At 52.5% G+C, this 51,369-nt stretch carries 47 protein-coding genes, 5 tRNA genes and 2 pseudogenes; 25 read left to right on the forward strand and 29 right to left on the reverse strand.

Features of this window, described 5'->3' with window-relative positions; genetic code table 11:
• The 4 genes and pseudogenes from JTI98_RS11085 to JTI98_RS11100 all read right to left on the reverse strand — a co-directional run.
• Positions 1-294 (reverse strand): annotated as a pseudogene (locus JTI98_RS11085) (hypothetical protein); the annotation flags it as partial.
• Positions 294-1,280, reverse strand: a pseudogene (tssI, locus tag JTI98_RS11090) (type VI secretion system tip protein TssI/VgrG); the annotation flags it as partial. The pseudogenes tssI and JTI98_RS11085, both read right to left, overlap by 1 nt.
• Before the next feature lie 355 nt (positions 1,281-1,635).
• Positions 1,636-1,711, reverse strand: a tRNA-Lys gene (locus JTI98_RS11095).
• 4 nt (positions 1,712-1,715) lie between these two features.
• Positions 1,716-1,791, reverse strand: a tRNA-Val gene (locus tag JTI98_RS11100).
• Between the two features lie 258 nt (positions 1,792-2,049).
• Here JTI98_RS11100 and gltX point away from each other — a divergent pair.
• On the forward strand, positions 2,050-3,465 hold the full coding sequence (gene gltX, locus JTI98_RS11105; RefSeq protein ID WP_216081250.1) for a glutamate--tRNA ligase: 1,416 nt from the start codon (positions 2,050-2,052) through the stop codon (positions 3,463-3,465).
• Between the two features lie 53 nt (positions 3,466-3,518).
• Here the strand turns inward: gltX and JTI98_RS11110 are convergent, their stop codons facing one another.
• Together JTI98_RS11110 and JTI98_RS11115 are read right to left on the reverse strand one after the other, a co-directional pair.
• The gene (locus JTI98_RS11110) at positions 3,519-3,911 is read right to left on the reverse strand and encodes a YfeC-like transcriptional regulator (RefSeq protein WP_042999922.1); all 393 of its coding nucleotides are present in this window, start codon (positions 3,909-3,911) and stop codon (positions 3,519-3,521) included.
• A gap of 1 nt (position 3,912) precedes the next feature.
• Positions 3,913-4,275, reverse strand: coding sequence for a YfeC-like transcriptional regulator (locus JTI98_RS11115; protein WP_042999923.1), 363 nt, complete (start codon positions 4,273-4,275; stop codon positions 3,913-3,915).
• A 221-nt stretch (positions 4,276-4,496) separates the two neighbouring features.
• On the opposite strand from JTI98_RS11115, the gene JTI98_RS11120 reads away from it, so the two are divergent.
• From JTI98_RS11120 to JTI98_RS11130, 3 genes are all read left to right on the forward strand, one after another.
• Positions 4,497-4,572 (forward strand) — tRNA-Ala (locus JTI98_RS11120).
• Between the two features lie 39 nt (positions 4,573-4,611).
• Positions 4,612-4,687: transfer RNA gene (locus JTI98_RS11125), tRNA-Ala, on the forward strand.
• Positions 4,688-4,884: 197 nt separating this feature from the next.
• Positions 4,885-7,083: a sensor domain-containing phosphodiesterase gene (locus JTI98_RS11130; protein WP_216081251.1), complete on the forward strand. Its 2,199-nt coding sequence runs from the start codon at positions 4,885-4,887 to the stop codon at positions 7,081-7,083.
• A gap of 42 nt (positions 7,084-7,125) precedes the next feature.
• On the opposite strand, the gene nupC is transcribed toward JTI98_RS11130, so the two are convergent.
• On the reverse strand, positions 7,126-8,328 hold the full coding sequence (nupC, locus tag JTI98_RS11135) for a nucleoside permease NupC (RefSeq protein WP_042999925.1): 1,203 nt from the start codon (positions 8,326-8,328) through the stop codon (positions 7,126-7,128).
• A 341-nt stretch (positions 8,329-8,669) separates the two neighbouring features.
• Here nupC and JTI98_RS11140 point away from each other — a divergent pair, with 341 nt between their 5' ends.
• Together JTI98_RS11140 and JTI98_RS11145 are read left to right on the forward strand one after the other, a co-directional pair.
• The gene (locus tag JTI98_RS11140) at positions 8,670-9,908 is read left to right on the forward strand and encodes an Nramp family divalent metal transporter (RefSeq protein WP_042999926.1); all 1,239 of its coding nucleotides are present in this window, start codon (positions 8,670-8,672) and stop codon (positions 9,906-9,908) included.
• An 88-nt stretch (positions 9,909-9,996) separates the two neighbouring features.
• On the forward strand, positions 9,997-11,544 hold the full coding sequence (locus JTI98_RS11145; RefSeq protein ID WP_058586920.1) for a hypothetical protein: 1,548 nt from the start codon (positions 9,997-9,999) through the stop codon (positions 11,542-11,544).
• Here the strand turns inward: JTI98_RS11145 and nagA are convergent.
• The 5 genes from nagA to mgrA all read right to left on the reverse strand — a co-directional run bounded on the left by nagA (position 11,537) and on the right by mgrA (position 17,250).
• A complete protein-coding gene (nagA, locus tag JTI98_RS11150) occupies positions 11,537-12,748 on the reverse strand; it encodes an N-acetylglucosamine-6-phosphate deacetylase (protein ID WP_216081252.1) in 1,212 nt (403 codons plus the stop codon). The two genes, JTI98_RS11145 and nagA, sit on opposite strands and share 8 nt — an antisense overlap.
• The gene (locus tag JTI98_RS11155) at positions 12,741-14,093 is read right to left on the reverse strand and encodes an adenylosuccinate lyase family protein (protein ID WP_044326868.1); all 1,353 of its coding nucleotides are present in this window, start codon (positions 14,091-14,093) and stop codon (positions 12,741-12,743) included. Before JTI98_RS11155 ends, nagA begins: the two co-directional genes overlap by 8 nt.
• A gap of 16 nt (positions 14,094-14,109) precedes the next feature.
• Positions 14,110-15,669: a PTS transporter subunit EIIC gene (locus JTI98_RS11160; protein ID WP_044258408.1), complete on the reverse strand. Its 1,560-nt coding sequence runs from the start codon at positions 15,667-15,669 to the stop codon at positions 14,110-14,112.
• Between the two features lie 126 nt (positions 15,670-15,795).
• On the reverse strand, positions 15,796-16,125 hold the full coding sequence (gene ypeC / locus JTI98_RS11165) for a DUF2502 domain-containing protein YpeC (RefSeq protein ID WP_042999931.1): 330 nt from the start codon (positions 16,123-16,125) through the stop codon (positions 15,796-15,798).
• Positions 16,126-16,251: 126 nt separating this feature from the next.
• Positions 16,252-17,250: an L-glyceraldehyde 3-phosphate reductase gene (mgrA, locus tag JTI98_RS11170; RefSeq protein ID WP_044326869.1), complete on the reverse strand. Its 999-nt coding sequence runs from the start codon at positions 17,248-17,250 to the stop codon at positions 16,252-16,254.
• A 181-nt stretch (positions 17,251-17,431) separates the two neighbouring features.
• Between mgrA and JTI98_RS11175 the strand changes: the two genes are divergently transcribed.
• On the forward strand, positions 17,432-19,087 hold the full coding sequence (locus JTI98_RS11175) for an alpha-keto acid decarboxylase family protein (RefSeq protein ID WP_216081253.1): 1,656 nt from the start codon (positions 17,432-17,434) through the stop codon (positions 19,085-19,087).
• Here JTI98_RS11175 and JTI98_RS11180 read toward each other — a convergent pair whose 3' ends face one another.
• Positions 19,088-20,323: an ion channel protein gene (locus tag JTI98_RS11180; RefSeq protein ID WP_216081254.1), complete on the reverse strand. Its 1,236-nt coding sequence runs from the start codon at positions 20,321-20,323 to the stop codon at positions 19,088-19,090.
• 204 nt (positions 20,324-20,527) lie between these two features.
• Here JTI98_RS11180 and glk point away from each other — a divergent pair, with 204 nt between their 5' ends.
• Together glk and JTI98_RS11190 are read left to right on the forward strand one after the other, a co-directional pair.
• Positions 20,528-21,493: a glucokinase gene (gene glk / locus JTI98_RS11185; RefSeq protein ID WP_042999936.1), complete on the forward strand. Its 966-nt coding sequence runs from the start codon at positions 20,528-20,530 to the stop codon at positions 21,491-21,493.
• Between the two features lie 205 nt (positions 21,494-21,698).
• Complete coding sequence (locus JTI98_RS11190; RefSeq protein ID WP_042999937.1) at positions 21,699-22,238, forward strand: DUF2058 domain-containing protein; 540 nt, start codon at positions 21,699-21,701, stop codon at positions 22,236-22,238.
• A 7-nt stretch (positions 22,239-22,245) separates the two neighbouring features.
• On the opposite strand, the gene JTI98_RS11195 is transcribed toward JTI98_RS11190, so the two are convergent.
• On the reverse strand, positions 22,246-22,944 hold the full coding sequence (locus JTI98_RS11195) for an RluA family pseudouridine synthase (protein ID WP_216081255.1): 699 nt from the start codon (positions 22,942-22,944) through the stop codon (positions 22,246-22,248).
• 189 nt (positions 22,945-23,133) lie between these two features.
• Here JTI98_RS11195 and JTI98_RS11200 point away from each other — a divergent pair, with 189 nt between their 5' ends.
• Positions 23,134-23,616, forward strand: a complete 483-nt coding sequence (locus JTI98_RS11200) for a cold-shock protein (RefSeq protein ID WP_042999939.1) — start codon at positions 23,134-23,136, stop codon at positions 23,614-23,616.
• A gap of 36 nt (positions 23,617-23,652) precedes the next feature.
• Here the strand turns inward: JTI98_RS11200 and JTI98_RS11205 are convergent, their stop codons facing one another.
• Positions 23,653-24,387, reverse strand: a complete 735-nt coding sequence (locus tag JTI98_RS11205; protein ID WP_042999940.1) for a LytTR family DNA-binding domain-containing protein — start codon at positions 24,385-24,387, stop codon at positions 23,653-23,655.
• Positions 24,388-24,401: 14 nt separating this feature from the next.
• Positions 24,402-26,099, reverse strand: a complete 1,698-nt coding sequence (locus JTI98_RS11210; RefSeq protein WP_090049569.1) for a sensor histidine kinase — start codon at positions 26,097-26,099, stop codon at positions 24,402-24,404.
• Between the two features lie 388 nt (positions 26,100-26,487).
• Between JTI98_RS11210 and alaC the strand changes: the two genes are divergently transcribed.
• Positions 26,488-27,726, forward strand: coding sequence for an alanine transaminase (gene alaC, locus JTI98_RS11215; RefSeq protein ID WP_042999942.1), 1,239 nt, complete (start codon positions 26,488-26,490; stop codon positions 27,724-27,726).
• 64 nt (positions 27,727-27,790) lie between these two features.
• Here the strand turns inward: alaC and ypdK are convergent, their stop codons facing one another.
• Both ypdK and lpxP read right to left on the reverse strand, forming a co-directional pair.
• Positions 27,791-27,862: a membrane protein YpdK gene (gene ypdK, locus JTI98_RS11220; protein ID WP_010723117.1), complete on the reverse strand. Its 72-nt coding sequence runs from the start codon at positions 27,860-27,862 to the stop codon at positions 27,791-27,793.
• A gap of 370 nt (positions 27,863-28,232) precedes the next feature.
• Positions 28,233-29,153 (reverse strand): kdo(2)-lipid IV(A) palmitoleoyltransferase, encoded by a 921-nt coding sequence (gene lpxP, locus JTI98_RS11225; RefSeq protein WP_042999943.1) that lies wholly within the window; start codon positions 29,151-29,153, stop codon positions 28,233-28,235.
• Positions 29,154-29,575: 422 nt separating this feature from the next.
• Here lpxP and JTI98_RS11230 point away from each other — a divergent pair, with 422 nt between their 5' ends.
• Complete coding sequence (locus JTI98_RS11230; RefSeq protein WP_042999944.1) at positions 29,576-29,818, forward strand: DUF2545 family protein; 243 nt, start codon at positions 29,576-29,578, stop codon at positions 29,816-29,818.
• 146 nt (positions 29,819-29,964) lie between these two features.
• Here JTI98_RS11230 and JTI98_RS11235 read toward each other — a convergent pair whose 3' ends face one another.
• The 4 genes from JTI98_RS11235 to JTI98_RS11250 all read right to left on the reverse strand — a co-directional run bounded on the left by JTI98_RS11235 (position 29,965) and on the right by JTI98_RS11250 (position 32,825).
• Positions 29,965-31,146, reverse strand: coding sequence for a cyanate transporter (locus JTI98_RS11235; protein WP_305852751.1), 1,182 nt, complete (start codon positions 31,144-31,146; stop codon positions 29,965-29,967).
• Positions 31,143-31,601, reverse strand: a complete 459-nt coding sequence (locus JTI98_RS11240; RefSeq protein ID WP_216081256.1) for a nucleoside deaminase — start codon at positions 31,599-31,601, stop codon at positions 31,143-31,145. The genes JTI98_RS11235 and JTI98_RS11240 overlap by 4 nt, the downstream gene beginning before the upstream one ends.
• Positions 31,602-31,662: 61 nt before the next feature.
• Positions 31,663-32,133, reverse strand: coding sequence for a cyanase (gene cynS / locus JTI98_RS11245; RefSeq protein WP_044327361.1), 471 nt, complete (start codon positions 32,131-32,133; stop codon positions 31,663-31,665).
• 32 nt (positions 32,134-32,165) lie between these two features.
• Positions 32,166-32,825, reverse strand: coding sequence for a carbonic anhydrase (locus JTI98_RS11250; RefSeq protein WP_042999948.1), 660 nt, complete (start codon positions 32,823-32,825; stop codon positions 32,166-32,168).
• A gap of 110 nt (positions 32,826-32,935) precedes the next feature.
• Here JTI98_RS11250 and cynR point away from each other — a divergent pair, with 110 nt between their 5' ends.
• The 4 genes from cynR (at position 32,936) to JTI98_RS11270 (ending at position 36,244) form a co-directional block, all read left to right on the forward strand.
• Positions 32,936-33,829, forward strand: a complete 894-nt coding sequence (gene cynR, locus JTI98_RS11255; protein WP_216081257.1) for a transcriptional regulator CynR — start codon at positions 32,936-32,938, stop codon at positions 33,827-33,829.
• Positions 33,830-33,935: 106 nt separating this feature from the next.
• Positions 33,936-34,703 carry a basic amino acid ABC transporter substrate-binding protein gene (locus JTI98_RS11260; RefSeq protein WP_042317722.1) on the forward strand — a complete coding sequence of 256 codons (768 nt, stop codon included), beginning with the start codon at positions 33,936-33,938 and terminating at the stop codon, positions 34,701-34,703.
• A 67-nt stretch (positions 34,704-34,770) separates the two neighbouring features.
• Positions 34,771-35,535: an amino acid ABC transporter permease gene (locus JTI98_RS11265; protein ID WP_042999949.1), complete on the forward strand. Its 765-nt coding sequence runs from the start codon at positions 34,771-34,773 to the stop codon at positions 35,533-35,535.
• On the forward strand, positions 35,522-36,244 hold the full coding sequence (locus tag JTI98_RS11270) for an amino acid ABC transporter ATP-binding protein (protein ID WP_216081258.1): 723 nt from the start codon (positions 35,522-35,524) through the stop codon (positions 36,242-36,244). The genes JTI98_RS11265 and JTI98_RS11270 overlap by 14 nt, the downstream gene beginning before the upstream one ends.
• Before the next feature lie 42 nt (positions 36,245-36,286).
• Here the strand turns inward: JTI98_RS11270 and JTI98_RS11275 are convergent, their stop codons facing one another.
• Complete coding sequence (locus tag JTI98_RS11275) at positions 36,287-36,472, reverse strand: YegP family protein (RefSeq protein ID WP_181628490.1); 186 nt, start codon at positions 36,470-36,472, stop codon at positions 36,287-36,289.
• 127 nt (positions 36,473-36,599) lie between these two features.
• On the opposite strand from JTI98_RS11275, the gene JTI98_RS11280 reads away from it, so the two are divergent.
• A complete protein-coding gene (locus tag JTI98_RS11280) occupies positions 36,600-37,073 on the forward strand; it encodes an isoprenylcysteine carboxylmethyltransferase family protein (protein WP_058586910.1) in 474 nt (157 codons plus the stop codon).
• Positions 37,074-37,087: 14 nt separating this feature from the next.
• Here JTI98_RS11280 and JTI98_RS11285 read toward each other — a convergent pair whose 3' ends face one another.
• Together JTI98_RS11285 and JTI98_RS11290 are read right to left on the reverse strand one after the other, a co-directional pair.
• Positions 37,088-37,675 (reverse strand): dienelactone hydrolase family protein, encoded by a 588-nt coding sequence (locus JTI98_RS11285; protein ID WP_216081259.1) that lies wholly within the window; start codon positions 37,673-37,675, stop codon positions 37,088-37,090.
• 7 nt (positions 37,676-37,682) lie between these two features.
• On the reverse strand, positions 37,683-37,934 hold the full coding sequence (locus tag JTI98_RS11290; RefSeq protein ID WP_042999953.1) for a zinc ribbon domain-containing protein: 252 nt from the start codon (positions 37,932-37,934) through the stop codon (positions 37,683-37,685).
• Positions 37,935-38,226: 292 nt separating this feature from the next.
• Here JTI98_RS11290 and JTI98_RS11295 point away from each other — a divergent pair, with 292 nt between their 5' ends.
• Positions 38,227-38,838, forward strand: coding sequence for a DUF1062 domain-containing protein (locus tag JTI98_RS11295; protein ID WP_216081260.1), 612 nt, complete (start codon positions 38,227-38,229; stop codon positions 38,836-38,838).
• 116 nt (positions 38,839-38,954) lie between these two features.
• Here the strand turns inward: JTI98_RS11295 and JTI98_RS11300 are convergent, their stop codons facing one another.
• Positions 38,955-39,833 (reverse strand): nucleoside deaminase, encoded by an 879-nt coding sequence (locus tag JTI98_RS11300; protein WP_044258443.1) that lies wholly within the window; start codon positions 39,831-39,833, stop codon positions 38,955-38,957.
• 461 nt (positions 39,834-40,294) lie between these two features.
• Here JTI98_RS11300 and JTI98_RS11305 point away from each other — a divergent pair, with 461 nt between their 5' ends.
• Together JTI98_RS11305 and preA are read left to right on the forward strand one after the other, a co-directional pair.
• Positions 40,295-41,536 (forward strand): NAD(P)-dependent oxidoreductase, encoded by a 1,242-nt coding sequence (locus tag JTI98_RS11305; protein ID WP_216081261.1) that lies wholly within the window; start codon positions 40,295-40,297, stop codon positions 41,534-41,536.
• The gene (gene preA / locus JTI98_RS11310; RefSeq protein WP_042999957.1) at positions 41,530-42,765 is read left to right on the forward strand and encodes an NAD-dependent dihydropyrimidine dehydrogenase subunit PreA; all 1,236 of its coding nucleotides are present in this window, start codon (positions 41,530-41,532) and stop codon (positions 42,763-42,765) included. Before JTI98_RS11305 ends, preA begins: the two co-directional genes overlap by 7 nt.
• 37 nt (positions 42,766-42,802) lie before the next feature.
• Here the strand turns inward: preA and JTI98_RS11315 are convergent.
• Both JTI98_RS11315 and JTI98_RS11320 read right to left on the reverse strand, forming a co-directional pair.
• A tRNA-Arg gene (locus JTI98_RS11315) sits at positions 42,803-42,877 on the reverse strand.
• Positions 42,878-42,952: 75 nt separating this feature from the next.
• Positions 42,953-43,894 carry a formate/nitrite transporter family protein gene (locus tag JTI98_RS11320; RefSeq protein WP_044258449.1) on the reverse strand — a complete coding sequence of 314 codons (942 nt, stop codon included), beginning with the start codon at positions 43,892-43,894 and terminating at the stop codon, positions 42,953-42,955.
• 291 nt (positions 43,895-44,185) lie between these two features.
• Between JTI98_RS11320 and mlaA the strand changes: the two genes are divergently transcribed.
• The gene (gene mlaA, locus JTI98_RS11325; RefSeq protein ID WP_044327351.1) at positions 44,186-44,941 is read left to right on the forward strand and encodes a phospholipid-binding lipoprotein MlaA; all 756 of its coding nucleotides are present in this window, start codon (positions 44,186-44,188) and stop codon (positions 44,939-44,941) included.
• A gap of 61 nt (positions 44,942-45,002) precedes the next feature.
• Here the strand turns inward: mlaA and fadL are convergent, their stop codons facing one another.
• On the reverse strand, positions 45,003-46,343 hold the full coding sequence (fadL, locus tag JTI98_RS11330; RefSeq protein WP_216081262.1) for a long-chain fatty acid transporter FadL: 1,341 nt from the start codon (positions 46,341-46,343) through the stop codon (positions 45,003-45,005).
• Between the two features lie 373 nt (positions 46,344-46,716).
• On the opposite strand from fadL, the gene JTI98_RS11335 reads away from it, so the two are divergent.
• The 4 genes from JTI98_RS11335 (at position 46,717) to sixA (ending at position 51,329) form a co-directional block, all read left to right on the forward strand.
• Positions 46,717-47,001 carry a YfcZ/YiiS family protein gene (locus tag JTI98_RS11335; RefSeq protein WP_042317736.1) on the forward strand — a complete coding sequence of 95 codons (285 nt, stop codon included), beginning with the start codon at positions 46,717-46,719 and terminating at the stop codon, positions 46,999-47,001.
• Between the two features lie 180 nt (positions 47,002-47,181).
• Positions 47,182-48,492, forward strand: coding sequence for an acetyl-CoA C-acyltransferase FadI (fadI, locus tag JTI98_RS11340; RefSeq protein ID WP_044327350.1), 1,311 nt, complete (start codon positions 47,182-47,184; stop codon positions 48,490-48,492).
• Positions 48,492-50,651, forward strand: a complete 2,160-nt coding sequence (gene fadJ, locus JTI98_RS11345) for a fatty acid oxidation complex subunit alpha FadJ (RefSeq protein ID WP_216081263.1) — start codon at positions 48,492-48,494, stop codon at positions 50,649-50,651. The genes fadI and fadJ overlap by 1 nt, the downstream gene beginning before the upstream one ends.
• 192 nt (positions 50,652-50,843) lie before the next feature.
• Positions 50,844-51,329, forward strand: coding sequence for a phosphohistidine phosphatase SixA (sixA, locus tag JTI98_RS11350; protein WP_130098109.1), 486 nt, complete (start codon positions 50,844-50,846; stop codon positions 51,327-51,329).
• Positions 51,330-51,369: the final 40 nt, after the last annotated feature.

The raw sequence follows: 51,369 nt of genomic DNA on the forward strand, positions 1-51,369 counted from the left end.
TTCCTGCACCAGCCTGTCCAGCACATCATAAGCGAAGGTGGTGTGGCTGCCGTTTTCGTTGGTCAGTTGCGTCACACGACCTGCGGCATCGTATTCTACCCGGCGTGTCAGGCCGCCAGTGGTGGTGCTCACCGGGTGTCCTGCGGCATCATATTCTGTGGTCTGCCTGCTGCCGTCCGGGTGGAGCACGACCATCAGGTCGCCCGCGATGCTGTACTCATAGCGGGTTTCGTGGCCCTGTGCATTTTTCTGGCTGACCAGTCTGCCCCGGTCATCGTAAGCACGGTACTGGCTGGCTGTTTTCCCGTCAGAACGCTGCTGACAACCTGCCACTTTTGGTTAAGCGTGTTTACCGGATGCCCGGTAAGTGTGAAGGTTGTGCCCGGCCACAGTAGGGGAGAGTTGCTGATACAGGCGGCGGTTTCCGCATTGTTACGCCAGCCCTCTATCAGGTAGCGGGCGAAATCCTGCCCGTGTTGTTCATCCTTAAAACGCCCCGGCCAGTCAAAGACTTCATACTGCTTCCTCTGTCCGTTCAGATTTTCACCAGAATGTCCGTAATACCCGGGCCACTGCGGCATTTTAAAGGTGTAGTCCTGAGTTTCTACGGAAGAGGGGCGGATTTGCGCCTGGTAACTGAAGGTACTGACACTCGGAATGGTAATTTCTAATGAACAGTTTGGATTGAATGGCAGTTCACCGGCATCGGATAATCCGGCAACGTTATCGCATAGCGTCAGTGTCTGCGCCGGGCTGTCAGCAGCAAAACGATCAAAAAAGAAAATACCTTCCTCTGACCACAGCCTGGTAAGAAACGTAAGGTCCGTCTCACCATACTGAACACAGAATTCTCGCGCCGGGTGGTCTTCATAAAACCAGGGCTTCCAGTCAGTAATGCCGTTCTCCTCCAACAAGGTGGCGGAAATGGTCTGAATGTCCTGTTGCTGGAAGATGCGAAAATTCTGTCGCAGCCCGCTGCGCCAGAGGGGCGGAGTGATAGTCAGGCAGTAGCACATCTGCCAGCCGTTGTACTCTTTCATCCCAAAACGGGTAACGATACCGCTGACATAGCGTTGAGGGGTATTGCCTTGCCAGATAGTCAGGGTGGCATTTTTCTCCAGTAGCTTTTCTGCGGTCTCTCCGAAAGAATCGCTGGCAACATCAATATCCAGCACAAACGGAAATGAGTGGCGCTGCCTTAACACAAAATTCACCACGGCGAAGGTTTTTTGCCCCAGCCCGTCCACGTCCAGCGTAAAACGCAGTCCTTTCAAAGACACAACGACCTCCCCTGATGCAGATAAAAGTATCCTGCGGGAACCGATAGTGCGGCGGAGGATAAAGCGAACCTGACGACACAATACCGAACAGAATAATAACTACTGTTATTGTATGAAACGGAATACTCTCTTTCGGGGCTGTTTTTTTTGATGGATATCAATGGAATGGACAGACGGGGAAAGTATTTTCCCGAAACGGGCTATATTTTGCGCTATTTATTTTTATTCTGAATTTATATTATTTTTAATATTTACAGCGTGCTTGATTTGGCATGAAATTCCCCAGACTCGGTACAGGCTCGAATCTGACAAACAGTACATAGCAAAAAGGCGCCTTTAGGGCGCCTTTCTACATTGGTGGGTCGTGCAGGATTCGAACCTGCGACCAATTGATTAAAAGTCAACTGCTCTACCAACTGAGCTAACGACCCGAAGTGGTGGGTGATGACGGGATCGAACCGCCGACCCCCTCCTTGTAAGGGAGGTGCTCTCCCAGCTGAGCTAATCACCCCCGCTGTGTGGAGTCGCATTATAGGGAGAGTTGAAAATGAGTCAACGCATTTTCTAAAGAAATTGTTTGTTCGTCGTAATTTTAAGCAAAACGATCGTGAAACGGTCTCTGGCGCATGATTTCTAAACAAAAAGGGTTCTGTACGGCGTTTACCCGGTAACAACATTGAGGATTTACTTCACAGTGATAGAATATCGGCCATTCCATTTTTCCCGGATTTGCCGGTTGTCGGCATCTTTATAAACGTAAGGCCATTTCATGAAAATCAAAACTCGCTTCGCGCCAAGCCCGACAGGCTATCTGCACGTCGGTGGTGCGCGTACTGCTCTCTATTCCTGGCTTTTTGCACGTAATCACGGCGGTGAGTTTGTGCTGCGTATTGAAGACACCGATCTCGAACGCTCCACGCCGGAAGCTATCGAAGCCATTATGGACGGTATGAACTGGCTGAGCCTGGAATGGGACGAAGGTCCGTACTTCCAGACTAAACGTTTCGATCGTTATAACGCAGTGATTGATGAGATGCTGGAAGCGGGCACGGCCTATAAATGTTACTGCTCCAAAGAACGCCTGGACGCACTGCGTGAAGAGCAGATGGCGAAGGGTGAAAAGCCGCGCTACGACGGTCGTTGCCGTCATGGTCATGAACATCACGCTGATGATGAGCCTTGTGTTGTCCGTTTTGCCAACCCGCAGGACGGCTCTGTCATTTTTGACGACCAGATCCGTGGCCCGATCGAATTCAGCAATCAGGAGCTGGACGATCTGATCATCCGCCGCACCGACGGTTCCCCGACCTATAACTTTTGTGTAGTGGTGGACGACTGGGATATGGAGATCACCCACGTCATTCGTGGTGAAGACCATATCAACAATACCCCGCGCCAGATCAACATTCTGAAAGCGCTGAACGCGCCGGTGCCGGTGTACGCCCACGTCTCTATGATCAACGGCGACGACGGTAAAAAACTGTCCAAACGTCACGGCGCGGTGAGTGTAATGCAGTATCGTGATGACGGCTATCTGCCGGAAGCGCTGCTGAACTACCTGGTGCGTCTGGGCTGGTCCAGCGGCGATCAGGAGATCTTCACCCGTGAAGAGATGATCAAGCTGTTCTCCCTTGGAGCGGTCAGCAAATCCGCCAGTGCGTTCAACACGGAAAAACTGCAGTGGCTGAACCATCACTACATTAACTCGCTGGCACCGGAGTATGTGGCAACGCATCTGCAGTGGCACATCGAGCAGGAAAACATCGATACCCGTAACGGCCCGGAGTTGGCTGAACTGGTGAAACTGCTGGGCGAGCGTTGCAAAACACTGAAAGAGATGGCGCAGAGCTGCCGTTACTTCTACGAAGACTTTGCCGAGTTTGATGCCGATGCCGCGAAGAAACACCTGCGTCCGGTGGCGCGTCAGCCGCTGGAAGTGGTGCGCGACAAACTGGCAACCATTACCGAGTGGACGGCTGAAAACGTGCATCATGCGATTCAGGCTACTGCTGATGAGCTGGAAGTGGGGATGGGTAAAGTCGGTATGCCGTTACGTGTGGCGGTAACCGGTACGGGCCAGTCTCCTGGCTTAGACGTAACGGTGCACGCGATTGGAAAAACTCGCAGCATTGAGCGCATCAATAAAGCTCTGGCTTTTATTGCGGAGCGTGAAGCGCAGCAGTAAGCGATCGCCGCATTAATGAAACGGCAGGGGAGACTCTGCCGTTTTTCTTTGCATTACTCAGAATCGTTCAGACCCAGGCGTGTAAGGAAACCACGGATACCTTCACGTGAAAGGAATAGCGCTAACTTTTCCTGTTCCGCAGCGGACATATTTTCCACGGCATCAATAATTTGCCTATAGGCATGACTGCGTACGACGGGATTGTACTCGGCCAGCGGCTCTTCAGCCTGATAAAATGCAGAATGGTTACGAAACGCCGGGATGTTCAAAATAAACTCCCGCACGCGTGTATCGATATGAACGAGTCTTGCCCGACCACCTTTAACACCTGGAAATTTTTCCGTTTCCCATTTTTGTTCACGTATCCAACGATTCACGGTTTGCTTAGCGACACCGAGGCAATCTGCCAGTTCTTCGGTGGTCATTTTGCTGCGTAATCTTTTCATATTATTTGCTGTCGCGGATCCCTAAGCGTTGTAATAAACCGGTAATCCCTTCCCGCAGTAGCAAAGAGGTAAAGTGTTTTTGTTCGGCAGGCGTCATCTCTTTCACCAGCTTGATCAGGAGTGCTTCCAACGAGGCATCGCCAGGGGGTGAGAAGGTGTCAGACAATCCTTCCGCTGAGCGTTCTGCGCTGCGGATATATTCACGAACCTGTTCGTTAACATGCACCAGTCGCGCTTTACCGCCCTGAACGCCTGGTTTTGGTGATGTCGCCCAACCTTCTTTTCGCACCCATTTATTAATAGTCTGTCGGCTGTAACCCGTCAGATTCGCGAGTTCTTCTGGCGTCATCCGTTCCTTGAACATAACGATTCCCTGAGTAGTCGTGTAGTTAATTAGTGGTTCATTTTATAGCACCATTTTAGTGGAAACCGTGACGTGTTTAACTACTGAATGCGAGTTGTTGCGCATTGTTCTTCATTTGTCTGCTTTTTCAGCGATTAGAATCGGCGCTTTCAATTTGCCGTTGACACATGCGAAGGGAATTCATATGATGCCGCCCGTCAACTCGACAAGCTTTACGTAATGGGGCTATAGCTCAGCTGGGAGAGCGCTTGCATGGCATGCAAGAGGTCAGCGGTTCGATCCCGCTTAGCTCCACCAAAAATTGAACCCAACAATTTTGGTACGTAAACGCATCGTGGGGCTATAGCTCAGCTGGGAGAGCGCTTGCATGGCATGCAAGAGGTCAGCGGTTCGATCCCGCTTAGCTCCACCAAATTCAGAACCCTCGCTGAAAAGCGGGGGTTTTTTTATCTCTGCGCGCCTTTCATTTTTGTAATACAGTTTCTATTAAGCCAGAATCTGTGCTCACAAATTCGGTGGATTTATCTGGCGGGTATAGGTTTGCTTCGCGGTGCGAATAAACTTATCATTTATGTGACAAATAGTTCGTTCCGTGAGAGCAGTTAATTCATGCCACCCAAGCGTAACCTGATAAATAATATAAGAATATTCGCTCTTGCGATCGTACTCTCCATCGCAGCCATCCAGTTTTCACGTTTGATTTCCCCTCGCACCATAGTGGACTCCAGCGATATCTATCTTTCGTGGCTACCGTTGTGCGTGCTGCTGTCGATGCTGCTGCTGTTTGGTCGACGCGCTGTTCTGCCCATTGTGCTGGCGTTATACCTGACCAATCACTGGAATCTTCATCTGCCGTTTGCGCAAGGTATCGTGTTGCTCTTTTGTCAGATGTTTGCCGTACTAGGAACGAGCGCGCTTGTTCGCTGGCATATTGGACCGCGCTGGCGTTACGGCTTGCCCGATCGCAATATCTGGCGCAGGGTGATTTGGTTTGGCTTTGTGGCTCCTGTCGGGATGAAGATCAGCATGTATCTCGCCGGGCATTATCTCGACTTCCCGGTCGCGGTGTCGACATTCTTTGGTGCTGCGGCGGCCATCTTCACGATTGTCGATATTCTGAGTCTGATCTCGGCGGCGCTGATCTTCACCATGCTGTTTTATTATCCGCTGCGGATGATTGTGAATCCGCGGTATGCCCGAACGTTCTGGCGCAGAGACATTGCGCCGTGTTTCGATAAAGAAAAGCGCTTATTTACCGTCAGTTGGCTGGCCTGTATTTCGGCCCTTCTTGTTATTATGTGTTCTCCCCTGGAGAGCGGATACATTGCAGGGTATCTGGTGCCGGTCTTCTTCATTATTTTTACCACCGGCGTGGGTAAACTCACCTATCCGTTTATTAATCTAAGCTGGGCGATTAGCACGCTGTTCTTGTTGACCTATAACCGCAATTTCTTACAAGGCGTGGGGTCGGAGTATTCGCTGGCGTTTATCCTGTCGGTTCTTGTTTCGTTCAGTATCTGCCTGCTGTATATGATGCGTATCTATCAGCGCAGTGAATGGCTTAATCGCCGCTGGCATATGCAAGCGCTTACCGACCCCTTAACTCGTTTACCGAATCTGCGTGCGCTGGAGCAGTTCCTGAAAAAAGAGTCCGGGCAGAGCGTCTGCTGTCTGCGACTGGAGAATCTGGAGTTTCTGAGCCGTCACTACGGCATGTTAATGCGCGTGCACAGCAAACGCACGGTGCACCGTATGCTGCAACCGTTGATGCTTGAGAATGAAAAAATCTTTCAGTTGCCGGGGAGTGAATTATTACTGGTGCTTAACGGGCCGGAAATGGACGCCCGTCTGCAACATATGCTCGACCTGTTGAACAGTCGTAAAATTTACTGGAACAACACCGGGCTGGACATGGGCTACGGCGCATCCTGGGGACAATGGGATGGGAAGCAGGAGACGCTGCAACCGTTGTTGGGTCAGTTAAGCTGGCTGGCGGAACAATCCTGCGCCAATCACCGGGTACTGGCGCTGACGCATAGCCAGGAAGTCGCGACGGGCCAGACGACCGAACGGGTACTGCTGCTCAATAAAATTCGTAAAGCGCTCGATAACGGCGATCTCCTGCTTTATGCGCAGCCTATCCGCGACGCTCACGGCAAAGGGTACGACGAGATTCTTGCGCGGCTGAAAAGCGATGAAGGTATCATGACGCCGGATCAGTTCATCCCGCTGATCGCGCAATTTAACCTCAGCGCCCGTTTTGATTTGCAGGTGGTGGAAGCTTTGCTGAACTGGCTATCTGCGCATCCTTCTGGCGAGGCGGGACCGCTTTTCTCGGTGAATCTCATGCCGCTGACCCTGCTGCAAAAAGAGACGGCGCCGCGCATTATTCGCCTGTTCACCCGCTATGGTATCGCCCCGGAAACGGTGATCATTGAGATCACCGAAGAGCAGGCATTTTCCAATTCGGAAACCAGCATGCAGAACCTTGAACAGTTGCATAAATTCGGCTTCCGGATTGCGATTGACGATTTTGGTACCGGGTATGCCAATTACGAGCGCCTGAAGCGTTTGCAGGCTGACATCATCAAAATCGACGGCGTGTTTGTAAAAGATATTCTGACCGATTCACTGGACGCGATGATTGTGAAGTCGATAACCGATCTGGCAAAGGCGAAGTCGTTAAGCGTGGTGGCGGAATACGTGGAAACCCCTGCGCAGCGGGAGCTGCTGTTAAGCCTGGGCGTGAACTACCTGCAAGGATATCTGATTGGACGACCGAGGCCGTTAGGGGAATCACAGGTATAAAAAAACGGGGATACGCTCCCCGTTTTTTGTGTCAGTGCTGTCTTACAGAACCAGTGCGGCGATAGAGGCAGACAAGACGCTCACCAGCGTAGAGCCGTAAACCAGTTTCAGACCGAAACGGGATACGACGTTACCTTGCTCTTCGTTCAGGCCTTTAATCGCGCCTGCGATGATACCGATAGAAGAGAAGTTGGCGAAGGAGACCAGGAATACAGAAAGGATACCTTCCGCGCGCGGAGAGAGCGTGGCGGCGATTTTCTGCAGATCCATCATTGCAACGAATTCGTTGGAAACCAGTTTGGTCGCCATGATACTGCCTACCTGCAACGCTTCGCTGGACGGCACACCCATCACCCAGGCAATCGGATAGAAAATGTAGCCCAGGATGCCCTGGAAGGAGATGCTGTAGCCGAACCAACCGGTGACGGTGGCGAACAGGGCGTTCAGCGCGGCGATCAGGGCGATAAAGCCGATCAGCATGGCGGCAACGATAATCGCAACTTTAAAGCCCGCCAGAATATATTCACCCAGCATTTCGAAGAAGCTCTGGCCTTCGTGCAGGTTGGACATCTGGATGTTTTCTTCGCTGGCATCAACGCGGTACGGGTTGATCAGCGACAGCACGATAAAGGTGCTGAACATGTTCAGAACCAGCGCCGCAACCACGTATTTAGGTTCCAGCATGGTCATGTACGCACCGACGATAGACATGGAAACGGTGGACATTGCTGTCGCGGCCATGGTGTACATACGGTTGCGGGACATTTTGCCGAGAATATCTTTATACGCGATAAAGTTCTCAGACTGACCGAGGATCAGCGAGCTGACGGCGTTGAAGGATTCCAGTTTGCCCATGCCGTTGACTTTGGATAACAGGAAACCAATGGCACGGATGATAATCGGCAACACGCGAATATGTTGCAGAATACCGATCAACGCTGAAATGAAGACGATAGGGCAGAGAACTTTCAGGAAGAAGAAGGCCAACCCTTTATCGTTCATGCTGCCAAAGACGAAGTTCGTCCCTTCATTGGCGAATCCGAGCAGTTTTTCAAACATTTCGGAGAAGCCTCTCACGAAGCCGAGGCCGACGTCAGAGTTCAGGAAGAACCACGCCAGTAACACTTCGATAACAAGCAGTTGAACGACATAACGAATGCGAATTTTTTTACGGTCACTGCTTACCAGCAATGCGAGGATCGCAACAACGGCAAGTGCCAGGACAAAATGAAGGACGCGGTCCATATTTGCTCCAAATATGAGGCAGGTTAAGTTTTCGTGCACATTCTATGCAACGTGTACAAAGAAAACGAGATCTAACACACACTATAATCAGGACCTGTGACGAGATTCAAAAATAGTGATCCGGCATACACTTCTGTTATGTCTAATGCGAAAGTAAATAGTTAAGTTATTGTGCTAATATAATAACAATTATTAAACATGCCACGCGCATTCCTGTACCCACACTTTTATCGTTCCCGCCTATTAGAGAAATCAAGGTTACCTTTTTTACATGCACTTGATAACCATTCTCATCAGGCATACTATAAAACATAGCAAAGGCTATGTTTCCGAGGCAGAAGATGACAAACGATCGCGTTGAGAGTAGCAGTGGAAGAGCAGCGCGCAAGTTAAGGCTCACATTAATGGGACCTGCGTTTGTCGCGGCTATCGGCTATATCGACCCGGGCAATTTTGCGACCAACATTCAGGCCGGTGCCAGCTTTGGTTATAAACTGCTGTGGGTCGTGGTCTGGGCAAACCTGATGGCGATGCTGATTCAGGTCTTGTCTGCGAAACTGGGTATTGCGACGGGTAAAAATCTGGCTGAACAAATTCGCGATCACTATCCGCGGCCGGTAGTCTGGTTCTATTGGGTGCAGGCGGAGATTATCGCGATGGCGACCGATCTCGCGGAATTCATCGGGGCGGCGATAGGATTCAAACTGATCCTCGGCGTTTCGTTATTGCAGGGGGCGGTGCTGACCGGGATCGCCACCTTTCTGATCCTGATGCTCCAGCGGCGTGGACAAAAACCGCTGGAAAAAGTGATCGGCGGCCTGCTGCTGTTTGTCGCCATGGCTTATATCGTTGAACTGATCTTTTCCCAACCCAACTTTGCACAGTTGAGTAAAGGCATGATAATCCCTGACTTGCCCAACTCTGAAGCGGTATTTCTGGCCGCCGGGGTGCTGGGCGCTACCATCATGCCACATGTAATCTACCTGCACTCTTCGTTAACGCAGCACCTGCATGGCGGCACGCGTCAGCAGCGCTATGCGGCGACAAAATGGGATGTGGCTATCGCCATGACTATTGCGGGGTTCGTCAATCTGGCGATGATGGCGACTGCTGCCGCCGCGTTTCACTTCAGTGGTCACACCGGTGTTGCCGATCTGGATCAGGCTTATCTGACGCTGGAACCGTTATTAAGTCACGCGGCAGCAACGGTCTTCGGACTGAGCCTGGTGGCGGCGGGGTTGTCGTCAACGGTGGTTGGTACGCTGGCAGGGCAGGTCGTGATGCAGGGGTTTGTCCGCTTTCATATCCCCTTATGGGTGCGGCGTACCATCACCATGATGCCGTCCTTTATCGTGATTCTGATTGGCCTTGATCCGACGCGGATTCTGGTGATGAGCCAGGTGCTGTTAAGCTTTGGTATTGCACTGGCGCTGGTGCCGCTGCTGATATTTACCAGCGACAGCAAACTGATGGGCGATCTGGTGAATACCCGCTGGGTTAAACAGACTGGCTGGATGATTGTGGTGCTGGTGGTGGCGTTGAACCTGTGGTTGCTGGTCGGCACGGTGCTGGGGTTGTGATCTAACCCGCCGTGACACGCAACAGGTCACGGTTTTAGTCCTGGATTTCCGTTATCCTGCATCTTGCATTATCCACTGGCGAGCGTTCATGAATCACTTTGATCTCTCTTTCCTGAAGTATTTACAGGATAACAGCCCGCTGTCGATTGACGAGGCGGTTCAGCGTTTCGGTAAGACTCTCTCCACGCTAAAACGCACCATGAAAGAGCTCAATGAACTCTTGCCGGAAGACGTCCAGCTCCATCAGGATAATCAGTTTATTACGACCCGGATTGGCTATAGCGAATACCGGCAATTTTTAGCGCGTATACGTTTTAATCGCTATATCACTACGTCGGAAGAGCGTGTGAGGGATCTCCTCGTGGCGCTCTGTTTGCATGATGTGGTGAATAAAAACGAGTACTACAAAAAGTTTTATGTCAGCGCGGGGACGGTCAAAAATGATAATCCCGTGATGTTGCGTCTGGCGCAAGAACACGCCCTGACGGTACAAAGCATCCCACGTACCGGGTCGCGGCTTGTCGGCGATGAGTTCTCGTTGCGCCTGGCGGTGTGCATGTTAATACTCAAAACCGTTGAGATTGGTGAACACCACCAGTTGATAGCCCATCAGGCGAATGAGCCCGTCAGTCGTTCGATTGCCGATCAGTTTCTGAGTGAATGTGCTTCGGAGATTATCCAGGCTGCACGTTGCTATGAAGACGTTATCCGGCCGATTAACACGCTGGGTTACAACGGTCGGAAATACCTGCTGGTGTATTTGAGCCTCGCGTTACACCGCATCCGCCGGGGGCATGTAATCAAAAAGAGTACGGCGACGCCGTTTTTGACGACGTTCCCTTTTGAGGCCATGACCGATCCGCAGGAAAACCGCTGTCTGGATCTCCTGATTGCTTCGCTGACGTTTACGTATCGCCCTTTCACCTTATATGACGCCAGCCTGGTGGCGCATGTGAAACGGACCTGTGAACGTTTAGCCGCTAGCCTGAACAACACCATTCACAATCAACATGCCTGGTTTGCTGAGGTTTATCACTTTATCTATGCCGCCATCATCCAGAATAAATTTCATCTCTGGTTTGATGATAAAAAACTGCATAACGTCCAGAATCGCTACCCTGAACTCTGGGACGACGTTCAGTCTGCGGTGAGCGAGATTGAAAAAGGCTGGCAAACGACGTTTTCCGCCATTCATCTGGCGACACTGGTGTTGATCACGAAAAAATATGAGCTTAAAAACCGGGTAGTGAGTGAGCCGAAAAAGCGGGTCATTATTGTGACGAACTCTTCGGAAAGTAAGGTCGGGTATTTCAAAGAGGTCCTGTCCTCACGTTTTCATATCGATATCCCGGTATGTATTAATATCAATGAGATTGAACAGCTCCAGTCACGTGAGTTTGATCTGCTGATCACCTTTACCAATAAGATCTCAAGCCATTTGCGGTATGCCGGACTGGATTACGTCAAAGTTAACTTCTGGCTAACGCAGGATGACTTCCAGTTGCTTCGTGAGCGGGGACTTGCCTCCGCGCGCAAAAAAATACCTGCTGAGCAGTTTGTTCAGCAGGTACAGGGTATGAGTCCCGAGGCGCTCAGGGATTTCCTCGAACGCCATTATGGTGATGTGTTTATTTAGCCAGTGGTTGTAAGACGCCGCGACACCAGACGGCTTCAAGATCTAACGCCTCATCAAGGACCAGAATATCGGCATCTTTTCCGGGCGTCAGGCTGCCCTTACGCTGTTCAACACCGGCGAGAATCGCCGGATTCAGGCAGGCAATCTGCGCTACGGAAACCCAACTATTCTCCAGACGATCAACCACATTTTTCACTGAATCCAGAAAGCTCATCTCCAGTGTGCAGACGCCCGCCCAGTCATCAGGCGAGACCGTGCGGATATTGCCGTGGCGATCGGTAATTTCCAGAAGATGATGGCGAATACGAAACGTCTCCTGACGCAGGTAATGGTGAAATTCAAACCCTTCCGGGAAATCCACATATCCCAGACAGTCGCTGACCATGACCAGACGACGATCTTTTTTCAGACGATAGAGAATATCGAACACTTCCGGGCGCAGAGTGATGCCGCTTTGTTTTGCCACTTCGGCGAAGGTGTCCTGGTGGTACATCAGCGCGCCGACAACGCCTGGCTCACGATGATGTAATCCGCGCATGGCGCTGAAGGCGTGGGTAAAGTGGCATAGCCCTGCTTCAATCGCCCGGGTGGTTTCGTCAAACGTCGCATCGGTATGCCCTGCGGATACCGTGACGCCAGCCTGGTGCAAATGACGGATCAGCGGCAGCGCATCCGGCAACTCTGGCGCCAGCGTCATTAAGCGAATATGCCCCCGTGCAGCCTGCTGATAGCGTTCAAAGCCCTCAATGCTGGGAGTCTGAATAGACTCCTTGCGCTGCATCCCGCTGTATTTGGCATTGATAAACGGTCCTTCCATGTGAATGCCGACGGCTTCAGCCCCGTCTTCCGCTTTCGCGTGCGCAATCCAGTCGGCGGCCGTGGTCAGACTCTCCAGTAAGAACGCCTCCGGCTGGGTGGCGGACGTAGCAAGCCACGCGGTGACCCCGGCATTGACCAGATCCCGGCTCATCGCCTGTAAAGAGTGACGCTCCCCCTTCCAGGCAAACGAACCTCTTCCCCAACCGTGGACGTGGATATCGACAAAACCCGGCATCAGCATCGCATGTTGGTAATCAACCACCTGGCCGCGAGGGGTATTATCCAGGCCAACAATCTGTCCTTGTTTGATATGCAGATAACCGCGTTGTATCCCGTCGGGGGTGATGATTCGGTCGCTTGCCAGAGAGAGCAGGGGGTCAGACATCCTCTTTCTCCCATACGCGTGCTGCCGTTTCGGCGGCGATCTCCGCACACAAACCGAGGTAGTGGGCGGGATCGAGCAGGGCGTCGATTTCTGTATCGCTAAAATGCTGGCGAATCAGGGGGTCGGCGCGCAGCACGTCGGCATAGGGCAATCCCTCGTGGGTACTGCGCATCGCCAGCTGGTACACGCGCTCGTGCGCCGCGTCTTTGCCTAACCGCTCCACCAGTTGCATCATGATTTTTTCGCTATTGATCAAGCCATGGGTTAAGTGGACGTTCTGGCGCATACGTTCAGGATTAATCACCAGCGTACGGGTCAACTCTTCCGCGCGCATCACGATCTCCGCCATCAACTCCATGCTTTCCTGAATATTTCCGTCGAAGATAAAGTAGGCTGAACTGTCTGCTTCAAATGGGCGAGGGCTGACATACAGGCAGGAAGTGAGCACGGAATACAATTTTTGCGAGTTGGCGATAATCCCTTTAGCCAGTTTGGGGTTCACTTTTTGCGGCATCGTACTGCTGCCAACCGTTCCTTTGGTGAACGCTTCAGAGACTTCAGCGAACTCTTCGCTGGAAGTCTGATACACCTCTTCGGCGATTTTATGCAGCGTGGTGGCGAGCAGGCACAAATTGCTGATGTATTCCGTGCGATAAACGCGGGAGTTACGCGAAGGGATCGCCATGGAGTGCATTCCCAACCGTTGTGCGACGCGATCCTGCACCCGACGTCCAGTTTCGCCAGTGGCGTGAAACGCCCCTACAGCCCCCCCCATCATCACCGTGAAAACGCGTTTTTCCGCTTCCTGCATGCGCTGTTGGGCGCTCAACAGTTCGTCAATCCATACGGCAGCTTTATAGCCCCAGGTCACCGGTAAGGCATGCTTACCGTGGGTGCGACCTGGCATCAGGGTGGCCTGATGATCGGACGCCATTTTCGCCAGGTTGCGCAGAATATCATTCACAAAACCCTGCATGATGTCATCGAACTGCTTTGCCAGGTAAAGCTGTGCGGTTTGCTGGATATTCTGGGTGGTGACGCCATAGTGCACATACTTCCCGCTTTCGCTGTCGCAGGCTTTGACCAGTACTTTAATCACCGGGACAAAGCCGTGGCCTATCTCGCGGAGCAGGCGTTCCATTTCTGTCAGGTCGATTTTATCGACGCGACAGTTGGCGGCAATATTTTCTGCCGCACGGGTGGGAATCATCCCGTATTCAGCCTGTGACAGCGCCAGAGCAGCTTCGACATCCAGCCAGGACTGGACCCGCGCAGGTTGAGCGAGCAGCGTTTTCATTCCCCGATCGTCGATGGTTTTACTTTTTGAATCATACAATGCGCGCATTCCTGTCTCCTTAAGCTTATTTCGCGCCGACAAGGCGGTCATCTACCGCATTGCGGACAAATTCGACGTGTGGGCCAAAGACCACGTGGACATGGTTGCTGGAGGGGATAAAGGTACCCAGCGATCCCGATTCTTTCAGCACGGTCATGTCCATTTTTTTCTGATCCTTTACATCGACACGCAAACGCGACACGCAGTTTTCAACATGTTTAATATTATCGGATCCGCCTAGTCCCTGAATAACCAGTTCAGCGACCTTGTCGTACTCTTTATTATTCAGCAAGGTACTGTCTGACGTTTCACTTTCGCGTCCCGGCGTTTTTATATCAAAGCGAGCGATCGCGAAGCGGAAAACGACGTAGAAAACGACAAAGTTAATGGCGCCAAGAAGCAGTAAATTTACCCAGTGCGTCTGTTCATACATCAGACCAAAAATACCGAAGTCGAAGATCGTGCCGCGAATATAGCCGATGGACACGTCCAGCATTTGCAGTGGAATAGTCAGCAAGCCGCAAAGTATGGCGTAAACAATAAAGAGCTGTGGAGCAATAAACAGGAAGGAAAACTCCAGCGGTTCGGTGATATTCCCCAGCATGGCGGTGAGCACCACGGTCAGAATCATCCCTTTGGCAAATTTCTTATTCTTAAAATAGGCCATGTGATACATCGCCAGCCCAATCGCTGGCACGCGGAACAGCGTGGTGAGCATTTGCGACGACGCCAGATAACTGGTGAGCGTCGGCATATATTCCTTCCAGGCAGGATGGGAAGGGCCAAGCTCAAACAGGATCTTATTAATCGCAGGCAAAATGCCGACGTACGTTTGCCCGTCAATGAGATAGGTACCCCCAGCCGCGGTAAAGCGGACGGTCGAACTCAGGACATGGTGTAAACCAAATGGAATTAACAGACGGTTGAGCGTCATGTAAATTCCGGCACCGATATTAGGGGCCATCATAATGGTTGAAATGGCGCGCATACCGGCAGTAAACAGATCCCAGATAAAAGGGATAATTAACCCCACGGGAATTGAAAAGGCGATAGCCAGAATCGCTACGGATTTCTTACCGCTGAAAAAAGCAAAGGCGAGAGGAAGTTGCAATCGGTAAAACCGGTCGGTGACTTTGGCCGCCAGTAGCCCGGCAATAATGCCGCCAAGCGCTTCGATTTTAAGCGTCTGAATACCGAGTACCATTCCTTGCCCAACGAGCGCCAGCTCATCTTTTGCCAGTGTACCCGCCAGTTTAAGGTGAACATGCATGGCGATAAGTAGCGTCAGATAGGCCACCACGGAGGCAAAAACCGCAATCCCTTTCTCTTTTTTGGACATGCCGTACGCCACACCCATCGCGAATAATAACGGGATATTGTTGAATACGACGCTACTGATTAATCCCAGTGAAGAAAGAATGGCTTTAAATATATCGTTCCCGAGAAACGGGAGTTTTTCTATCATATAGCTCTGGCCTAACGCAGAGCTAATTCCCATGACCATCCCCACGGGCGCCAGTACGGCAATCGGCAATAACAGCGATCGACCGAATGTCTGAATTTCATTCTTAAAATTAGCATTCATAAGTTAATCCTGACGTGAATTCTCATGAGGATAAGATACGTTCAGGATATTTTTGCTCAAGGGCAAATGGTGCAGGATAAAAAGCGCAGGATTTGACCATAAAAAAGAGCCCGAAGGCTCTTTTTTTTAATGATGGTGACCGTGGCCTTTTTTCCCGCGCCCGCGATGGTCGTCGCGATCGCGCCAGCCTTCCCGGTATCCGCGCTCGTAAGCATTACGCTTATCCCAGCCACGGTGATAACCATTGTCATGTCGCCACCAGCGATTTTTACGCCATTCATAATTGCGATGCCAGTAGTCACGGTCACGCCAGTGTCCGCCGTCCCAGTAGTTACCGTAATTATCGCGATCGCCAATTTGTAATTTTATCGATGGCAACAGGGTGATTTCGCCCGCGTTTGCGGCAAGCGGTGTAAAAGCCAGTAGGGCTGCCGCCAGAATCAGTGACCTGAACATTCTTTATCTCCTTCACGATCGAAGCCGTAGTCGGCCTGTTAACGTAATATTACGGGGCCGTAAAGCCCCATTTCATCGCCTTAACTCTTAAATCACGAATGAGAGCACGAATTGCTAAAAACGCTGCTAACGCGTACTGTTCAGAATGTTGTCGATATCAGCGCACTCCTGGTCAGTGAAATGACGATTGGCCAGCATGCCGACCGCATCCTCAATCTGCGAAGTTTTACTGGCACCAATCAGGACCGAGGTGATGTTATCGTTGCGCAGTACCCATGCAAGCGCCATCTGCGATAATTTTTGTCCGCGCTTTTCAGCCAGTGCATTGAGCTGGCGAACGGTTTCCAGCTTTCCGGCGGTAAGCTGATCAGCATTCAGAAAACGGCTTCCGCTCGCTGCTCTGGAATCAGCCGGGATCCCGTTCAGATAGCGATCGGTGAGCTGTCCACCCGCCAGCGGGGAAAAGGCAATGCTGCCCACCCCTTTTTCCTGCAACATCGTCAGCAGTTCCTCCTCCACCCAGCGTTCAAACATCGAATATTTAGGCTGATGGATCAGGCATGGCGTGCCCAAATCATTGAGGATATCGATAGCTTCACGAGCACGATCGGCCGGGTAATTGGAAATCCCGACATACAGCGCTTTCCCCTGGCGTACGAGGTGATCGAGCGCTTGCATTGTCTCCCGCAGGGGCGTTTCAGGATCGGGACGGTGGTGGTAGAAAATATCTACGTACTCCAGCCCCATTCGCTTCAGGCTTTGATCAAGACTGGCAATCAGATACTTGCGGGATCCCCAGTCGCCGTAAGGGCCGTCCCACATGGTATATCCCGCTTTGGTGGAGATAATGAGCTCATCGCGCCACGGTAAAAAATCTTCCTGCAGGATGCGGCCAAAGTTGCGTTCCGCTGAACCCGGCGGGGGACCGTAGTTATTGGCGAGGTCGAAGTGGGTAATCCCCAGATCAAATGCGCGCTGAAGCAGTGCCCGGCTGTTTTCCATCAGGGTGGTATCGCCGAAGTTATGCCACAGGCCAAGCGAGATGGCGGGTAGCTTCAGGCCGCTCTGACCGCAGCGGCGAAATGCCATTCTCTGATAACGATTTTCATCAGGCTGGTAAACCATTGTCTTCCCTCGCAGTGAATTCAGCGCCCAAGTGTATACGTTTACACTGGTGATTTTTCAATGACATTTTCACTCCGGAAACTGTAAATCCTGCTTTCCACCCTCATCGCCGCCTCTTTCTGGACAGCCCCGACGCTTCTTCAATACTCAACATGAGGTTACCGTCAGAAGGAAAGCTGTCATGCAAACCCCTTACACCGTTGCGGATTACCTGCTCGACAGAATTGCCGGGTGCGGCATCGGGCATCTGTTTGGCGTGCCGGGTGATTACAATTTGCAGTTTCTTGACCATGTGATCGACCATCCGCACGTGCGCTGGGTTGGGTGTGCCAACGAGCTTAACGCTGCCTATGCGGCGGACGGTTATGCCAGGGTCGCCGGGTCCGGAGCGCTGCTGACTACCTTTGGGGTCGGGGAGCTGAGTGCGATGAATGGCCTGGCGGGCAGCTATGCGGAATATGTCCCCGTTCTGCATATTGTTGGCGCCCCATGTAGCGGCGCGCAGCGTCGGGGAGAACTGATGCACCACACGCTGGGCGACGGCAATTTCCAACACTTCTACCGGATGAGCCAGTCCCTTTGTGCGGCCAGCGCAGTGTTGGATGCGCAAAACGCCTGTCATGAGATTGACCGTGTACTGAGTACGATGTTGACCGCCCATCGCCCGGGTTACCTGATGCTGCCTGCTGACGTGGCGAAACGTCCCGCGTTGCCTCCTTCAGCGGAACTGATCCTCTCTGCACCGGAATCGCAGGGGAGCGTGGTGACGGCATTTCGCTATCATGCCCGACAAAAGCTGATCAACAGTCCCCGCGTGGCGCTGCTGGCCGATTTTCTCGCCCACCGTTTTGGTCTACAACCGGTCCTGCAACGCTGGATGGCCGAGACGCCTATCGCCCACGCCACGCTGTTGATGGGAAAAGGACTTTTCGATGAACAACAGCCGGGATTTGTCGGCACCTATAGCGCGGGGGCCAGCAGTGACGACGTCCGTCAGGCGATAGAAGAGGCGGATACGACGATTTGTGTGGGTACCCGATTCGTCGATACGCTAACGGCTGGCTTCACCCAGCAACTGGCGCTGGAACGCACAATTGAGGTGCAGCCGCAGGCATCGCGGGTGGGAGGCATCTGGTTCAGTGGACTGTCTATGGAGCAGGCGGTTACCACGTTACGTGAACTATGCCTGGAACTCTCCATTGCGCCGCCGCCCGTTAAACCTGCGACCGTACAGCTGCACATCGAACGAGGTCCACTGACCCAGGAGAACTTCTGGCATACCGTGCAGCAGGCGCTGGCACCCGGCGATCTGATCCTGGCCGATCAGGGAACGGCGGCATTTGGGGCCGCGTCCCTGTTGTTGCCTACGGGGGCGGAACTGATTGTCCAACCGCTCTGGGGATCGATAGGCTATTCGCTGCCCGCCGCGTTTGGCGCGCAAACGGCGGCGCCTGAGCGTCGGGTTATCCTGATAACCGGCGACGGCGCGGCGCAACTGACCATCCAGGAAATCGGCTCCATGTTGCGCGACGGGCAAACGCCGGTAATTCTGGTACTCAACAACGACGGCTACACCGTCGAGCGAGCTATCCACGGGGAGAAACAACGGTACAACGATATTGCTTCCTGGAACTGGACGCAGATCCCTCGGGCATTCAGCCTTGCGGATCAGGCTGAATGCTGGCGGGTGACTCAGGCCATCCAGCTCGAGGAAGTTTTGGCCCGGCTGGCACGTCCACAACGGCTCTCGCTGATAGAGGTCGTGCTGCCAAAAGCCGATTTACCCGTGTTATTACGTAAGGTCACCCAGGCGCTGGAGTCGCGTAACAGCGGATGACTATTTGTCCTCCCGGTTGGCGACCATCATGGGTTTGCCCGCCAGCAACAGCCAGGCCGGAAGCATCACAATACACAGCAGCGGCAGCAGGGTGGTATCCGGTACCACCACAGCAGCCATAAACAGGCTAAGCCAGCCGTCACGGGTGACGACCAGCACCAGGCCAAGAATAGCGCAGGAAACGGTAATCGCGGCCGGAACGGCTTCAACGTGGGCGTGCAGCATCAAACCTAATGCCACGCCGATAAACACGGCCGGGAAGATCCGCCCGCCGCGAAAACCACTGGCCGCAGCAATGACCAGCGCAGCGAGCTTTATCACCGCGAGCATGAAGAAATCCGTGGTGCCGAGCGTCTGACTGAACGCCATTTGCTGCATTTCATCCAGACCTTTAAACAGCGTCAGTGGTCCACCCATCACGCCGAGTAACCCTAACAGGAAACCTCCAACGCCGAGGATCAGCACCGGATTCTTCAGGCGATGCAGTAAAGCGTGCAGCCGGGGTAAGCACCAGACCGCCACCATCCCCGCGGCGATAGCAATCGCCGCCACCACGGCTCCGGAGAAAATGTCCACGATGCGCATCTGGGTGTAATGGGCGATCGGGAGCGAGAAATGCGGGTGAAAAAACAGGCTGGTGGTCAATGAACCTGCCGCCGCCGCCATTAACGGCGCAAAGAGGCGATCCCACAAAGGGGTATCGTTAGAGCCACTCAGGGTTTGCGAGAAAATCAGCGCGGCGGCGACCGGCGTGCCAAACAGGGCGCCGATGGTGCCGGCCGAGGCCAGAATGGTCCAGTCGAGGGCACCAATCCGTGGGAAAAACCGACGTCCCAGCGCAACGGCTAGCGCGATGTTAACGGCCATAATCGGATGTTCGGGACCAAGGCTGACGCCACCCGCCAGACCCAGCACCAGTGCGATGATTAGGCCTGGCAATGCAACAGGAGAAATTGGCGCACCGATCAGCGGTTCGGTGGCCGGATCAGGGCCAGCGTGCCCGGTGCTGTAACGAATCACCAGCCCCACCAGAACCCCGGTTAACGTCAGGGTGAGCATGATCCAGAGCGGGGAGTCGGCGGCAAATCCCACACTTCCCGGCAGACGTTGCCAGAGTATGCTCTGTAAGATGGAAGCAAACTTCATGACCACAATCAGGACTAAACTGGATGCAACCCCCAGAATCAGCGCGGGGATCGACAATAACAACATGGTTCTGGCTCGCGGATGGAGCATGTTTTTTTCCTTAATACCGTGTCTTACGTTCAGTTTGCCGCGTCAGCCAGATGGCATCGCTGCAAATGGTGCTGAAACGATAAAGTTATTGTGTGACCTGGATCGATATTTTCAGGGGACTCGCTTTTCTGAGATTGTTGTTATGCCCCCGTATATTTACAGTGTGGCAAAGACTTATTTTGACTTTAGCGGAGCAGTAGAAGAATGACAAAGTATGCTTTAGTAGGTGATGTCGGCGGCACCAACGCTCGTCTTGCTCTGTGTGATATCGACAGTGGTGACATCTCGCAGGCTAAAACCTATTCCGGTCTGGACTATCCCAGTCTGGAAGCTGTCGTGCGTGTTTACCTCGATGAGCACAAGGTGAAAGTGGACGCGGGCTGTATCGCGATCGCCTGTCCGATTACGGGTGACTGGGTGGCTATGACCAACCATACCTGGGCGTTTTCTATTGCGGAGATGAAAAAAAATCTCGGTTTCAGTCATCTGGAAATCATTAATGATTTCACTGCGGTGTCGATGGCGATCCCGATGCTGAAAAAAGAGCATTTGATCCAGTTTGGCGGCGCGGAACCGGTTGAAGGTAAACCTATCGCAGTGTATGGCGCGGGCACCGGTCTGGGGGTATCGCATCTGGTTCACGTCGACAAACGCTGGGTTAGTCTGCCGGGCGAGGGCGGTCATGTCGACTTCGCGCCGAACAGCGAAGAAGAGGCGATCATCCTGGAGGTCCTGCGCGCTGAGATTGGTCACGTCTCTGCAGAACGCGTGCTTTCTGGTCCGGGTCTGGTGAATTTGTACCGGGCGATCGTCAAATCTGACGGACGTCTGCCGGAAAATCTGCAGCCAAAAGATATTACCGAACGTGCGCTGGCCGACAGCTGCACGGACTGTCGTCGCGCGCTGTCGCTGTTCTGTGTGATCATGGGGCGCTTTGGCGGCGATCTGGCGTTAACGCTGGGTACCTTTGGCGGCGTCTACATTGCGGGTGGCATCGTGCCGCGCTTCCTGGAGTTCTTCAAAGCCTCGGGTTTCCGTGGCGGTTTTGAAGATAAAGGTCGCTTTAAGGCCTACGTTCAGGATATTCCGGTGTATCTGATTGTTCACGATAACCCCGGTCTGCTCGGTTCCGGCGCGCATTTACGCCAGACGTTAGGCCAGATTCTGTAAGTCACGTTCCACAGGAAAACCGCGTGTCTCACGCGGTTTTTTGGTCTCTGTTCTCTGCGTCGCACGGGTCTACAGTTTATGACCAGGCGGCATCCGTAACCCTGTCCGAGCATAACGAGACCCGTAAACCACGTCCGCCAACTGGTATCGCCGCAAAAATTGCAGGTATAATCTCAGACATCATTCCACAGGTTTATAAGTAAAGATGACGAAACTTACCTTACAAGAGCAGATGCTAAAAGCGGGTTTAGTAACCAGCAAAAAAATGGCGAAAGTCCAGAGAACGGCTAAAAAATCACGCGTGCAGGCTCGTGAGGCAAGAGAGGCAGTTGAAGAAAATAAAAAGGCACAGCTTGAGCGTGACAAGCTGCTCAGTGAGCAGCAAAAACAGGCGACGCTGGCGAAAGAATTTAAAGCCCAGGTAAAGCAACTGATTGAAATGAATCGTATCACTGTCGCAAAAGGCGACATTGGCTTTAACTTCACCGATAACAATCTCATCAAGAAAATCTACGTTGATAAGCTGACCCAGACGCAGTTGATTAACGGACGTCTGGCGATTGCGCGTTTGTCTACCGATAACAGCGCCGAGAGCGAATACGCGATTATCCCGGCCAGCGTCGCCGATAAAATTGCGCAGCGTGACGCAACCAGCATCGTATTGCACAGCGCGCTGAGTCAGGAAGAGCAGGATGAAGACGATCCGTATGCTGATTTTAAAGTGCCTGATGATCTGATGTGGTAAGTCGTATTCAGAACGGCGCGGCGTGATGCACGTTGATGCGCTCCCCGCTAATGGGGTGAGTAAAGCGTAATTCGCTGGCGTGTAGCATCAGCCGTGTGGTTTGTTCTGTACCGGGCAGCAGGCGACCGCCATACAGGTCGCAACCCAGAATAGGGTGCCCCAATAGCTGGCAGTGAATGCGTAGCTGATGCGTACGTCCGGTCTCCGGCGTGAGCTGGACCCGCGTCAACGGCAGTATAGTTCCGTCGTCCTGCGGTTGGTTAATTCGTGCGACGACCTGATAACGTGACCGCGCGGGTTTGCCATTGACCGGGCAAATAGACATCAGCGGGAACCGTGCCGGATCGTTGGCTATCGGCGCATCAATCACTCCTTCGTCAGCGTTCAGATGTCCGCAGAGCAATGCGCAGTAGACTTTACTGACGGTGCGCTGGCTGAACTGGTGGCAGAGGGCGGCATTGACGGCCTTATTACGCGCCACGACCATCAGTCCGGACGTGCCGAAATCCAGACGGTGGACCAGCGTGCAGCCAGGATATTGCTGAACCAGCCGATAGTGTACCGAATCGAGATTTTGTGGATTTTTCCCTGAAAGACTGAGCAGCCCGCTGGGTTTATTGATCAACAGCAGGTGATCGTCCTGATAGAGCGTCTCTATCTCGTCGTTGCATGGTGGGGCAATAAAGGTATCAATAATCGTAGACATCAGGCTGCCCGACGGGAAAGTGGGTGCGGATGATAACCCATTTTCAGCCGACCGGCGAATGACGGCGGCTTGACTTTCTCTCGCGTCGCTAAAATTAATCATCCAGACTTAAGGCAAAGACGTGGCCTGCGCAGGCAATGTGCTTTACACTGCGCGCTGCAAAAAATTGAGTGGATTAACCAGACGGTAATGGCGATGAACGGAACAATCACAACGTGGTTTAAAGATAAAGGTTTTGGATTTATCAAAGATGAGAACGGCGATAATCGCTATTTTCATGTGATTAAGGTTGCCAACCCTGAGCTTCTCAAGAAAGATGCGGCGGTAACCTTTGAGCCCACCACCAACAACAAAGGTCTTTCTGCGTATGCGGTGAAGGTCGTGCCGGACAGCAAATATATCTATATCGCGGGCGAGCGTCTTAAGCTCACCTCGATTAAGTCCTTCGTGGTATTCAGTGAAGAGATCCCGGCCGACACGCCGATTGATAAAGAAAATGCAGTGCTCTCTGTCGGGCTACTGATGAGCAACATCCGACCGAAAACTACGGCGACACCGGGTGAAATGCGCACGGTAAAAAAACTGGCGATCACCACTTTCCAGGGCACGACATTAATCTTCTCGGAAGATGAGATTGATATCGAGTCCACGGTTAAAATGCTCAAAGTTTGATTTTTGTGCTGCCGCGCAGCAGCACAGTTCAGCCGACTACAGATGCATTAACTGGCGGAATTCTTTGACCTTACTGCGGCTTACGGGAATTTCAAATTCCAGATCCTTGAGCCGCAGAATATAGGTATTGTTGAACCACGGCTCGATCTCGCGAATCTTGTTCAGGTTGACGCAGAACGAGCGGTGACAGCGGAAAAAATGCGAAGGCGGCAGTTTGTTGCAGAACTCGGTGATGTTGATGGGCATCACGTACGATTCCCGCCGCGTATAAACAAACGTCATTTTCTCATGCGCTTCGGCATAATAGATATCGTTGATCGGGGTAACGATGATCCGCTCATCTTTAATTAGATTGATGGTGTCATTTTCACGCGCCACGGGCCCAACCCCAGCCGCGCCAGACTGTTGCTGCTGCCAGGCCGCCTCCAGTTTTTGCAGCATTCCGACAATTCGCGATTCCTGATACGGCTTGAGAATATAGTCAAACGCTTCCAGTTCGAACGCTTCAACCGCATGTTCTTTCCACGCGGTAATAAACACAATAAACGGCTTATGGGCGAACTGGCTGATATTTTGCGCCAGCAGAACGCCGTCCAGAGACGGAATATTGATATCGAGAAAAATGGCGTCAACGCGCTGATGCTGCAAAAACTTCAGCACATCCAGACCGTCGTCAAACGTCCCGACAATCTCCATCTGGCTATGTTCTTTAATCAGCCAACTGAGTTCCTGTTGGGCGAGGAATTCATCTTCAACGATGATGACTTTCACAGTGTTACTCCGGCTTAAAGCAATAACGTGGCGGGCGTAGCCGTTGCCGAACGCTGGTTGGGGACATAAAAGGCGATTTCGGTGCCTGGTTCCAGGCGGCGTATATGCAGGCCTTCACCAAATAACAGCTTAACGCGATGATGGACATTAAGCAGGCCAATTTTATTGCCCGGCATTTCGTTGGACTCCACGCGCTCGATCACTTTCGGATCGATACCGTGGCCGGTGTCCCTTACCGCAATGCGCACCCGGTTGCCGCACTCGGCGACGCTAATCGTTACCACGCCTTTCCCTTTGCAGGGCTGAATGCCGTGGACGATAGCGTTCTCCACTAACGGTTGTATCAACAGGCTGGGAATGGAGCAGTTGACCTCTTCATCAATATCATAAATCACGGTCAGCTTGTCGCCAAAGCGGGCCTGTTCAATGGCAATGTAATCCTTGATTTGATACAGCTCTTTTTTGATGTCGATCTGCTCGTCATCCTTTAACTCAATGTTATAGCGCAGATAACGCGACAAATTAAAAATGAGCTGACGGGCAGTGTCCGGATTAAGTCGAATCGACGACGAAATCGCGTTCAGGGCGTTAAACAGGAAATGAGGATTAATTTTGCTTTGCAGCGCACGTAGCTCTGCCTTATTTGCCATTTCCCGCAATTGCTCGGTACGGGAGACTTCGAGCTGGGTTGAGATAATTTGCGACAGACCCACCGCCATCTCCTGCAATGATGAGGTGATTTGATGGGCGTGACAATAGTAAATTTTTAGCGTACCGGTCACCACGCCTTTTTCCCATAATGGAATGACCAGCATGGAGTGGATCTCCGGCGTGCGGTGCGCTTCATCATTGTTTTTAATAATGATTTCACCGTGATTGATCGCCTGCTGAGTGGTCGGACTGACGAAGTCATCGTGGTTGCGGTAATTTGCTTCCCCGACGCCGACGTAGGCCAGCACATGCTGGGTATTGGTAATGGCGACCGCATCGGCGTGGATATCGTGACGAATGATGTCGCAGATCTGGCGCAGCGATTCGCTGTTGACCTTGCGAAACAGGGGCAGGGTTTTATTGGCGATATCCAGCGCCAGCTTGGCTTGCCGTGCGGCGCTCGCTTCTTTTTCCCCCTCAACGCTCTGAACCAGCAGCACGATAAACCCGATACAGACGCTACCGAGGATCATCGGAATACCGATTTTCGAGACAATATCCAGCCCCAGTTCAGTGGTTGGCGCCCAGAGGACCACCAGGATCATCGTCAGCGTTTCGCAAAGCATGCCGCCTAAAATTCCGGCGCGCCAGTGTTGGGCTTTGGGGATCCTGCGGTTAATCCAGCCCGCGAGGCAGCCCGCCAGAATGCTGGTAATAAAGCAGGGGATTGCCGTCACGCCGCCAATGTCGATCAGGTAACGGTGCGTTCCTGCGATCACCCCCGTAATAATGCCGACCCATGGACCAAACAGGATGCCGCCGGACATTACGGCAATGATCCGCACGTTCACCAGCGATCCTTCTACCGGTACACCAGACCAGGTACTGAACAACGCGAACATCGAAAAAATCGCGGTGACAGCAAGCAATTCCTTTGGCGTATGGGCAGACTTATGCAGCAGCTCGCGAAACAGGCGGATGCGGATGAGAAAGAACAGGCAAAATAGCATCAGCGCTGCGCGGTCAAACACGGCCAGCAGCATGGTAAATATTTCGTGCACGGGGGGACTCTTGCCAAAGGATTAAAGCCCTATGATAGGTAACCTCAGGGGGGATGACCAGCCTGCTGAGATCTTGCGGCTAATGAGGAAAAACCATAATTTTAAAAGGGGATTGATGGTTGATTGGTGTATTTACAATACATCTCATAAAACGCCCGCTTTCATAGTTATCATCATGGCAACAAAATGTTACTGGAAGGTAATATTGAGCGGTGTCGAAAACCTGTTATTTCCCCTTTTAAAATTGTTATTCCTCATTTGGAGAACGAAAAAATATTTTCCTTTCCCTCTCGACAGAAGGATTTTAATCAGGCTATTTTCTAAACGTGCCACCATCGTGGCAGCGTCGCTCGGACGGTCCGGGCGCTAACGTGAATCTGAGGAAATTATGGCTGACTCTCGCCCTGAACGTCGCTTTACGCGTATTGATCGTCTTCCCCCTTACGTTTTTAACATCACCGCTGAACTGAAGATGGCTGCGCGTCGGCGCGGCGAAGATATTATCGACTTCAGCATGGGGAACCCGGACGGCGCGACGCCGCCTCATATCGTCGAAAAACTGTGTACCGTGGCGCAGCGCCCGGATACGCACGGTTATTCCACTTCTCGCGGTATTCCGCGTCTGCGTCGGGCCATCTCCCGGTGGTATCAGGAACGTTATGATGTCGATATCGACCCGGAATCCGAAGCGATTGTCACCATCGGCTCAAAAGAGGGGCTGGCGCATCTGATGCTGGCCACGCTCGATCACGGTGATACGGTGCTGGTGCCGAACCCCAGTTATCCCATTCATATTTACGGTGCGGTGATCGCCGGCGCGCAGGTCCGTTCTGTTCCGCTGGTGGAAGGTATCGATTTCTTCAACGAGCTGGAACGTGCGATTCGCGAAAGTTATCCAAAGCCGAAGATGATGATCCTCGGCTTCCCGTCTAACCCGACGGCACAGTGCGTTGAGCTAGAATTTTTTGAGAAAGTGGTCGCGCTGGCGAAGCGTTACGATGTGCTGGTGGTGCACGATCTGGCTTATGCCGACATCGTTTACGACGGTTGGAAAGCGCCGTCCATCATGCAGGTGCCTGGCGCTCGCGACGTGGCGGTGGAGTTTTTCACCCTGTCGAAAAGCTACAACATGGCCGGCTGGCGTATTGGCTTTATGGTCGGTAACAAAACGCTGGTCAACGCGCTGGCGCGGATTAAGAGCTATCACGATTACGGGACGTTTACCCCGTTGCAGGTTGCGGCGATTGCGGCGCTGGAAGGCGATCAGCAGTGCGTACGGGATATCGCCGAGCAGTATAAGCGTCGCCGTGACGTGCTGGTGAAAGGCCTGCATGAGGCCGGATGGATGGTCGAAATGCCTAAGGCTTCGATGTACGTATGGGCGAAAATCCCGGAACAGTATGCCGGCATGGGGTCGCTGGACTTCGCGAAGAAACTACTGAACGACGCCAAAGTATGTGTATCGCCAGGCATTGGTTTTGGTGATTACGGCGATACCCATGTCCGCTTCGCGCTGATTGAGAACCGCGATCGCATTCGTCAGGCGATCAGAGGGATTAAATCAATGTTCCGCGCCGATGGCTTGCTGCCAGCCGGGACGAAATCACCCTCTGAGACACTTGAGTAAAACCCAGTCCTTCCAAACGCAAACAGGAGCCATCGGCTCCTGTTTTTTTGCTGCATTGTTGTCTTTAGATCATCAGAGCAAACGTACCGGCCCAAACGATGACCATAAAAGAAATGCCCATAAAGAAATATTTCACTTTCATCTCTCCGCGCAATAACTGATACGCCTGAATGAATTTCATCTCATCTGATTATAGAGAGCTGATACCGGTAAAAACGAAACCCAGAATATTCCTCATTTCGTTTACGGCACCACCTCAGAATTCTGTGCGTTGATTGCTCCAGACGGCGCTAATGTACGCCTAAAAATGAGGCGAGACAAGAGGGATTTTTTTATTTACTTTTAGTAACTTACAACTGTCGTGATTCGGCGACAGTATAATTTCAGACGGTAATAAATCACATTTGAGCGACGCGATTGACGACCCGAAAAACGAGGATAAAAACCATAACATAATCAAGGTTATTGGCGAGTAACAGGCAATAAAAAAGGCCTTGCGGCCTTTTTTAAATGTAGAGTGAGGTTTCACCCATTGGACGGGTTTTAAAGCGGCGATGGATCCAGAGATACTGTTCGGGCGCGCGCATGATCTCTTTCTCGATAATCTTGTTCATATAGGCAGCAGCCTGATTTTCATCCGCCGGGTAGCCTTGCATCTCCGGTGAGATATACAGACGGTAGCCGCAATTACCGGCTTTTCTGACCATCGTTACGGTGAGCATCGCGGAACCTGACAGGCGCGACAACACATAGGTACCATTAGTGGTCGCTACGTTTTTAACGGCGAAGAACGGCGCGAAAGAACTGCCTTTCGGGCCGTAATCCTGGTCGGGAGCAAACCAGACGGCTTCCCCTTTTTTCAGGGCACCGACGATACCGCGCAGATTGTTTCTGCCGATCATCGCTTTATTCGAACGCATCCGTCCACGGGTCTGTACCCATTCCATCAGCGGATTGTTGTGTGGACGATAGGTTGCCATCATCGGCTGGCAAAGCCCCATTACCCGGCCACCCAGTTCCAGTGACATAAAGTGAACGCCAACGACCATCACGCCGCGGTTTTGCGCCTGCGCGCGCTGTAGGTTTTCCAGTCCCTCAACATCAAACCATTTACGCACGCGACGGTCAGGCCAGAACCAGGCCATACCGGTTTCCAGCAGCGCCATCCCGAGAGAACGGAAATTCTCTTCAATCATCTTTTCTCTCTGTTCCTGAGAATAAGACGGGAAGCAGAGCTCAAGATTTTTGCGGGCAATAGACTCGCGACGTTTCAGTAAGGGGCGCGCCAGTGTGCCCGTCCGGGTGCCGAGAAAGCACAGAACAGGGTAGGGCAGTTGCACCAATAACCAAAGCACACCGAGGCCAAACCAGGTGAGCCAGTAACGCGGATGCAGAAACGCGCGGGAAAATTTGCATGTTGGGAACATAAACACCTTCTATAGATACCCATTTTTGTATCGCAGAAGATGAATTCTCCAACGCGGTACACTCAATGTCTTAGGCCATCATGTACGACAATGGTTCCTGCTAAGAGTGTAAAACTGCGTCAGGATAAAACCACGAGGGGCATGAATGCTGGACGTATAATGTACCATCAGGGGATTAATGTCAGCCACAAATAATTAATCAAGAAGCGTAAATATTTGCATGGCGTATAAAGGATAATGGCGTGTTTTTTAATTATTTGTTTTTAATAAGGTTAGAAAAGCACAATGCGGAATATTCGTATAATTAGACTTGTTATAAAAAAGTTGTGAAATTTGCTGGTGGTGGCGCTTTAGTTTATGATGAAAAGTATAAGGAGAGTAAGGATTTAGGTTTGGAGTTCACGCAAAAAGGAGGTACAGCGATGATCTTTTTTTTAGCCTTTCTGCTCGCGAGTATGCTGGGGGTCAGCGGGTATATCGCGCAGGTTTTAGGTTGGATATCAGCCATTAGCGCGCTTCTTGGCATGGTCGTTCTGGCAGTGCTGATATACTACACCACGATGTGGTTGACTGCGGGTGATGAAATGGTCACAGGATTGTTTCTTTTTCTTTCACCTGCCTGCGGCCTGATCATTCGTTTTATGGTGGGTTACGGTAAGCGTTAATTAGCACGGCAATAAATCATTATTATTGATGATTGCCATTTTTATATTGGGTTGTCGCGTCCTGTGGGAAAGTGCCAGCCAACTGGCACTTTCGTTGTCAGCCCCCCGAAACGACCCGGTTAGTCCTCTGTTCTTCCGTTCGCGCCTTACTCGGCGACTGACCACTCCTGTGGATAGCGTGCGGGAACGAAACGCACTGTGAGCGCCATCAGTCCGGCGATACAGAGGGCATGGAACGTCCAGTCAACCCAGTAATTGCCGCTCAGACTGCGCAAGAGACCAGAGAGCCAGGGAGAGAGGCCAGCAATAATAAAACCAATCCCCTGCATGAAAGCGACTAATTTACCGGAGATTACCGGATGTCGGGCATGGTCGAGCGCCAGCACCAGACATAAAGGAAACGCGCCGCCCAGGCCGATACCGCACACCACCGCCCACAGAATCGGCAATTGCGCAGGCCAGAGGATAAAACCACAAAAGCCGAGCATCTGTAGTGCCAGCGTGAAAAGCAGCAATTTACGGCGATCCTGATGATGCGCGAGCATAGGCAATATGAGCGCTCCCGCCGTTTGACCGACGGTCATCAGCGCCAGCAGCGTACCGCTGAACTGTGCACTTTTGCCCAGTTGAATATAGTACGGCGGCAGCCAGGCAATCAGACTGCCGTAACCGCCATTGATCACGCCAAAATAAAGCCCCAGCGTCCAGGCACGCGGATTGAGGACGACGCGCACGGCGGCACCTTTCGGGTGAGTGATCGGCATCTCTGCGGAGCGGCGTTGTGCTAGCCAGCCAACCAGAGCAATCAGCGCGGGCAAGGCCCACCATGCCAGCGAGCGATGCCAGAGTTCGCTGTGTTGCGCGATCCACGGCGTCAGCGCCGCCCCGAGTCCCCCGCCCCCCATCAATGCGGCCGACCAGAGTCCCATCACCTGCGGCATGCGGCGATAAAAAAGACGCTTAATCACCGTGGGCATCACCACCTGAATGATCCCGATACCAATGCCGCCCAGCAGAGCGCTGCTGAGCAGCACAACGCTGTGCGGCGCCAGTTCACGAAGCAACGCGCCGGTCATCACCATCAACAAACTCAAGGCGACACTGATATGCTCGCTGATATGGCGATTGATCCACCCGCCTGCCAGCGCCAACGCGCCCATGGCGATCATCGGTAGCGCCGTGAGCAGCGACGCCACGGCAAAGCTCATGCCGCTGTCGGCGCGCAGCTGTGGCAGAAGCGGGCTGACAGAAGTCAGCAGCGGACGCATGTTCAGGCCTATCAGCACCAGAACCAGCAGCATCAGGCCAACGCGGGGAGTTTTGTTCATGACTGTTTTTCAGCCCAGCGTTGATACACCGCCAGACCGTTAGGCTGCGGAAGATGATGAACGGGCAGGGTTTGCTGCTCGAGAGGCTGCTGTAGTTGCTGATAAATGGCAGCCGTAGAAAGACGGAACGTTTCGCCGTCGCCATTGCTGTTGGCGAACCAGACTTCTTTCACCCCGGTGAGATACATCGCGCTAAGGCACATTGGGCACGGTTGTCCGCTGGCGTAAACCACGCATTCGCGGAGCGCTACACTGCCTGAATGGGCAGCAATCGCCCGAATGGCATTGAGTTCCGCATGCCCGGTGGGATCATCATCCAGGTGCAGTGTATTGACGGCTTCGGCGATCGCGACGCCGTTGCGGACAATGACCGCGCCAAACGGGCGTCCACCCTGTTCAACGTTACGGGCCGCCAGGGCCAACGCCTGTTGCAGATAGTTATCATGTGCAGACATGCTTTACTCCTGTGAGCAAATAAAAGAAGAACGATACGCCTGCGCGTACCGTTCTGATGGATTAAAAAGGCTTCGTTGGTAAGTACTTACCATCCAGAGTAATCACGGCGCGCTCGCCCCCTTCTGGATCCGCCACTTTTTTTACATCCAGCCTGAAATTTATGGCGCTGATAATGCCGTCGCCAAATTTTTCGTGGACCAGCGCTTTTAGCGTGGTGCCGTAAACCTGCAACATCTCATAGAAGCGGTACATCGTCGGGTCTGTCGGTACGCGATCGTCAATACTGCCGCGCAGGGGAATGGTTTGTAACAACAGGACTGCATCGCTGTCGAGGGCCAGCTTCTCGCCGATGAGACGCGCAGCATCGGCCGGGAGGGCATGTTGACCGAGCAGCGCGGCGGTGACAAAGGCTTCGGATAAGCCGGTACCGTCCGCAAGCTGGGCAAATGTGAGATCCTTTTTGGCTTTGCTCAGCAGGATCTGGTCAGCCAGGGCCAGGCGAATATCACGGTTAATTTGCGACTGAATCATGATGAATCCTCATTGATACGTTAAAAAATAGCTCAGGCTGCGGATGGCTGGCGGTAAGGCATCGCGCAGGTGTCTGGGTTTTTCGCCAAAGAGACGAACTGTCTGCTGGCACCGTCGTAAGCGGCAATCTCTGCACTTTCGATGTCGTATACCCAGCCGTGTAGCGCGATGCGCCCCTCTTCGAGCGCGAGGCGCACGGAGGGATGGGTCTGGATGTTGGCGAGTTGCGCGATGACGTTTTCACGCACCATTGAGGCCGTTTTCTCAGCCAAAGAGGTGTGCATTCGTGACTCGTTAACGACGCGAGCGGAGTCCGCATAACGCAGCCAGTGGTTGACGGCAGGCATATGATCCAGGCAGTGACAGCCGGCAATGGCGGTCATCGCACCGCAGTCTGAGTGTCCGCAGATCACAATGTCGCTGACGCGAAGCGCAGAGACGGCGTATTCCACCGAGGCGGTTACCCCGCCGGGCTCCGGCCCGTATGACGGCACAATATTTCCGGCGTTGCGGATCACGAACAGATCGCCAGGCTCGCGCTGCGTGACCAGTTCGGGAACCAGGCGGCTGTCCGAACAGGAGATGAATAACGCCCGGGGGTTTTGCTGGGTGGCAAGGCGTCTGAACAATTCCGCGCGTTCAGGAAAAACCTTGCGCTGAAACTTCAGGAAGCCATCAATAATCTCTTTCACGAATAATCCTCTGTCTCGCTATGCGATGGACACAGGCTACGTACTTCATGTCATAAGATAAAAGACTCATTTATAATGGAGGCTATTGGAAAATCTTATGGGTAAAGGCGATGCTGGATCGACACACTCACTATTTTCTTGCCGTCGCGGAACATCACGGATTCACTCGCGCAGCGGCGGCGCTGCACGTTTCGCAACCGGCGCTTTCACAGCAAATCCGGCAACTGGAGGAGTCGCTGGGCGTTCAGTTGTTCGATCGTAGCGGGCGTTTGACCCGGTTGACCGATGCGGGAGAGGTTTATCTGCGCTATGCGCGTAGCGCGCTACAGGCGCTGGAAGAGGGCAAACGTGCCATTCATGATGTGGAGGATCTGAGCCGGGGGACCCTGCGCGTCGCGGTGACGCCTACCTTTACCGCCTGGTTTATCGGCCCGTTACTGGCCAAATTCTATACCCGCTATCCTAATGTGACTTTACAGTTGCAGGAGCTCTCGCAGGACAAAATCGAAGAGAGGCTGGTCAACGATAAACTGGATGTTGGCATTGCTTTTGATGAGATTCACTCTGCGGATATCGATGCACAGCCGTTGCTGACTGAAAACCTGGCCCTGGTTGTGGCGAATCATCATCCGCTGGCGGCACAGGCGTCGGTGGATTTAAGCGTGCTCAATAATGAAAAGTTGATTTTATTGAGCGCGGAGTTTGCTACCCGGGAACAGATTGATCGTTACTGTCGTCAGGCTGGACTGCAACCGCAGATCCACATGGAGGTTAATTCCATCAGCGCGGTGCTGGAACTGGTGCGGCGCACGGGATTATCCACGCTATTGCCTGCGCCTATCGCGTTGCAAAGCAACGATCTGCGGGCCATTTCACTGACGCCACAACTGCTCGAACGCACGGCCGTATTATTGCAGCGCAAAGGCGCCTGGCGAACCGCCGCCGCCAGGGCGTTTGTCGCGATGGCGCAAGAAGGCGTTAAGACTGTGAAAACGACACGCTAAGCGGCGTTTCGGCGAGGTAAGCCGCGGAGCAGATTGTGATTGCATAAGGAAAGTAGTTTGGGTATTTTTATGCAGTAAATGTGCATAAAAATAAAAGGAGAAGGGAATGTTCAGTCAGTGGATAAAAGCAGGATGTTTGATGATGGCGTTGACCGGGGCCGCTTTTGCAGCACAAGAAACCTACGTGGTCGGCGCGGGTGGCACCTATCGCCCATTTGAATTTGAAAACAGCCAGAAACAACTGGAAGGCTTTGATATCGATATTATTAAAGCCATTGCTAAAGCAGAAAATTTTGATGTCAAACTGGTCAACACGCCGTGGGAAGGTATCTTTGCGACGCTGGGTTCCGGGGATCGCGACATCATTATCTCGGGGATCACCATCACGGATAAACGTAAGCAGATGGTGGATTTTTCTCTTCCTTATTTCCCGGCGGAACAGTCCATTGTCGTTCCGGCTGATTCAAAAGTGAGTTCTCTGGACTCGCTGAAAACAGAAAAGGTTGGCGTCGTTAACTCCAGCACCGGCGACATTGTGGTTTCTGGCGTTCTCGGGAAAAACAGCACCGCAATTAAGCGTTTCGACAACACGCCGTTAATGCTGCAGGAATTATTTGAAGATGGCGTCAGCGCGGCGGTTGGCGATGTTGGCGTGGTGAAATACTACATCAAGCAGCATCCGGAAAAACAGTTCAAGCTTGTGCCGGATGCCAAGTTTGAGCGCCAGTATTTTGGTATTGCGGTCGCCAAAGGGAATACCGAATTACAGCAAAAGATTAACGCGGGATTGAAGAAAATCATCGCTGACGGTACCTACGATAAAATTTATAAAACTTGGTTTGACAGTGAAGTCCCGACACTTCCGTCAGAGTAATTTGCATTATTAATTTATTTTTTAGGCTGACACGCGGTCTGTGTCAGCTTTTTTGCAGGGGAAAACCATGACGGGATTTCGTTGGGAAATCATCCAGGAGTATGCGCCATTATTTATGGAAGGCGCGTGGATGACCATAAAATGCACCATCATCTGTGTCTGTCTTGGCACACTCTGGGGGCTGACGCTGGGGCTCGGCCGCATGGCGAAAGCCGAGCACGGTTTCTGGAAATACGCACTCCGCTATTTTGTTCAATATCCCGTTCGTTTCTACGTCAGCGCCTTTCGCGGAACGCCACTGTTTGTTCAGATCATGGTCGTCCATTTTGCGCTGGTACCGCTGTTCATCAATCCCCGTGACGGAATTCTGGTCACCAGCGGGCTGATGAGCGCCGATTTTGCCCGCGAATTGCGCTCGGGCTACGGGGCTTTCTTATCCTGTATTGTGGCGATCACGCTGAATGCCGGGGCTTATGTTTCTGAGATCTTCCGCGCGGGGATCCAGTCGATTGACCCCGGTCAGATGGAGGCCTCGCGAGCGCTGGGGATGCCGTGGTGGAAAACCATGCGCAAAGTCATTCTGCCTCAGGCTTTTCGCCGTATTCTTCCACCGCTGGGCAATAACGCCATTGCGATTGTCAAAGATTCCTCACTCGCCTCGGCGATCGGTCTTGCCGATTTGGCCTACGCGGCGCGTACGGTTTCAGGCGCTTACGCCACCTACTGGGAACCCTACCTGACCATTTCACTGGTGTACTGGGTACTCACCTTCCTGCTGGCGCAGCTGGTTAACCGTCTGGAAAAAAGGTTTGGTAAAAGTGATCCACATTAAAAATTTACATAAACATTTTGGTGACAACCACGTTCTGCGCGGGATTGACTGTGATATCAAACCGCAGGAAGTGGTGTGCATCATTGGCCCGTCAGGGTCCGGGAAAAGCACCTTTTTACGCTGTATGAATGCGCTTGAGACAGTCACCGAGGGCGAAGTGATGGTGAATGGTTTTGCCGTTCACGATCGCAAAACCGATCTCAATAAAATGCGCGAAAGCGTGGGGATGGTGTTCCAGCGTTTTAATCTGTTTCCGCACATGACGGTGCTGGACAACCTGATGATGGCACCGCAAATGTTGTTGGGGCTCTCGCGTCGCGATGCGATCAGTCGGGCAGAAATGTTGCTGGAAAAGGTCGGATTAAGCGATAAACGCGACGCCTGGCCTTCACGCCTGTCGGGCGGTCAACAGCAACGTGTGGCGATTGCCCGCGCGCTGGCAATGAACCCCTCGATCATGTTGTTCGATGAGCCAACCTCGGCGCTGGATCCAGAGTTAGTGGGGGATGTGCTGGAGGTTATGAAGAATCTGGCCAATGAAGGCATGACCATGGCGATTGTCACCCACGAAATGGGGTTCGCCCGTGAAGTGGCTGATCGGGTCATCTTCATCGATCACGGTATTATCCAGGAAGAGGGATCGCCTGACGTGCTTTTTACATCGCCAGTGAATCCGCGAACGGCTGAGTTTTTAAGTAAGGTTCTTTAATATTAGAGGCCAGATCGGTATTTCCCGATCTGGCCAATTACGTCAAAATCCGATCTGCTCTTTTATCGTTTTGCAACTGCCGTTTGTTTTTACTGGCGCGATGCCCGCATCACGCGATTGCACGGAGGCATACATCTGGCTGGCGCTAATAATCTGATGATTACCTGCTTTCAATACAAAACGGAATTGATCGTTTGTACTCTTACTCAATTTAAACCAACCGGCCATCATTATCGCCTTTTTGAAAAGAGAGGAATTACCGGACCGTATTGAGCATCGTTTAGTGATAATTTATCAGGCACTATTCGAAGGGAACTGTAAAGTCTCAAACTAGTCGCGATGCAGAAGGAGAGAAATGAAACAGATCAATGTGCGTCTCGCAAAGCTCAGAAGTCGGTTTCCGCCGCCGGTCATTTTGTTAATCTTTGTGGTCGGGGATTGTTTGACCGCAAATCCGCGTTTTACCTTTGGCCTGGTCACCCAGGTGCTGAGTCTGGCGATTGCTGCAGTCAGTCTCGGCGTCATTCTGACGACCGCGTGGCACATGCATGTGAGTCGCACTACCCTCAATCCACTACAGGCGGATAAAACAACGACGCTGGTTACACACGGATGTTATGCCTGGAGTCGAAATCCTATCTATCTTGGACTGACCGGTATGCAATTTGCCGTTGCGCTCTGGATGGGCAGTCTGCCTGGCATGATTGCCGTGCCGCTCTTTATGCTGGTGGTGGCCCGGTTGCATATCGATTTTGAAGAGTTCGAGTTACATAAGCGCTTTGGTGCACAGTGGGAGCACTACACTAAACAGGTTCGCCGCTGGCTATAAAGGCAGGATGTCGACTATCCGCAGACCGCGTCAACAAATGCGATGGCATCAGCGACAGCATGGCGCGCCTGCCACGCAAGGTATCCGGGGCTGTCTGCGTCACAAAAGCCGTGCTGTGCATCGTACATATGACATTGCACCAGGGGCAATGTTTCCAGCTTCTGTTGTAGCGCCGTAGGGTCGAATGATGGCTCATGGCGAGCCATGATCATCAGCGCAGGGCAGTGCGGTAACTCATCGCTGTACTGGCGAATGCGAGAGCCATAATGACAAATAACCCCGTCACACAAGCCGCTTCCTGCGACCCGCCATGCGAGCGTTGCCCCGGTGCTGTAGCCGATGACAATCAATTTGCGATGTTGCGCACGCAGTGTGGTAAGCAACGTTAAGATGGGTTGTGGATCAAAACCAACGTGGTTTGAAAAATAGCGATACGCCTCGTCCTGCTGAGCATAGCTGTACGGCACGTCATGCGGAAAAAGTGCGGGGGCGTAGACATCGAAACCACGCGCCCGCCACATTTCCCTGGTGCGATGTATATGCGCATTGATGCCGTAGATTTCATGCAGGATCACGACGGCATCTGACCGTTGGGTTGGCATCGGCGGTTTAGTCGTCTGCTTTGTGTGCCCAGGCAGGCATGGATGTCAGGTAACGGATTGCGCGCTTACGTGACTCCTCAGGGCCCACTTTTTGCCAGGAATCCAGAAATCCTGCCAGACCGGAAACGGCGTCATCCCAGGGCTTCAGATTGCCTTCGGCATCGCTGCAATAGGCACAGTATTTATCGCTCGCCCCTTTGGCATCGGGTGCGGAAAGTGGCATTCCGCAGGCATGGCAAAACTGTTCTTGCTGTGACATTTCACGCTCCTTGTATCCTGTGGTTGATGAATGAATATACGGTTATTTTTCGAGAAGAATCCGATGCCAGATCAAATAACCCTGATAGTTGTGTCACAAATATTGATTTGATTTATGTATTGAGAGGCCAGGGGTCTGTTAGTCTTGCTGGCCTATCGATAACTCAAGGGATTGTTGTGCTGGAAATCTTTTCTTAACCCACTGAAAAATATCTTCAAATATTTTTCGCATAGCAAAATTCATGGTTCGTCCAGGACGAATCCGTTTTTGTATGGGTTAAAAAAGGGTCAACATGCACGTCACATGGACTGTCAGTCCCGTGGGATATCAGCGCATTGCGAAGCGCTGTCCTGCCTGCAATATCAAACGCGATTTCATCCCTGCCGGGGCTTTCAGAATGAATTCGCAAAAGAAGCTGCTGGATGTCTGGAGCATCTATAAGTGTCTTCATTGCGATTATACCTGGAATATCAATCTGTTTTCTCGACTCCCTGTCAGCCGTATTGACCGCGATCTTTTTGCGCGGATCGTTGGCAATGACGCAAGCGCGATCCTGCTTTTCGCTCACGATCGCCAGGTTTTGAAGCGAAATAATGCTGAGCTTTCCGGTAGCCCGGAGTTTGCTGTTCGCGAACAGTGGCGGATGACGCTTGCCCGGCATCAACAGGTGAAGGTCACTATCCGCTTAACGACCGCCTTTCAGGTCAGTCTGTTGTCGGTGATGAAAAAGCAGTTACGACTCAGTACGGGGGAGGTCGCGCGACGGATTGCAGAAGGGAAGATTCGCGGCATTACGCTGCGTGAGCTAAAAAATCGCAAAATTCATGAGACGACGCATGAGTTTTGGATGAGTCACGACGCGTTCTACGCAACCCGAAAAATACACATCGGAGTGAAACGCTAAACCAGACGACGCCCGCCAGTATAGCGGGCGTCACCGTCCAACGAGTCAATCCTGCGAGGGATATCGCGTTTCCGTGATGAGGTCTTTTTATTTTACGGACAATTTCTCCTGAAATATCAATCTTCAAGTGAGATAAATTCTTCGCAAAAAGGCGTATAGGGACGCAGATTCGCGTAATTCCGCGAGAAGCGAAGTCTGCGGTCAATATTTTTGACCAGCCTGTTTGTGGAATCTTCATTCAGGAGTTTACACACGTGCCGTGTATCCAGACGTAATATTTTGCACGCCTCCAGCGTTGGACAGAAATTCATGGAATGGAACGTGATCTGTTTTTCACTTCTCGCCACCACAGGCATTTCATCAACTGTGGTGTGAAATCGACTTACCAGCAAGCGATGGGCCGCTTCTAACAGATTGCTGTGTTCAGCACGCAGTATCGCGCTATTCTCACAGAACCAGGCCGTTCGACGCGCAATGGAATCGGCATTCAGCGCCCTAAGATCGTCATCGGTCGCCGAACGTAGTCTATTGATTTCATTTCGAACATCCGCGCGATAAAGAGTTGCGCATTCTCGCTGAAGAATACCTTTATGTACGGTAATATCCATTCCTGCTTTATCAAACGCTTCGGTACAGAGGAATAAAATCCGCCGCCGCCCCTGGGCCAGCGCATCCTGAATAGAGTATCCAAAGGCTATCTCTTTGATACCTGACCACGCAATGGCGAAGGCACACATCGGACAAGGTTCACTGGTTGAGAGAAGAAGACAACCGGATAAATCTTTGCCGATCTTTTTCCCGGCGAGTTTAATGGCATTAATTTCCGCGTGCGATGTCGGGTCTGATTCTGTTTCCTCACCATCATGCGCAGAGGCAATGATTTCCCCATCCTTGATGATGACTGCGCCAAAACCTTTATTTCCTTCACGCAGACTTTCTTCCGCTTCACGAATGGCGTGGCGCATATAGGATTCAAGTTGAATAATATCATCCATAAGTTATTTATTCCGTGGCGTATTTTTATGAATTATTACACCGCCGTTATTCCGCTGGCAAGGAACAATAACAGAATTTACTGCCACACAAAAAAGCGTTATTTACGTAAGGTTTGGTGACTCATTATTTATTTGAAAAGAGATTTCTGCATAAACGCGCCGATCCCTGTGCGATGCCGCCGAATAAAAACATCAGTATTCCCGGAACGACTGACGCCGTGCCAAACGGCTGCGCGTTTTTTCGCAACCGTCTTTTTTTGCATAACACAATTAATGCGTTCTTATTACAAAAATAGTTTCTATTCGCATCTTTTCTATTCCTGCGGTCGCTGCAATTCCATACTTTTTATCTGGTTATCTGTGAATGCTTTCACAACATCCATTCAGTCATAAGCCTAGCCTCATAAGTAGCTATTTGTACTCAGTTTGCCTTACGTAAACTTATTATTAAGGAATGGCATATGTCGCAACGAGACTACCTTGATGAACTGATTCCTGGCTTCACGCCCTTGTTGGCTATCAAAGAAGCTTCCCGCTGTTTGCTGTGTCACGACGCACCGTGCAGCCGATCCTGTCCGGCGGAAACAGACCCGGGGAAATTTATCCGCTCTGTTTATTTCCGTAACTTTAAGGGCGCGGCCGAAACCATTAGAGAAAATAACGCGCTTGGCGCCGTCTGCGCCCGGGTATGTCCCACGGAAAAACTCTGCCAGCGCGGCTGTTCCCGTTCCGGAATTGATAAACCTATCGATATTGCCCGTTTGCAACGGTTTGTCACCGACTTTGAACGACAAACGCAGATGCAGATTTATCAGCCAGGCCGTAAAGATAAGGGCAACGTCGCCATCGTGGGGGCGGGCCCAGCCGGGTTGCAGGCCAGTGTCACGTTGTGCAATCTGGGCTATGACGTCACTGTGTTCGAAAAAACGGCTCAACCCGGCGGTTGGTTGCGCCACGGCATTCCTGAATTCCGTCTGCCGCAATCGGTGCTGGACACTGAAATTGCGCGTATTACGGAAATGGGGGTGACAATCCGCTGTGGCTGCGAGATTGGCAACACCGTCACGCTGGAGGCCCTCAAAGCTGAATATCGCGCTGTCCTGCTGACGGTCGGCCTGTCAAAAGGCATGTCGCTGCCGTTGTTTAATGACGCGGGGACGGCAGAAATCGCCGTCGACTTTTTAAAACGCGCGCGTGGCAAGGCGGGTGGCATATCCGTGCCGCAAAGCGCGCTGGTGATTGGCGGCGGCGATGTCGCCATGGACGTGGCCAGTACGCTCAAAATTCTCGGCTGTGAATCGGTTACCTGCGTGGCGCGTGAAGAGCTTGCGGAGTTCCCGGCCAGTGAAAAAGAGTTCACCACCACCCAGGCGCTGGGCGTCTCTATCATTGATGGCTTTACGCCAACGGCAGTTGACAGAAATAAGGTCACCTTCAGGCACATGCGCCTGCCTGGCGAGCTATCTCTGACCGCAGAAAAAATTATCCTCGCCGTCGGTCAGCATGCCGGGCTGGAAGCCTTCTCCGGCATTCGGGTACAACGCAATACCGTCGACACTCAACATTACCAGACTGCAGTTCCGGGACTGTTCGCCGCTGGCGATATCGTCCAGGGAGATAAAACCGTGGTGTATGCCGTTAAAACCGGGAAAGAAGCCGCTCAAGCCATTCATCACTATTTAGAGGAGGCGTCATCATGCTAACCAAAGATCTCTCTATTACCTTCTGCGGCGTGAAGTTTCCCAATCCGTTCTGCCTCTCTTCTTCCCCGGTCGGCAATTGCTATGAGATGTGCGCTAAAGCCTACGATAGCGGCTGGGGCGGCATCGTTTTTAAAACCATCGGTTTCTTTATCGCCAACGAAGTTTCTCCCCGCTTCGACCATCTGATTAAAGAAGACACCGGGTTTATCGGCTTTAAAAACATGGAGCAGATTGCTGAGCACCCGCTGGCAGAAAATCTTGCGGCGATTCGTCGGCTCAAACAAGATTACCCGGATAAGGTGCTGATCGCCTCGATCATGGGGGAAAATGAGCAGCAGTGGCAGGATCTGGCGCGTCTGGTCGAAGAGGCTGGCGCGGATATGATTGAATGCAACTTCTCCTGTCCGCAGATGACCTCTCACGCCATGGGGAGCGATGTGGGGCAAAGTCCTGAACTGGTGGAGAAATATTGCCAGGCGGTGAAACGCGGCTCTTCTCTGCCGATGCTCGCTAAAATGACGCCCAATATCGGCGATATGTGCGAGGTTGCGCTGGCGGCGAAACGCGGTGGTGCCGATGGTATTGCCGCCATCAACACCGTCAAGTCAATTACCAATATTGACCTCAAGCGTAAATTGGGTCTGCCAGTCGTCAATGGCAAATCCAGTATTTCGGGCTATTCAGGTAAAGCGGTGAAACCGATTGCCCTGCGCTTCATTCAGCAGTTACGCACCCATCCTGAACTGAAAGATTTTCCGATTAGCGGTATCGGTGGAATTGAAACCTGGGAAGATGCTGCCGAGTTCTTGCTGCTGGGCGCCGCAACACTTCAGGTGACAACCGGCATCATGCAGTACGGTTATCGCATTGTTGAAGATATGATTAGTGGCTTGTCGCACTATCTTAACGATCAGGGTTTCGACTCGCTGGATGAGATGGTGGGGCTGGCAAATGCCAATATCGTTCCGGCAGAAGATCTCGACCGCAGTTATATCGTTTACCCGCATATTAATCAGGAAAAATGCGTCGGCTGCGGTCGTTGCTACATTTCCTGCTTCGACGGTGGTCATCAGGCGATGGAGTGGAACGAACAGACGCGGACCCCGCACTGCAATACCGAAAAATGCGTCGGCTGCCTGCTGTGCGGCCATGTTTGCCCGGTCGCGTGTATCAGCCTCGGAGAGGTAGTATTCAAACCCGGCGAAAAAGCGCATTCGGTCACCCTTTAACGCCTGGACGTTTTCCGGCTCGCCACGGTGGGCCGGATGGTGTCCCCTGCAGGAATCGAACCTGCAACTAGCCCTTAGGAGGGGCTCGTTATATCCATTTAACTAAGGGGACGAGGCGGCACGAGTATACCGTTTTTTGTGTGCCCCGGTAAGAGAGTGACCGCCTGACTGTTCAAACCGTCGCCATTCAGGACTGTTTTTCCTCCTTTTTCTGCGCATTGTCTCTTTTTTGTGCCGCGATTCTGGCTTCTTCTTTGCGGGCGTTGCTCATATCGTTGCGGATCTGCGCGTGGCTCATCAGGGCAAAGATAAAGGTGCCGCCGCAAATGTTTCCGGCAAGTGTGGGTAAGGCAAACGGCCAGAGGAAGTCGCTCCAGTGCAGCGTGCCGTTAAATACCAGATAGAGAATTTCGACCGACCCGACGACGATGTGGGTGGTATCGCCCAACGCAATCAGCCACGTCATCAGGATGATCACCACAATTTTCGCTGCACCCGCCGCCGGGAACATCCAGACCATGGTGGCAATCAGCCAGCCGGAAATAATGGCATTGGCAAACATTTCCGTAGGGGAATTTTTCATCACGTCCATGCCGATCTTCACGAACGCATCGCGGGTCTCTTCGTTGAAAATGGGCATGTATTCAAAGGCCCACGCTGCGACGCCGGTGCCCAGCACGTTCCCCAGCAGTACGATGCCCCACAGTCGCATCAACAGGCCCGCGTTACTGAGCGTCGGATTCTGCATGACGGGCAGCACGGCGGTGACGGTGTTTTCAGTGAACAACTGCTGGCGAGCCATGATGACGATGATAAAGCCAAAGGTATAGCCGAGATTCTCCAGCAAGAAACTGCCGGGTACCCCCTCCAGTTCAACGTGGAAGATCCCTTTTGCCAGCAGCGAAGCCCCCATCGAAAGCCCGGCGGCGATGGCAGACCACAGCAATGCCATCGCGTCCCGTTCCAGCTCTTTCTCCCCGTCCTGACGAATATGCTCATGAATCGCCATCGCCCGCGAGGGGAGGCGATCCTCATCCAGTTCTATCTTCTTCCCATCCTGTTTTTCTTCACTTTCGACGGCAAGCTCGTCGCTATGTTTATCTAATTTGTCGTTTTCATGATCGACCATTATTCGTCTCCGGTATAAGCACTGACACGTTAAAGCGTAGCGGTTTTTAGCCTGCCCCCTGTCAGGACATGTTCTGAAAACGCAAAAATGGTAACGTTTGTTTTTCTTCATCCCGCTAAAATAGAAGCGCGACGATTCTGGTGTGACCAGGCTATGATCAAATCAACAAGTTCGGTGATATAGACATCGTTTGACGTACTGTTACAATCGCTCACACCTTAACAGGCGGATACGATAGCGTTCCGTCATGGATGGCAATCAGCAATAGCCATAATTAACAGGGAGACATTTATGAAGCTTCGCCTGTCGGCGCTTGCGCTGGGAACCACACTGCTGGTGGGGTGTGCGAGTTCCGGCACAGAACAGCAGGGGCGTTCAGACCCGTTTGAAGGGTTCAACCGCACCATGTACAACTTCAACTTTAATGTGTTGGATCCGTATATCGTTCGACCGGTGGCCGTCGCCTGGCGTGATTATGTTCCGCAGCCTGCCCGTAATGGTCTGAGCAACTTCACCGGTAACCTGGAAGAGCCGGCGGTGATGGTGAACTATTTCCTGCAGGGCGATCCGTATCAGGGGATGGTGCATTTCACCCGTTTCTTCCTCAACACGATCCTGGGGATGGGGGGCTTTATTGACGTCGCCGGTATGGCGAACCCGAAACTGCAGCGTGTTGAACCGCATCGTTTCGGCAGCACTTTAGGTCATTATGGCGTAGGTTATGGTCCTTACGTGCAGTTACCGTTCTATGGTAGCTGGACGATCCGTGATGATGGCGGAGATATGGCGGATACGTTATATCCGGTGCTCTCCTGGCTGACCTGGCCGATGTCTATTGGTAAATGGACGATTGAAGGGATTGAAACCCGCGCGCAGTTGCTGGATTCCGATGGTCTGCTGCGTCAGTCTTCCGATCCCTATATTATGGTTCGTGAAGCTTACTTCCAGCGTCATGATTTTATCGCTAATGGCGGCAAGCTCAAGCCGCAGGAAAACCCGAACGCGCAGGCGATTCAGGATGAACTCAAAGAGATCGATTCCGAGTAAGCCAGATTGAGCAAATAAAAAGGTGAGCTAAAAAGCTCACCTTTTTTACATCTGCAAGAAATCAGAATGCGTAGTTGAAGTTGGTACCGAACAGCCAGGCTTTACCTTCAGACTCGAACTGGTACGGACCTTCGTTAATCTTAACGCTCTGACCGTGCATATAAGAGACACCAACGTCCACAGACGCATCTTTATTGAAGGCGTAGGTGGTACCGGCGCTCAGCCAGAAGCGGTCCTGATCCGGAATCGAGATAGAGCGGTTTTGTGATGGAACCGGGCTATCATCGAAGGCGATACCGGTACGGAACGTCCAGTTATCATCGTAGTAGTAGGTGGTACCCAGTGCGATGCGGTAAGCGTCTTTAAAGCCTTCATGTTTCTGGAACAGCGTATCACCACTGGTGGATTTCGCTTTCAGCTCCTGGAACTGACTCCAGCTGGTATAGGCCAGGCTGTAGTGGATAGCCCACTGCGGCGCTACGCGGTTATAACCGGACACTTCCCACATTTCTGGCAGGTTAAGCGTCAGGTAACCTGACTGAGTGGCGCTGCCGGTAGCGGTCGGGATACCCAGGTTGTAGTTGTTGATCGCCGGAGGCAGATCGCTGCTGTAATTACCTTTAAAGTCAATTTTGACTTCAGAACGGTAGGTCAACGCGTAGCGGTTGTTTTTATCCAGTTCATACAGGATCCCGGCGTTCCAGCCGAAGCCCCATTGGTTACCATTCAGATGAGCAATTTTGGTATCGCTTGGGATGCCATTTGCGGTGGCAGCCAGTTGCTGACCCTGCGGCGTTTGTCCGGCAGGAGAGTTCATCACCTGACCGGCGACCAGTTGACCCAGGTCACCGGCGAAGCGTTCGATTTTCGCACGCGCATAAACGGCGTTCAGACCAAGACCGAAGCTCCAGGCGTCGTCTAAGCGATAGGCGCCGCTTAAGTTGAGGTTCATGGTTTCGAGGTCGGTGGTACCGCCAACAGAACCGCCTGCGTAGGTATCGTTGAACTCTGTTGCCAGACCGTAGTTAGAGGTAATTGATGCCCCCCAACCGAACTGATCGTTAATTGGCGCAACAAAGTGTGCGTTTGGCACCCATGCCGTTGGCGCGATGTTATCGGCATCAAGGCTACGACCAGACGGTGAGCGTCCGCTGATGTTGACGTCCGGATCGATATAGACCGCACCCGCAGAGAACGTCGGGCGATCGAACATTGTGATCAGCGCTGGGTTACGGCTGACGTTACCTGCATCGTCTGCGATAGCGCCTTCACCCGAATAGGCCCGGCCGAGGCCAGAGGAAGAAAATTCGTTTAACTGAAAGCCTGCAGACCAGGCCTGGGTGGAGATAATTGCCACTGCGACTGCGAGAGCAGACTTTGTTAACAGGGTTTTCTGGCTCATGACCATAACCTCAATTGATTTATTTTTATACAAACTATGTTACATGGTGTAACAGGAGCGCGAAGTGTAGGGTCTGTGGTACAACATAGAAATCAGACCAGTGGCGTGAGTATAGGTCTGACCAGCTGAAATGTTGCAAGTATGTTTATAACTTTTTTCAATTGTGATCTTAAAAACGCGATCCAGCTGGCAAAATTGACGGTTTGCGCACTCACCCTTTTAGGTGAAATTTGTTTTAGATCATTTTTAATTGTGATTTCGGTCACTTATCGCATTTCGCACAATTAACAACTGGAGAGGTGAATGTGGGGGGCGTAAAATATCCCCATCGTTTATCTGGCACCCTGGGTGCGAAATACAGAGGAAATCTACAATGAGTAAATGCAGTGCTGATGAAACCCCGGTTTGCTGCTGTATGGATGTTGGTACCATCATGGACAACTCCGATTGCACCGCATCATACAGCCGCGTGTTCGCTAACCGCGCAGAGGCTGAAGAGACGCTGGCGGCGCTGACCGAAAAAGCGCGTAGCGTGGAATCTGAACCGTGCAAAATCACCTCGACCTTCACCGAAGAGTCTGACGGCGTGCGTCTGGATATCGATTTTGTCTTCGCCTGCGAAGCCGAAACCCTGATTTTCCAGCTGGGTCTGCGTTAATCCCGCCTCGTTGTTTCTGATGCCCCGGTGAGTTTTCCCCGGGGCATTTTCGTTTCAGGCAGTGATTATTCACTGTGTCGTAGCTCTCACTTTCTTTGCGCTCCGCTTGGCTAAATGTAAAAAATTGGTTAAGACTATGATCAGGTCAGACCACTTATTTATTTTTTACAGGGGAGTGTTATGAGTCAGGCATTACCGCTGGTCACCCGTCAGGGCGATCGCATCGCCATTGTGAGCGGATTACGTACGCCTTTTGCCCGTCAGGCGACCGCATATCATGGCATTCCCGCCGTCGATCTCGGCAAAATGGTGGTTGGCGAACTGCTTGCACGCAGTGAAATCCCTGCTGATGTGATTGAACAACTGGTTTTTGGCCAGGTGGTACAGATGCCGGAAGCGCCGAACATCGCGCGTGAAATTGTGCTCGGGACCGGGATGAATGTGCATACCGATGCCTACAGCGTCAGTCGTGCCTGTGCGACCAGTTTTCAGGCAGTCGCTAACGTCGCAGAAAGCCTGATGGCCGGCACCATTCGTGCGGGTATCGCCGGTGGGGCTGATTCATCTTCGGTGCTGCCCATTGGCGTCAGCAAAAAACTGGCGCGGGTGCTGGTCGATGTCAACAAAGCCCGCACGATGGGGCAGCGTCTGAAACTCTTTTCCCGTCTGCGCTTGCGCGATCTGATGCCCGTCCCGCCTGCTGTGGCGGAATACTCAACCGGCCTGCGAATGGGCGATACCGCCGAGCAGATGGCGAAAACCTACGGGATTACCCGTGAACAACAGGATGCCCTGGCGCATCGCTCTCATCAGCGGGCCGCCCTGGCGTGGGCAGAAGGCAAGCTCGCCGATGAAGTCATGACCACTTACACACCGCCTTTTAAAGAGTCCCTGTCTGAAGATAACAATATTCGCGGCAACTCCACGCTGGCAGATTACGCCAGACTGCGTCCGGCATTTGACCGCAAACATGGCAGCGTTACGGCGGCAAACAGCACTCCGCTGACCGATGGCGCGGCGGCAGTCATCCTGATGACGGAATCTCGAGCGAAAGAGTTGGGGCTGGTTCCGCTCGGCTATCTGCGCAGCTACGCGTTTACCGCGATCGATGTCTGGCAGGATATGCTGCTGGGTCCGGCCTGGTCTACGCCGCTGGCGCTGGAACGTGCGGGCATCACAATGGCCGATCTGACGCTTTTCGATATGCACGAAGCCTTTGCCGCGCAGACGCTTGCCAATCTCCAGTTACTTGGCAGTGAGCGTTTTGCCCGCGAGGTGCTCGGTCGAAGCCATGCCACTGGCGAAGTGGATGACAGCAAATTTAACGTACTTGGCGGTTCAATTGCCTTTGGACATCCATTTGCCGCGACGGGCGCGAGGATGATCACGCAAACGCTGCACGAATTACGTCGTCGTGGTGGCGGCTTTGGCCTGGTCACCGCCTGCGCAGCGGGTGGGCTGGGTGCGGCAATGGTTCTGGAGGCGGAATAATGGAAATGACATCGGCTTTTACGCTTAACGTGCGTCTGGACAACGTCGCGGTCATCTCTGTTGATGTCCCCGGAGAAAAGATGAATACCCTTAAGGCGGAGTTTGCCTCGCAGGTACGCATCATTCTTAAACAGATTCGCGAGAACAAGGCGATTCGCGGCGTCGTCATTATTTCCGCAAAAGCGGACAATTTTATTGCAGGGGCGGATATCAATATGATTGGCCGCTGCAAAAGCGCCCATGAAGCAGAAACGCTGGCGCGACAGGGGCAGCAACTGATGGCCGAGATTAACGCGCTGCCGATTCCGGTGGTGGCCGCCATTCACGGCGCTTGCCTGGGTGGCGGACTTGAACTGGCGCTGGCCTGTCATACTCGCGTCTGCACGGACGATGCAAAAACCGTACTCGGTTTACCGGAAGTGCAACTCGGGCTGCTGCCGGGGTCGGGCGGTACCCAACGGCTACCCCGACGGGTGGGTGTTAGTACGGCGCTGGATATGATCCTCACTGGTAAGCAACTTCGCGCGAAGCAGGCGCTGAAAGCGGGGCTGGTGGATGAGGTAGTCCCGCAGACGATCCTGCTGGATGCTGCCGTGGAATGGGCGAAAAAAGATCGTCCCGTTCACCGCGCTTTACCGGTTCGTGAACGTATTCTGGCGGGCCCGCTCGGACGGGCGTTGCTGTTCCGCATGGTTAGCAAGAAAACAGAACAGAAAACCCTGGGAAATTACCCGGCGACAGAACGTATTTTACAGGTGATTGAAACCGGACTGGCACAGGGGAGTAGCAGCGGCTATGACGCGGAGGCGCGCGCGTTTGGCGAGTTGGCGATGACGCCGCAATCGCAGGCGTTACGCAATATCTTTTTTGCCAGTACGGACGTGAAAAAGGATCCGGGCAGCGAGGTGCCGCCAGGGCCGCTTAACAGCGTCGGCGTTTTAGGTGGTGGACTGATGGGAGGCGGTATTGCGTACGTCACAGCCTGTAAAGGTGGCTTGCCAGTTCGTATCAAAGACATAAATACCAAAGGAATCAATCACGCGCTGAAATACAGCTGGGATCAGCTTGAAACGAAGGTACGTCGTCGGCATATCAAAGCCAGTGAACGTGACAAACAGCTGGCGCTAATATCGGGTTCGACCGACTATCGCGGCTTTTCCCATCGCGACCTGGTGATTGAAGCGGTATTTGAAGATCTGTCGTTAAAACAACAGATGGTGGCGGAAGTTGAGCGGAATTGCGCATCCCACACCATTTTTGCCTCCAACACGTCATCTTTACCGATTAGCGATATTGCGGCCAAAGCGGCCAGACCTGAGCAGGTGATTGGTCTGCACTTCTTTAGCCCGGTAGAAAAAATGCCGCTGGTGGAGGTGATTCCGCATGCTACGACGTCGGGACAAACCATCGCCACTACGGTTAAGCTGGCGAAAAAACAGGGTAAAACGCCAATTGTGGTGCGTGATAAGGCTGGATTCTACGTAAACCGCATTCTTGCGCCGTATATCAATGAAGCGATTCGCCTGCTGACCGAAGGTGAGCGGGTCGAGCAGATCGACAGCGCACTGGTAAAGTTTGGTTTTCCGGTAGGGCCAATCCAACTTTTGGATGAAGTCGGAATCGACACCGGCACTAAAATTATACCGATACTGGAAGCCGCTTATGGCGAGCGTTTTAGCGCCCCTGCAAATGTTGTTTCATCAATTTTGAATGACGATCGCAAAGGTAGAAAAAATGGTCGGGGTTTCTATCTTTATGGGGCGAAAGGGCGTAAAAGCAAAAAACAGGTCGACCCTACAATTTATACGCTTATCGGCGCTCAGGGGCAGAGCAGGCTCTCCGCTTCGCAGATTGCGGAACGCTGCGTCATGCTAATGCTCAATGAGGCGGCACGCTGCTTCGATGAGCAGGTGATCCGTAGCGCGCGCGATGGTGACATTGGCGCGGTGTTTGGTATTGGTTTTCCTCCGTTTCTCGGTGGCCCGTTCCGTTATATGGATTCTCTCGGGGCGGGTGAAGTGGTTGCGGTATTGCAACGTCTGGCTTCGCTGTATGGTCCGCGGTTCACGCCGTGCGATACGTTGTTACAGATGGCGGAGCGGGGTGAAAGTTTCTGGAAAGCAGATGCAACTGACCTGAAAGAACAAGGTCAAATGTAAGGTATATCCGCACTGAATGGCTGTGAGTTGGTTAAATTGTAAACACAGATTGACTATACTTACGCCATTGAGGTAAAACACAGCGTTTCATTCAGTGAACGGATAAGGCACAATGCCGGCCACTGCATTACAGCAACCCTGAGGGGTTTTGGCTGGGGTGCGTGTGATTCTGGTTAACAAAAGCGGTGCAATATGCAAGTTTTTATCATGCGTCACGGCGACGCGGCCCTCGATGCCGCCAGTGATTCGGTTCGTCCCTTAACCCCCTGCGGTTGTGACGAATCACGCCTTATGGCGAACTGGCTGAAAGGTCAAAAAGTGGATATCGAACGTGTTCTGGTGAGCCCGTTCCTGCGAGCCGAACAAACGTTGGATGTGGTAGGGGGATGCATGAACCTGCCTGGCGACGTGGATGTTTTGCCGGAGTTGACTCCCTGCGGCGATGTCGGTCTGGTCAGCGCCTATTTGCAGGCTCTGGCCAATGAAGGCGTAGCCACCGCGCTGGTAATCTCACACCTTCCGTTAGTGGGTTACCTGGTGTCCGAGCTGTGTCCTGGCGAAACGCCGCCGATGTTTACCACCTCCGCGATTGCCAGTGTGACGCTGGATGAAAGCGGAAAAGGGGTGTTCAACTGGCAGATGAGCCCGTGCAACCTCAAAATGGCGAAAGCGATTTAACCGCTGTACTTTCTGTAAAGAGCCGCTGATGCGGCTCTTC

Source organism: Citrobacter sp. MGH 55, assembly GCF_016906145.1.
Lineage (GTDB): Bacteria > Pseudomonadota > Gammaproteobacteria > Enterobacterales > Enterobacteriaceae > Citrobacter_A > Citrobacter_A amalonaticus.

What these genes read in the sequence shown, in the direction of transcription:
- gltX (WP_216081250.1), top strand. Translation starts at nt 2,050, where the DNA reads ATGAAAATCAAAACTCGCTTCGCGCCAAGCCCGACAGGCTATCTGCAC.
- JTI98_RS11110 (WP_042999922.1), bottom strand. Translation starts at nt 3,911, where the DNA reads ATGAAAAGATTACGCAGCAAAATGACCACCGAAGAACTGGCAGATTGC.
- JTI98_RS11115 (WP_042999923.1), bottom strand. Translation starts at nt 4,275, where the DNA reads ATGTTCAAGGAACGGATGACGCCAGAAGAACTCGCGAATCTGACGGGT.
- JTI98_RS11130 (WP_216081251.1), top strand. Translation starts at nt 4,885, where the DNA reads ATGCCACCCAAGCGTAACCTGATAAATAATATAAGAATATTCGCTCTT.
- nupC (WP_042999925.1), bottom strand. Translation starts at nt 8,328, where the DNA reads ATGGACCGCGTCCTTCATTTTGTCCTGGCACTTGCCGTTGTTGCGATC.
- JTI98_RS11140 (WP_042999926.1), top strand. Translation starts at nt 8,670, where the DNA reads ATGACAAACGATCGCGTTGAGAGTAGCAGTGGAAGAGCAGCGCGCAAG.
- JTI98_RS11145 (WP_058586920.1), top strand. Translation starts at nt 9,997, where the DNA reads ATGAATCACTTTGATCTCTCTTTCCTGAAGTATTTACAGGATAACAGC.
- nagA (WP_216081252.1), bottom strand. Translation starts at nt 12,748, where the DNA reads ATGTCTGACCCCCTGCTCTCTCTGGCAAGCGACCGAATCATCACCCCC.
- JTI98_RS11155 (WP_044326868.1), bottom strand. Translation starts at nt 14,093, where the DNA reads ATGCGCGCATTGTATGATTCAAAAAGTAAAACCATCGACGATCGGGGA.
- JTI98_RS11160 (WP_044258408.1), bottom strand. Translation starts at nt 15,669, where the DNA reads ATGAATGCTAATTTTAAGAATGAAATTCAGACATTCGGTCGATCGCTG.
- ypeC (WP_042999931.1), bottom strand. Translation starts at nt 16,125, where the DNA reads ATGTTCAGGTCACTGATTCTGGCGGCAGCCCTACTGGCTTTTACACCG.
- mgrA (WP_044326869.1), bottom strand. Translation starts at nt 17,250, where the DNA reads ATGGTTTACCAGCCTGATGAAAATCGTTATCAGAGAATGGCATTTCGC.
- JTI98_RS11175 (WP_216081253.1), top strand. Translation starts at nt 17,432, where the DNA reads ATGCAAACCCCTTACACCGTTGCGGATTACCTGCTCGACAGAATTGCC.
- JTI98_RS11180 (WP_216081254.1), bottom strand. Translation starts at nt 20,323, where the DNA reads ATGCTCCATCCGCGAGCCAGAACCATGTTGTTATTGTCGATCCCCGCG.
- glk (WP_042999936.1), top strand. Translation starts at nt 20,528, where the DNA reads ATGACAAAGTATGCTTTAGTAGGTGATGTCGGCGGCACCAACGCTCGT.
- JTI98_RS11190 (WP_042999937.1), top strand. Translation starts at nt 21,699, where the DNA reads ATGACGAAACTTACCTTACAAGAGCAGATGCTAAAAGCGGGTTTAGTA.
- JTI98_RS11195 (WP_216081255.1), bottom strand. Translation starts at nt 22,944, where the DNA reads ATGTCTACGATTATTGATACCTTTATTGCCCCACCATGCAACGACGAG.
- JTI98_RS11200 (WP_042999939.1), top strand. Translation starts at nt 23,134, where the DNA reads ATGGCGATGAACGGAACAATCACAACGTGGTTTAAAGATAAAGGTTTT.
- alaC (WP_042999942.1), top strand. Translation starts at nt 26,488, where the DNA reads ATGGCTGACTCTCGCCCTGAACGTCGCTTTACGCGTATTGATCGTCTT.
- lpxP (WP_042999943.1), bottom strand. Translation starts at nt 29,153, where the DNA reads ATGTTCCCAACATGCAAATTTTCCCGCGCGTTTCTGCATCCGCGTTAC.
- JTI98_RS11230 (WP_042999944.1), top strand. Translation starts at nt 29,576, where the DNA reads ATGATCTTTTTTTTAGCCTTTCTGCTCGCGAGTATGCTGGGGGTCAGC.
- JTI98_RS11235 (WP_305852751.1), bottom strand. Translation starts at nt 31,146, where the DNA reads ATGAACAAAACTCCCCGCGTTGGCCTGATGCTGCTGGTTCTGGTGCTG.
- JTI98_RS11240 (WP_216081256.1), bottom strand. Translation starts at nt 31,601, where the DNA reads ATGTCTGCACATGATAACTATCTGCAACAGGCGTTGGCCCTGGCGGCC.
- cynS (WP_044327361.1), bottom strand. Translation starts at nt 32,133, where the DNA reads ATGATTCAGTCGCAAATTAACCGTGATATTCGCCTGGCCCTGGCTGAC.
- cynR (WP_216081257.1), top strand. Translation starts at nt 32,936, where the DNA reads ATGCTGGATCGACACACTCACTATTTTCTTGCCGTCGCGGAACATCAC.
- JTI98_RS11260 (WP_042317722.1), top strand. Translation starts at nt 33,936, where the DNA reads ATGTTCAGTCAGTGGATAAAAGCAGGATGTTTGATGATGGCGTTGACC.
- JTI98_RS11265 (WP_042999949.1), top strand. Translation starts at nt 34,771, where the DNA reads ATGACGGGATTTCGTTGGGAAATCATCCAGGAGTATGCGCCATTATTT.
- JTI98_RS11275 (WP_181628490.1), bottom strand. Translation starts at nt 36,472, where the DNA reads ATGGCCGGTTGGTTTAAATTGAGTAAGAGTACAAACGATCAATTCCGT.
- JTI98_RS11280 (WP_058586910.1), top strand. Translation starts at nt 36,600, where the DNA reads ATGAAACAGATCAATGTGCGTCTCGCAAAGCTCAGAAGTCGGTTTCCG.
- JTI98_RS11285 (WP_216081259.1), bottom strand. Translation starts at nt 37,675, where the DNA reads ATGCCAACCCAACGGTCAGATGCCGTCGTGATCCTGCATGAAATCTAC.
- JTI98_RS11290 (WP_042999953.1), bottom strand. Translation starts at nt 37,934, where the DNA reads ATGTCACAGCAAGAACAGTTTTGCCATGCCTGCGGAATGCCACTTTCC.
- JTI98_RS11295 (WP_216081260.1), top strand. Translation starts at nt 38,227, where the DNA reads ATGCACGTCACATGGACTGTCAGTCCCGTGGGATATCAGCGCATTGCG.
- JTI98_RS11300 (WP_044258443.1), bottom strand. Translation starts at nt 39,833, where the DNA reads ATGGATGATATTATTCAACTTGAATCCTATATGCGCCACGCCATTCGT.
- JTI98_RS11305 (WP_216081261.1), top strand. Translation starts at nt 40,295, where the DNA reads ATGTCGCAACGAGACTACCTTGATGAACTGATTCCTGGCTTCACGCCC.
- preA (WP_042999957.1), top strand. Translation starts at nt 41,530, where the DNA reads ATGCTAACCAAAGATCTCTCTATTACCTTCTGCGGCGTGAAGTTTCCC.
- JTI98_RS11320 (WP_044258449.1), bottom strand. Translation starts at nt 43,894, where the DNA reads ATGGTCGATCATGAAAACGACAAATTAGATAAACATAGCGACGAGCTT.
- mlaA (WP_044327351.1), top strand. Translation starts at nt 44,186, where the DNA reads ATGAAGCTTCGCCTGTCGGCGCTTGCGCTGGGAACCACACTGCTGGTG.
- fadL (WP_216081262.1), bottom strand. Translation starts at nt 46,343, where the DNA reads ATGAGCCAGAAAACCCTGTTAACAAAGTCTGCTCTCGCAGTCGCAGTG.
- JTI98_RS11335 (WP_042317736.1), top strand. Translation starts at nt 46,717, where the DNA reads ATGAGTAAATGCAGTGCTGATGAAACCCCGGTTTGCTGCTGTATGGAT.
- fadI (WP_044327350.1), top strand. Translation starts at nt 47,182, where the DNA reads ATGAGTCAGGCATTACCGCTGGTCACCCGTCAGGGCGATCGCATCGCC.
- fadJ (WP_216081263.1), top strand. Translation starts at nt 48,492, where the DNA reads ATGGAAATGACATCGGCTTTTACGCTTAACGTGCGTCTGGACAACGTC.
- sixA (WP_130098109.1), top strand. Translation starts at nt 50,844, where the DNA reads ATGCAAGTTTTTATCATGCGTCACGGCGACGCGGCCCTCGATGCCGCC.